Raw genomic sequence first — 57,671 nt, 5'->3', positions numbered from 1 at the left:
ATTTTTCATCTATCCATCAAGCGGGATCGCAGTGATTAATCACTATCGATCAAGCACCAGGGCGGGGGCAAAGTAAAAAAATAGTGGTGTGCCCACTGTGATGGCAGAGCAGTCCCCAAGATAACCTGTCTGCAATGCCTCTTCCGATACTGGACCCGGACGCTGATCCTGCCTCCCGACCCATATAGTGCCGCAAAGCACCGTGAGTTTCAGCTGTGTACCCCTAATTAATTCCAATTGACCCGGCGATATCTCTCGCTGATAACAAAATAAAATCGAGGCAGTGCGGAACCCACACAAAAGTCAGAAAATTTCGTTAATACCGGTAATAAAACCACCACTAGAGCTCCTTACCGGAGCTATCCCTCGCATCCAGCTGTTTGCCATCAGGACCCCCGTCGCGGGTAGGGATCAGGGCGCGAACGGAATTTGAGGAGGTGTTGGCCGCATCCGGGTCGGTCAGGATCTCAAGAAAACGCACGACCAGGTCGATCTCGGCATCGCTGAGATTATTACCGGCATCACCACCGGTGGTCGCAAGGATTGCCTGGGAGAGCGCAAGGCCATTGGGCGCCACCTTACTGGCACAATCTGTTAACCCAGAAAATTGTGACAAGTCGCACATTTCGCTATTGGTGTAATACTGGTTAACCGATGCCGCACGGTCGCGATAGTGTTCGACATTTCTGCGTAGCGTCGCAAATTGACCACTGTGCCCCCAAGGGCCAGTGAGCGCGACATTCAGTAGTGTTGGGGGACGGAAGGCACCAGCACCGTTCGCCCCCAGATCCGCGCCACTGCCATTCTCATCGGTACCTATACCAATTTGTGGATAATTCGCAGGCCGTGGCCCTTCAGTAGTAAAAAATGCACCCGCATGGCAATTAGTACAGCCGGAATTCCCTGACATAAAAGTAATGGCACCGCGCTTCTCATCATTATCGAGCGCATTCAAGTCGCCATCTACATAGTCGAAGAAAGGGTTGTCGATAAAGAGCTGCACCGCTTCAAAAGCGGCTATAGCCTGTGCAATACGGCTGAAAGTAATCTCGTCGTCACCAAAAGCTGCGTTAAATAACCCACTCCAGGATTCCCGTCCCAGATTGGCCGCCACTATATCTTCGCGGTAATCGGTGGTGCCGCTATCACTACTCGCATCGTAACCAAATTGAGTAACATCACCCATTTCCGCAGGATTGGTTACGGGAAAATGCGCCTGCGCCATCATCAGGGCCAGGGTGCCAGTACCCACCGCCGCTTCGGTATTGAAGCTGACATCCCGTGAGTCGGTGCGGATACCGCGATCGGTAAGTGCCACCCGGTTATCCCAAAAGAGCCCACTACTCCACAATGCCACATTACATATCGGCTGAGCGTTTCTGGGTACTATGGGTACCTCATTGATACCGTCAGAGCGGCCTGGGCCAACCAATGCAGGATCTAATGGATTCACACCCACGGGCATAGAGAGATTGTCACCGCCACAGCCGATAGCAGCGTGGTGACAGGAGGCACAGGCTACATCGCCATTGGCACTGAGGGATTGACTGTAGAACAGGCGCATACCCAGCTCGACCATGGCAGGGTCTTGTTCACTTCGCACCCTGGCAGCAAAAGCGCGCATATCTTCCAGATGCCCAGCCATGTTGTTCGATTCCAGCATGGCCGCCAGGCAGGTATCCAGATCTTCATCTAATAAATTCAATGCACTGCGAACATTTTTACATTCACTAATGTTCACAAGGCGCTCGAGGACCGGTACCGCAACCGCACCATTGTTAAGGCCGCCATTCGTATTATTGATTAGTGTTTTCGCATTGACCCGGGCCGTTTCACTCTCGCTGTTCACATCGCCACTGGTCACTGAGTAGCTGTACTCGGTATTTATCGAAAGGCCCTGGTCAACATAAAAATGATTATCTGTCTCGGCAATTTTTTCTCCGCCACGATAGATAGCATAGGTTGCCCCATCGCGCTGCCAGGAAAGGCCGATACTCGTTCCTGAAAAAGCATTGGCGATCAAGGCCTTCGGCGCACTGCCTTGCCCGGTCTCTGTGCCATTGCCTGCATCATCGTCATTATCTGTGTCACCGCCATTGACCGTATCATCACCACCGGAGTTTGTATCGGTATTTCCCCCAGCGTCAGTGTCAGTGTCAGTGTCAGCTTCCACCGTTTCCGAGCCAGAGCTGTCATCGCCACCGGATGAACCGGAGCTGCAGCCCACTGCCAACAGAACAAGCGGCAGTAGCACTAATCGCAACAGTGCTGCGCATGATATCGGCAAATTATTGCTCTGGGTTTTCATAAATACAGCTCGACTCCGCCACTGAAAAATCGTTTTGAACAGCACTGGACAGGCAATGGAGCTACTAGTGCCCTACACGGCACCAAAAGCTAATATTTTGGAACTATCCAACATTTTTAAAGGTAGTTTTTTGGGGAGCAGAAAGAGTTGCCTGCCCTCACAATACTTTTCATGAAACCGAACTTTTTTGTCAATTTCATGGGATACCGAGGTAGTGACCCTAAAGCTTTTACTTGGCAAATTCTGTTGAGAGAGTCGCAAAGCACTGATGCTGGAACAGTGATATTGGATACTGTGAATTGTCTCTGGGTTTAAAGAAATAGAGAAAACGGTATTGAGAAGGCTACAAGCTAAGTTTGCCCATACTGCGACCCAGCCTAAAAAATTAATTTCACAAATCGCAAAGATAAGTATGAGGGTATAAAAACTATACCCTCTATACTTTTGACTTTTTTCTAGCTATTCACTTGGCTATAAAACAAGGTAAACAGAGAATTACAAACTCTCCCCATTCCGGTTTCTAGCATCCAGCTGTTTGCCATCCGGACCACCGTCTCTGGGAGGAATCAAAAATTGAATCTCATTAGAGCTACTATCGGCAGCGGCTGGGTCAGTGAGAGTGCCCAGAAAAATGACAACAAGGTCGATCTCATCATCAGTCAGGCGGTTGACACCACCACCATCATTCCCTGCAAGAATATCCTGAGACAGAACCAAACCATTAGGCGCTACTTTACTGGGGCAATCCTGTAAATCTTTAAACTGTTCAAGATCACACATTTCATTATTGGCAAAGTAACTGGCAATTGAGACACCCTGATCCCTGTAATGCTCGACATTTCTACGCAAGCTGCCAAACTGCCCGCTATGTCCCCAGGGGCCAGTAATCGCCACATTTAACAGAGTTGGGGCTCGGAATGCCCCAAAACCCAAAGACCCCTCACCACCCAAATCGGCTCCACTGCCACTCTCGTCAGTACCAATTCCAATCTGCGGATAGCTGGCAGCCATCAGCGCTTCGGAAGTAAAGAAGGCCCCCTTATGGCAGAAAGTACAGCCAGAGTCTCTTGACATGAACGTGATAGCACCACGCTTCTCTTCGGCGCTAAGCGCTTGTAAATTGCCCTCAACATAGGCAAAAAATGAATTATCTATAAATATCTGCACCGCCTCATAAGCTGCAATAGCCTGGGCAATACGGCTAAAGTTAATCTCAGGATCACCAAAAGCGGATGTAAATAGCGGCCCCCAAGCTTCGATATCCAGATTCGCCGCCAATATATCTTCGCGGTATGCAGTAAAGTTTTCGTCGACAGAATCATCGTAGCCAAAGTCGACGATATCCCCCATCTCAGGTGGTGCTGTAACAGGGAAGTGTGCCTGAGCCATCAGTAGCGCCAGGGAACCAGAACCTACCGCGGAGGAAGTATTTCGGGTAACGTCCGTTGAATCTGTGCGCAACACACCATTAGGACTCAATGAAACCCGGTTGTCCCAAAACAGGCCACGAGACCAGAGCGAAGTGTTGCAGGTCGCTGGTGAATTCCTCGGCACTATCGGCACTTCATTAATACCGTCAGAGCGCCCCGGCCCTAGCAACGTACTATCTACCGCATTAATGCCAACCGGCATTGATAGATCATCCCCACCACAGCCAATCGCCGGGTGGTGACAAGAGGAGCAGGAAGCATCTTGATTGGCACTCAGGGATTTATTGTGGAACAGGCGCATACCCAGCTCGACCATGGCTGGTTCCTGCTCGCTGCGAACACGCGCGGCAAAAGCACGTATATCCTCAACAAGAGAGGCCATGCGATTGAGCTCAAGCATGGCTGCCAGGCAGTTATCAAGATCTTCCTCGAGTAAATCCAGGGCGCTGGAGACATTTTTACACTCGGCAAAAGTGGATATACGCTCGTTTAAGACATCGTCTTCTGTGCCGTTATTTAGCCCAGTATTCGTGTCATTTACCAATGTCTTAACAACAATCTGATCGGCCTCAGAGGCGCTGGCAGTATCGACCGTATTTAGCAAGTAGCTGTACTCAGTCGCTACCGTGAGGTTTTTATCGACAAAAAAGTTATTACTGGTTTGCGCGACTCTTTCACCATTGCGATAAACAAAATAGGTCTCACCATCCCGCTCCCAAGCAAGGCCGATGCTGGTCCCGGAAAAGGCATGGCCAATCAATTTACCGGGCCCACTACCCCGCTCAGATTGCGGATCGGGGTCTGGGCCTGGGTCTGAGTCTGAGTCTGAGTCTGAGTCTGAGTCTGAGTCACCCTCTACAGTATTCGGTGTCGAAGTATCATCATCACCTCCAGATGATCCTGAACTGCAAGCTGCCAAGAATATACAGAGTATTAAAAATAAATATCGCAATAGGACATTGGCAGACACCTTAAAATCCAATTTCTCAGTACGCATAAAATTTAACAGTCCTTTCCATCCACTTTCGTAAAGTTCTGGACTGTTAACGCAGTATCCTGGGATTTGGTTGACACCAATAAAAGGGAGATCAGAAAAAAATTGAGAGGCTTTAAAGCAGTTACGACCCTAAGGCCTACAGAAATGATAGGGCAAGCCCGGATCTCTGCTAGCAAGTGGCTATGCAAATCATCCAGGCTTGATTGGGTGATCAGCCGACTATACGGACGGGGCGTTCGGCGTTGCGGTAGCGCTCGGAGCGGCGGGTGCGGTCGTTAACACTGCCGGCCAGCTGGCCACAGGCTGCATCGATATCGTCGCCACGGGTAGTGCGAACGGTAACCGTATAACCCTTATCAAGCAATATCTGCTGGAAGCGACGCAGAGCATTGTTGCTCACACGCTGGTAGTCGGACAGCTCAAACGGGTTAAAGGGAATCAGGTTAATTTTCACCGGAATCTCTTTCAGCAGCTCCGCCAATTGCTCAGCGTGCTCCGGGCGGTCGTTAACCTCGCGCATCAGCGTGTATTCAATGGTCATTTTACGGTGCGTATCCGGCATACGCTCGATATAGCGCTTAGCGGAATCCAACAACACCGCAATGGGGTATTTCTTATTGATCGGCACCAACTCGTTACGCAATTCGTCGTTGGGAGCGTGCAGGGAAATCGCCAGGCTCACATCGGTCACATCAGCTAGGCGGTCCAGTGCGGGCACCACACCGGAAGTTGACAGGGTGACGCGGCGCTTGGAAATACCGTAGGCATTATCTTCCATCATCAGGTTCATGGAATCGACCACATTATCGAAATTGAGCAATGGCTCACCCATGCCCATCATCACCACGTTGGTGACTTTGCGCGGTCCTTTCGGGTCTAATTGACCGAAAGATTTACAGGCGATCCACACCTGCCCGATAATTTCTGCCGCGGTTAAATCGCGGTTAAAGCCCTGCTTGCCAGTTGCACAGAAACTGCAATCCAGGGAACAGCCCACCTGCGAGGAAACACACAGAGTGCCGCGATCGCCATCGGGGATATAAACCGTCTCGATAGCATTGCCACCGGAGACTTTAATTAGCCACTTGCGTGTGCCGTCGGCAGAATCCCACTGATTCAATACTTCCGGGGCACGGACTTCGGCCACTTCCGCCAGCTTTTGACGCAGGGCCTTGCTGACATTGGTCATCTCAGCAAAATCGTCAACCCCATTCTGGTGAATCCACTTTAAAACCTGAACAGCGCGAAAGCGCTTCTCGCCCAATGATTCAAAAAAGGCGGCCAGCTTTTCTACTGAAAGGCCGAGCAGGTTGGTTTTCTCTGTGGTCATTCATTTCACCTCGGGGGAAGAATTGCACCGGTCCGGTCAGACCGGTGCGATTTGTGGCGCTAATTAAGCGCGCGCGCAGATTTCGTCGTCGGCGAAGAAGTAGCTTACTTCGCGGGCGGCGGACTCTGCGGAGTCGGAACCGTGTACAGCGTTGGCGTCGATGCTGTCAGCGAAGTCAGCGCGGATGGTGCCAGCAGCCGCTTCTTTCGGGTTGGTAGCGCCCATCAGGTCGCGGTTTGCCAGGATAGCGTTCTCGCCTTCCAGAACCTGTACAACAACCGGACCGGAAGTCATGAAGTCAACCAGGTCTTTGAAGAAAGGACGCTCTTTGTGCTCAGCGTAGAAACCTTCAGCTTTTTCGCGGGACAGTTGAACCATCTTCATGGCAACGATGCTCAGGCCAGCTTTCTCAAAACGGCTCTCGATTTCACCGATTACATTCTTGGCTACTGCGTCCGGCTTGATGATGGAAAGGGTACGCTCCAGGGCCATGGTTATCTCCAAATTGATTTTTGTAACTTAACTTACATATAGAAAGAGCAACCTACACAGTTGCTCTTCCCTAGTATTCCTTTCATACCCACCGGGGGTACTCAATTTTTGATCACCGCATTTCGCGGCCGGCGGATTATACGGGGTATTGATCGACTTTTGTACTCCAATACCAATACCCCCTTAAACCCATTCTGACTACTCGCGTTCCTCAATCCAGGCGGCCTGAATAGCCTCCAGAATCTTTTCACCACAACGGCCCGGCTCGTCATCAAACTCAGGTAACGCCATCACCCAGTTGCGCAAGTCGACAAAATTGACGGTGAGCGGGTCCACATCTTCATGGGCTTCGCAGAGCTCAATAGCGATATCGTGAATATCGGTCCACTTCATTGTTTTGGCTTCCTCACTACCCGCGGCACTCAGTGCTTTTCCGACACCTGGTTGATGGTGTATTTGGGAATTTCCACCACCAGATCTTCATCTTCAACGATCGCCTGACAAGACAGGCGCGACTCGGGCTCCAGGCCCCAAGCCTTGTCCAGCAGGTCTTCTTCCAGCTCATCGGGCTCCTCCAGGGAGTAGAAGCCTTCGCGCACAATCACATGGCAGGTAGTACAGGCACAGGCCTTCTCGCAGGCGTGCTCGATCTCGATATCGTTGGCCAGTGCCGCATCGATTACACTGACACCGCTCTCCGCTTCCACCACTTTACCTTCAGGGCACATTTCTGGGTGGGGTAAAAATACTATCTTCGGCATGGGTACTGACTCTCTATGGTCTCAATCCGACGGGGGCAAGCCCCGGCCGCAAGTTGTGCGGGCTAGGCGCCCACCGCTTATTTATCAAATTCATCCAGGCTGTGGCCGCGCATGGCGCGCTTGATAGAAGCATCCATACGTTTGGCCGCAAAGGGCTCTGACAGCTGGTTAAGGGTCTCCATACGCTGACGAATCTCATCGGCATCGCCCCCGTTATGGGCCAAGCGGAGAGCTTCCATTGCATGCTCCAGCTCACTCAGCTCATGCTCTTCCAGCAGCTCGGCGCCGTTTTCACGCAGGGCCATCAGCAAACTCTCTAAAGTCCGCTCCGCCTCAACCTGCGCCTCGCGCAAAGCACGCAGGGCAATATCCTCGGCGGCGTGGGTATAGGATTCCTGCAGCATGCGCGCTATATCCTTATCCTCCAGGCCGTAGGAAGGTTTCACCACGATATCCGCGCTCACGCCACTGCTCTTCTCCATGGCGGCCACAGAAAGCAGGCCATCTGCATCCACTTGGAATGTCACGCGAATATGAGCGGCACCCGCCACCATTGGAGGAATTCCGCGCAATTCGAAACGTGCCAGCGAGCGGCAGTCGCTAACCAGCTCTCGCTCACCCTGCACCACATGAATCGCCATGGCGGTCTGGCCATCTTTGAAAGTGGTGAATTCCTGAGCTTTAGACACCGGAATGGTGGTATTGCGCGCAATCAACTTCTCGGTGAGCCCACCCATAGTCTCAATACCCAGAGACAACGGGATTACATCCAGCAGCAGGAGGTTGTCGTCGGATTTATTACCCACCAGCACATCGGCCTGCAGGGCCGCACCAATTGCCACCACTTGATCCGGATCGATCTCCGCGTGGGGCGCCCGGCCAAAATAGTCTTCAACCCGTTCCCGCACCCGCAGCGTACGAGTGGAACCGCCCACCAGAACGACTTCTTGTACTTCATCCACGCCGATACCGGCATCGCGCAGGGCACGTTTACAGGCGCGCAGGGTCTTGTCGATCATGGGATCCAGCAACGAGGCCATAGTCACCCGGTCAAGCACGCCCCGCCAGTCCCCATGGTGTATTTCTACCTGCTCGGCACCACTCAGGGACTCCTTAGCAGCGCAGGCACTATCCAGTAACAACCGCTGAGTCGACGCATCCAGATCGGTGCCCAAACCCGCCTGCTCGGCAATCCAGGCCGCAATAATGCGGTCAAAGTCATCGCCACCCAAGGCGGTATCACCACCGGTGGCCATTACCTCAAAAACACCGCGGGACAGTCGCAGGATTGAAATATCAAAGGTGCCGCCGCCCAGGTCATAGACAGCGATCACGCCCTCTTCCCCCCGATCAAGGCCATAGGCTACCGCCGCGGCAGTCGGCTCATTGAGCAGGCGCAGCACCTTCAGGCCGGCCAGCTTGGCCGCGTCCTTGGTCGCCTGGCGCTGGGCATCATCAAAATAGGCCGGCACGGTAATCACTGCGCCGTCGAGCTCGCCATCCACTTTGCCGTAGAGTGCATCGCGGCCACGCTGGGCCAGCTTCTTAAGGATTTCCGCAGACACCTGCACCGGGTTGACCGGGCCGGCGGCAGTTTCAATAGTGGGCATGCCGCCATCGGTATCGGAAAAATGATAGGGCAGCTGCTCGCCCAGGCTTTTTACATCGGCGACCCCACGGCCCATCAAGCGCTTGATCGACAGCATGGTGTTGTAGGGATCAGCAGCAGCACGCAGACGCGCCTCGCTACCAACGGTAATACCGTCGCGGCTGTAGTGCACCGCCGAGGGCAGGATGACACTGCCATCCTCTGCCGCAATGGCCTCTGCCGAGCCGCTGCGCACCGTGGCCACCAGTGAGTTGGTGGTGCCCAAGTCGATGCCCACCGCGTATTTGCGCTGATGGGGGTCGGGACTCTGTCCCGGCTCGGAAATCTGCAGTAATGCCATTACTTATCTCTTCTATCAGCGGGATTGATCGCGTTGGCACCGCCTGTGCCTGATCCCGGTTTATTTTCTGGTAGCGCTTGTTTAATCGCCGAACAGATCAGCTTCCAGCTCTTCCACTTGCGACTGCAGCTTGACCAGGAATTGCTGCTTGCGCAGGGCGTCTTCTGCTTCGCTAAACTTGCCCGCGGCATAGGTCTCAGCAAATTGCCGCTGCGCACCGCGGTAGAGGCCATCCACCTCTTCGGCGAGTTCCTCCAGGGCAACAGTGGGATTTGCTTGCTCGCGCACTTCCTCCAGGCGCTCGCGCAGCACCATCTGCTGCATCAGGAACTCTGTATCGGCGGTAGTCTGCTCAGGTGGCACTTCCACCCCAGCCAACTTGAGCAGGTAAGCAGCGCGTTGCACCGGATCGCGAAGTACCGTGTGGGCTTCATTGATCTGCGCAGCCATTTGAATAGCGAGCAACTGTTCGCGCTCGGATTTGGAAGCGTATTTATCCGGGTGGAATTCCCGCTGCAATTCCCGATAGCGTGCGGACAGAGCACTGCGATCGAGTTCAAAGGCGGGGTCAAGCCCGAATATTTCAAAATGGGTCAGGTTGGTTGCCATCTCAGTTCACCTGCCGGCACTGGGCCTTAAAAACTGGGCGGCGGCGCCGCACCCGGCAACTGCCGGGCCAATAAAAAGGCCGGCATGCGCAGTGCATCCGGCCTCGCTGAAGCGGGCCACGCTCAGACGTGGAAACTCTCGCCGCAGCCACACTCGTTTTTGACGTTGGGGTTGGTGAAGGTGAAGCCTTCGTTGAGCCCTTCTTTAACGAAATCGAGCTGGGTACCGTCTAGGTAAACCAGACTCTTGGGGTCTACGATCAGCTTTACTCCATCCTGCTCGAATACCACGTCTTCGGCCTCTGCCGAATCGACAAATTCCAGTACATAGGCAAGGCCTGAACACCCGGCGGTCTTAACACCCACACGAATGCCGATTCCCTTACCGCGCTTGGCCAGCTGACTCTTGATATGAGCCTCAGCGGCCTCGGTCATAGTAATAGCCAAAACAATACCTTCACTGCTATTGGGCCCTGGGCCCGGTGGTTAACCTGCGGCGGATTCCGGCGCGTCAGCGGCTTCGGCAGACTCACCGCGCTTTTCACGGATGTTGCGTACAGCGGCCTTGATTGCATCTTCGGCCAGCACGGAACAGTGAATTTTCACCGGTGGCAGCGCCAGCTCCTCGGCGATAGCGGTATTTTTGATCTGCTCCGCCTCATCAATAGTCTTACCTTTCACCCACTCGGTGAGCAGGGAGCTGGAGGCGATAGCGGAACCGCAACCGTAGGTTTTGAACTTGGCGTCTTCAATCACACCCGCGTCGTTCACCTGGATCTGCAAGCGCATCACATCACCACAAGCGGGCGCACCCACCATACCGGTGCCTACATTGTCCGCCTTGTCGTCCATGCGCCCGACATTGCGGGGGTGTTCGTAGTGGTCAATTACTTTATCGCTATAGGCCATGACTTTTCTCCTAACTCTTGTGCGCGCTTAGTGAGCGGCCCATTCAATCTTGTTCAGGTCCACACCGTCTTTGTACATATCCCAAAGCGGCGACAATTCACGCAGTTTCTCCACTGCCTTGCGCACGGCGGCCGAGGCGGTGTCCACGTCCTGCTCGCTGGTGAAACGGCCGAAGCTGAAACGCAGGGAGCTGTGCGCCAGCTCATCGTTTACTCCCAGGGCACGCAGCACGTAGCTGGGCTCGAGACTGGCGGAGGTACAGGCGGAACCGGAGGAAATTGCCAGGTCGCGCAGGGACATAATCAAGCTCTCGCCCTCTACAAAGGCAAAGCTCACGTTCAAGTTGCCCGGTACACGCTGTTCGGCGGAACCATTGATATGGACTTCTTCCATATCTTTGATCTGATCCCAGAAGCGGTTGCGCAGGGAAACCAGACGCTCGCCCTCTTGCACCATTTCCTCTTTGGCGATGCGGAAGGCTTCACCCATACCGACAATCTGGTGAGTCGGCAGGGTGCCGGAACGCATACCGCGCTCGTGGCCGCCACCGTGTATCTGCGCTTCCAGACGGACGCGGGGTTTGCGGCGTACATACAGTGCGCCGATACCTTTGGGGCCGTAGATTTTGTGGGCGGAGAAGGACATCAGATCGACCTTCATCTCCTGCAGGTCGATAGGCAGTTTGCCTGCGCTTTGCGCCGCGTCTACATGGAAAATAATTTTGCGCGAGCGACACAGCTCACCGATCGCGGCGATATCGTTAATTACACCGATTTCGTTGTTCACGTGCATCAGGCTCACCAGAATGGTGTCCTCACGCAGCGCTTCCTCAACCTGTTGCGGGGTAACGATGCCGTCTTCACGGGGGTTCAGATAGGTTACTTCGAAGCCTTCACGCTCCAGCTGGCGACAGGTGTCTAGTACCGCCTTGTGCTCAATCTTGGAAGTGATGATGTGCTTGCCGCGGCCCTGATAGAAGTGCGCCGCACCTTTGATCGCCAGGTTATCGGACTCGGTGGCACCACTGGTCCAGACGATCTCGCGGGGGTCAGCATTAATCAGCTCAGCCACCTGACGACGGGCATTTTCCACCGCCTCTTCGGCTTTCCAGCCGTACAGGTGAGACCGTGAAGCCGGGTTACCGAAGTTGCCTTCCATCGTCAGCTGCTCTGCCATCTTTGCAGCGACACGCGGGTCAACCGGACAGGTAGCTGAATAATCCAGGTAGATGGGAAGCTTCATAGTCATACCGTTTCCGCTCAATAATTCTCAAATATTCCGCTTTGACCACATTAGTGGCCGATATTTACAAGCCGCCGAGTACGGCGACCCGCTCTTCCGGCGCTTCGCGCATATCCTGGCGGCGTGCCACTTCCTGTACCTCGGCGCGAGACACCAAGTTGGCCAGGCTGATTCCGCTCAGGAAACCGTGAATCTGATCACTCAGGTCTGACCAGAGGTAATGAGTCAGACACTGTTCGCCATTGGCGCAATCGGCGTTGCCACCACAGCTGGTGGCATCCACCGATTCATTGACTGCATCAATGATCTGTGCCACAAAAATCTCTTCGCCATCGCGGGCTAGACGATAACCACCGCCGGGGCCGCGCACACTGGACACCAGTCCGGATTGCCGCAGGCGGGAAAATAACTGTTCCAGATAAGACAGGGAGATGCCCTGCCGTTTGGAAATATCTGCCAAGCTGATCGGCCCACGCTCTGCATGCAACGCCAGATCCAGCATGGCGGTTACCGCATAGCGGCCTTTGGTTGTTAAACGCATACCAGCTCCCAACTGATGAACAGCCCTTTTCCGATCGGGGCGCGAGTATGAAATAACCCAGCACCTTAGTCAAGTATATAACCAAGCAAAGTACTCGGGTACTCAACTAGTCTGGGCGCCCCTTGCCACCAGAGCGATGAATATAGTTCTGGATGGAGGTGAGCATGCCGCGCAGGATACCCAGCTCCATATCATCCGGGCGCACACGGCTGTACAGCCTGCGCAGTCGGGTCATAGTCTGGCGAGGGTTATCCGGATCGATAAAGCCCAGTTCACCTAAAGCTTGCTGGAGGTGCTCAAAATAGAGCTCCATATCGCTGGCTTTGGACGGTGGGCGATCCCAGTCTGCATAACTCACAGGCTCGCCTTTCTCTGCTTCCAGCGCCGCCATACGCACCTCATAAGAAAGCACCTGTACGGCGGTCGCCAGGTTTAGAGAGCTGTACTCGGGGTTGGCCGGAATATGCACATGGTAATTGCACGCCTGAAGCTCTTCATTGGTCAGGCCGCGGTCTTCGCGACCAAACACCAGCGCCACCGGGTGGCTGGAGGCCTCGGCCACTGCGCGCTCACCGCACTGGCGTGGTGTCAGCAGAGGCCAGGGAATACGTCGCTCGCGGGCACTGGTAGCCACCACCAGGCCGCAATCTGCCACCGCCTCTTCCAGAGTGTCCACTACTACTGCACTGTCGAGCAGCTCCGCCGCACCGGCGGCGCGCCACACGGCATTGGCCGCAGGGAATTCCCGCGGTGCAACCAGATAGAGCTGGCTCAGGCCCATATTCTTCAGGGCGCGCGCCGCGCCGCCAATATTTCCTGGGTGGGCACTGTTAACCAGAACCACACGCACATTGTCGAGCGCACTGAGCGGAGTCGTGTCTAATGGGGACTTGGCCATACTGAAAGTAATAATTCGGTGTCATGGGGGCGCGCGAGTGTAGCAAAAAGGAGCGGGAATCCATACAATCGCGTCCGCTGCGGTTAACCCGCGGTCTGCTTTTTAACCACTTCAACCACTTAGTGCGGAATAGTTATGGAACCCATGCTAAATATTGCCCTGCGCGCGGCGCGCAAGGCCGGAGAATTGATCGAACGGGCCTGGGAGCGCGGCGACCTGATGAAATTCGAGGAAAAGGCGCGCAACGATTTCGTCACCGAAGTGGACAAGGCCAGCGAACAGGAGATTATTTATCACCTGCGCAAAGCCTACCCCAAGCACAGCATCCGCGCTGAAGAGAGCGGCCTGATCGAAGGCGCCGAGCCCGACTACGAGTGGATTATCGACCCTCTCGATGGCACCACCAACTTTATCCACGGCGTACCCCAGTTTGCGGTATCTATCGCCTGCCGCTACCGCGGCCGCATTGAGCATGCGGTGGTACTCGACCCGATTAAGCGCGAAGAATTCACCGCGAGCCGCGGTCGCGGCGCGGCCCTTAACGGCCGTCGCATCCGCGTTTCCCCCCGCCAGGGCCTGCGCGGCGCTCTAATTGGCACCGGCCTACCCTTCAATGGCCCCGCTCTGGAAAACATCGACCCCTACCTGGGCGCTTTGAAAGAGATCGCCGGGCAGACCGCCGGCATCCGCCGCCCCGGCGCCGCCGCACTGGACCTGGCCTATGTAGCGGCCGGGCGCTTCGACGGTTTCTGGGAGATGTATCTGAATACCTGGGATATTGCTGCAGGCTCGCTACTGGTCAAAGAGGCCGGCGGTTTAATCAGCGACTTCCGCGGTGGAGAGGACTACCTGGAATCCGGCAATCTGGTCTGTGCCACCCCCAAAGTCTTCAAGCCGCTGGTGCAGATCGTCGGTAAGCACCTGGGCTCCGTGCGCTAAGCTTTATTCGCTCACTGGCCCGGCGACTGCCGGGCCAGCTGTTACGGTGCCGCTAAACTGACCGACCGGCCCGCCCAAGGGTTTCCGCCAGCACACGCGACAACTGCATAAAGTCAAACTCTGCCGGCAGTGCCGGATAGTTCTCCCCACTGGTTTTTTTACCAACCAGTACAAAGCGCATGGCTCTGGTGGCGATATCCTCCTGCAAAATAGAGATTAGGTCCGCAGCGGACATGCCCGGCACCTCACTGTGAAACAACAGTACATCGGGGCGCTGCGTTCGCGCGATAAAAATTGCCTCCACCACATCGGTGGCAATCAGGCACTGAACCTGGGGACTCTCCTTCAGCATTTCCTTTAGCTGGTCGGCCGCAGCAGGGCGGTTATCCACAAGTAAAACGCGCCCCTCCGGCAACTGCGGAGGCTCCTGTGGATGAGCGGAAAAGCTCATAAGAGCATCGGGCGCATCAATCATAGGGAATTCGATCCAGAAAACTGAGCCCTGCCCCTCCTGACTATCAAAGTCGATTCGTCCACCCATAGCCTCAGTGAGTCGCTTGGCAATTGCCAGACCCACGCCGGTCCCCTCAATATGGCCCTTTTCCTCCCCCAAACGATTAAAGGGCTCGAACACCTCGCTGCGCCGATCCGGCGAAATGCCCTTACCGGTATCGAGAATGCTCAGGCGCAGCCAACCCTCTGCCTGGGGAGTAAAATTAATAATGACCCTGCCGTTATCCCGGTTGTATTTCACTGCATTGCCGGCGAGGTTCAAAACCACTTGCTTGTAACGTACCGGATCAGCGCAGATATAGGCGGATTCCCAGCCGAGAGGCTCGTAGACCAGACTGACCCGGCGGGTCTCCGCCAGAGGTTCCAGCAGGCGCTTACACTCGGCCACTAATTCCACCGGGCGCACCGACTCCATTGAGGGGCCGAGCCGCCGACTGTCGATACGGGCGAGCTCCAGTACATCCCCCACCAGGTGCAATAGGTGTTGGCCCGCTCGGCGAATCTCCCCCAGCCGCTGGCGTTGGTCGGAGTTCAAGCTCTGATCCAACTCCACCATTTGGCTGTACCCCAAAATGGCGTTGAGAGGGGTCCGCAGCTCGTGGCTCAGGCTGAATAAAAGATCGGCTCGATGGGCATTTTCCTCGCGCTGCTGGTGCAACTCCCGTTCCAGCCGCGCCTGGCTCTCACGTCCAGCGCTAACATCCTGCAAAACCCCGAACACCCGCACCGGTTGACCGCGGCTGTCCAGTTGGGCCTTGCCGCGACAGCGAACCCAAACCAAGCTGCCATCGGAGCGCCACAGGCGGAATTCCACATCCAGGGGCAGCCGGTCGCGCACATGGTCCAACATCGATTGTTCCACCCTGGCTATATCCTCGGTGAGAATACGCGCTTTCCATTGCTCCGCAGCAGAGCGCCCAATACTGCGAATCGGGCTCACCTCGTAGCCAAGAATCCCCCAACAGGCGTCATCGAGTACCATTTCATCGGCGCGTAAATCCCATTCCCACAAACCATCTCCCACCCCGGACAACGCCTGCAGTGGCCGCTCACTGGGTAGATTGGTCAGATAGCGCTGCGAAAGTGCCTCGCTATAATCGGCACAAGTGCCAATCGCGATCACCTCGCTGCCATCGGCACTGGTGGTAGCCCGGCCACAAAAGCGCAGCCAGCGCATTTGTCCGGAGATGTCGTAGGCGCGAAAAGCGATGTCGAAGTAGCCACCCTCGCTGGCGATCCTTTTGCGTAACGCAAAAATGCGGTGACGCTCATCAGAATGCACCGGATGCAACTCGGCGCCAGACCACAGACCCTGAAGGGCGCGATCAGCACTATCGGCAAACAAATGCCAGATATCCCCCTGAGCGCGCTGGGCGCCACTATTTAGGTGCCACTCCCACAGGCCGCAATCCACATCCATCATCAGCCCCTGCAGGCGACCGGTTTGGTGTGTGAGCTCCAGAACATCCAGAGAGTGCAACTCCTCTGGAGTTGCCAGCAGGAAAGGGAGATGGGGCGGAACGGGGTTCTGAAATTCGGACACGCTTAACTCGATTCGTTGGCATTGCTGGCAAAAAAAGGGGCATTTATACCTAGGCGCGAAAAGGGCGTCTATTTACCAAGCATTAGTGCCAATCAGAATTCCACACAGAGTCACAAAAATAAAATTTTTTTCGAGCGGGAGCGCTTGGAAAGAGGGATAAAAGAATAAAAAAGGCCCCGCAAAGCGGGGCCATAATCAGCGATGATGAGAGAAAACGGGGAGTTCCTCATTGGAAACGGTTTGCCATAACCCCATGCAAACTCCCCGAAGTACGGGTCATGCGTCCCGTACGCTTCTAATACTGCAATCGGTATGCCAACTTCTCGTAGGATTTTGCGGTGGCCGATCTCTTTTTTTTCCTGGCGACCAAGCAATATGAACCAACAAGTGCCAAAAAACCTAAATATCGCACCAAAAAGAGGCGCAACCTGCCAAGGGCAGCAACCAGTAGAGGTCTGATGCAAATGCCTCTGAGGAATTCTGTGCGCCACATGATTGGATGATCCAAAAACATCCCTTAGGTAGAAAAAACTACATCAATGCCAAAGGCCTTCAGTGGGACAACATTGTGATGGGACAACACCGCCACTCTCTGCTGATCGCCGCCAGTATGAACTTTGCTTTCGGCCTAATCCTCGGTCTGATTACCGGAGATATTGCCGCCATGCTTTTTCTGGCAGGTGCTTTGCGTATGGTACACAATCACCATGCCGTATTCGCTTTCAACTCATTGGGGGCACCGCTGGAGCAAAAGAAAATTCAGGGCGATATTGCGGCCCGGGACAACTCTGTTATCCATGCTTTTGCTTTTGGCGAGGGCTATCACAACTCCCATCACGCCTTTCCCGCGAAAGGGTCTCAGCTGGCTGGGCAGCACTTGGCAGTATGGATGACGGTAAAAAGCCCACTGCGCCTCCTCAAAATAATTATCTATATTCTCTGTGTAGCGTCGTATTGGTAACTGGAAATTATCCCCAGAAATACACCGCCAAATAACATCATAGAAAAACTGCGCCACTAACTATACGGGGCTTCCCGAGGCCGTTTCACAAACAGGCTCGAATTATGAATACTGCTTCACCAACATCCACAACTAAGCGCAAATGCTTTTGGGTTCCCACAGTGCTGTTTGCCAGTACAGGTTTCCTGGCCCTGACCGCCGTGCCCATCTACGGGCTGATGGTTGGATATCACTGGTACCAGTGGCTCGCCTTCGCTCTATTAGCCGCCTTGTGCAGTCTCTCGGTAACAGCAGGCAATCACCGGCTCTGGTCCCACAGAAGCTATAAAGCCCACTGGTCTCTACGCCTGTTCTTTGCCTTGTTCAGCGCGGCTGCCCTACAAAACTCCACCCTGACCTGGAGCGCTGCGCACCGCTTGCACCACCGCCATATTGACGACAATGATCGCGACCCCTACTCAGCAATGCGCGGCTTCTGGTTTTCTCATATCGACTGGATGATGCACGAATATCCAAGCAGCCACTTGGATTATAAAAATGTCGGGGACCTGAAGCGGGACAAGATCGTGATGTGGCAACACAATCACTATATCCCCATCACCCTCAGTATGAACCTGGGTATTCCTCTAGTGCTTGGGCTTTTCACCGGCGATGTGATCGGTATGCTATTGCTCGCAGGAATACTCCGTATCGTAGTCAACCACCACACAACTTTTTTGGTCAACTCCCTGGCGCACATGTGGGGCAAACGCCCCTACAAAAACGATATCAGTGCGCGAGATAATATCTTCCTTAACTTGTTGGTTTTCGGTGAGGGATACCACAACTACCACCACGCCTTTCCTGCGGATTATCGCAATGGCGTTGGCTGGTTTGCGTACGACCCGACTAAATGGATGATCAAGCTGTTCAGCTGGGTCGGTATTACCAACGACCTAAAAACCCCCTCAGCGGTGCAAATACAGAAAGCCAAACTGTCGGTGCAGTTCAGCCAGGCGGAGGAGAAGCTCGGAGGCAGCGCACACCGGGAGGACTGGTTAAAACTATTGGAGAACGAGGCCATACAATTCGCCAGGGCTCTGGAAAACTGGAAAAACCTGCAGTTACAGCGCGCCCAGTGCCGCGGGGATAAAATCGCGGAGAAGTGGCGTTCGCTGGCAATTCAAAACAAGGTTAAGGAGTTAGAGTTCGGCTTGAAAATGCAGAGCCGGCGTCTGAGTAGACTGATAAAGCAGTGCCAGACGGACTCAGCCACATCCTCCTAACAGTGCTGCGAAAATACTGGAAAATCGCAATAGGCAACTGTCTTCGAGTGGGTTAAAGGGTTTTTTCCGCGGCGAATTCACGCATGGAATACGCCACCCGCTCGTCCACCCCTTTCTCGAGCATCTCTTCATCCAGCCCCTCGATAAAGCGCAGGCGCTGGCGCAGACCCACACCGTTAGCTACCTGTATTGCGAGACCGGGACGAGCATTGGCTTCGAGTAATAGCGGACCGCGCTCGCGATCCAAAACGATATCGCAACCGAGATAGCCGAGACCGGTCATTTCATAACAGCTCGCCGCCAGACGCACCAGATCGTACCAACCCGGAACCTTCAGCTCACCGAAAGACATCTTGGTATCCGGGTGGTGCTGGATGCGTAAGCCGCGCTGTACAGCGTGGCAACTCTTGCCGGTGGCCAGGTCGATACCCACTCCTACAGCGCCTTGGTGCAGATTGGCTTTACCATCGGAGCTATGGGTAGAACAGCGCAGCATTGCCATCACCGGAAAACCGCGAAACACAATCACGCGAATATCCGGTACTCCCTCGAAAGAGTAATCCTGAAACACCGGGTCGAAATCCACCAGAGCCTCCACCATTACCCGGTCAGGCTTGCCCCCGAGGCTGTAGAGGCCACTGTGGATATTGTTAACGTGACGCAGAATATCCAGGGCTTCAACTTCAGAGCCGGAAATCTTCTTGTACTTATCCCCATCGCGACCGGCAATGACCAGAATACCTTTGCCACCCGAACCGCGTGCGGGCTTGATTACAAACTTCCACAAGGGATCGATCACTTCCATCACACGCTTGCGGCTGGCCGGGGTTTCAAAGGCTGCGATCAATTCCGGTACTGGTATGCCTGCGCGCTTGGCCGCTCGTTTAGTGTTCAGTTTGTCGTCGACAATTGGGAATTTTTCCCGATCGTTGTAGCGCGCAATGTAATTGATATTGCGTGCATTCATCCCGAGTATGCCCATCTCATTCAGGGCCATCGGCGAAACCATACCACCACGAACCTTGTTGATGATGTGCTTGAATGAAAATTGAAGCATCGCAACCCCCTACTTGATCAGAGGCCGAAAACGCATCAGCTCGCTGAGGCGATAACCGGTGTAGTTACCCACAACCAAGATAAAGGCCAGCAGCACCAGCAGCAGCTCGGGGAAATTAAAGGTCCAGTGTTCCACATAGCGGTTAGTCATCACCCACCAGGCCAAAACAGCCACCAGCAGGCTGCCGCCGGCCTGTACAATTACCTCGTAGGGGCCATCCTCCTCCCAAACGATGGACATGCGCTCAATAGTCCAGGCCAAAATAATCATCGGGAAGAAGGTCACCGTCAGTGCCTGCTCAATTCCGAGCTTATAACTGACCACACTGATCACCCCCATAATGAGCACCACCGTGACTACCACGGCGGCGATCCTCGACACAAGGAGCAAATTGAGCCGACTCAAGTAGAAACGCACCCACAATCCGAGCACCAGGATCAATACAAAAATTGATAGCCCTGTGAGCAGCTGAGTTTCAATAAAGGCTATTGCCAGGAGTACCGGCATAAAGGTACCGGAAGTGCGCAAGCCGACAAAGATACGCAGCAGCACCACCACCAGGGCACCTACCGGCACCAGTAAAATCAATTTAAAGATGCTCTGTTGCTCGATGGGCAGGCTGTAGATGGAGAAATCCACCAGCGCCTCTTTTTCGCCCTTTGTGCTGCGCATGGAGACATCCCGTGCAGGCACGTCATTGGAAATGACCGAGAAAGTCACCTGCGAATTGCGGCCACCCTCCAGGTCCAGCAGACTCTTGCCACCGCGCTGCCAGATAAAGAAGTTTTCTGGAATTCCGGGCAAGCCGCTGCTTGGCTCGAAAACAATCCAGCGCTGACCATCGTAAACTTCGAGCAGATCCTCTGGAGCAAGGCGGCGACGGTCGTCCTCAAGGTAGAGGCCGCGGATGCGATGCGCGGGAATATCGGCGGTGGCCAGCATCAGCAGAGCGACATCCACCAGGGATTTATCGGTGTAGTGACGGAAGACCAAGTTGCGATCCTGGTTACCATCGTCGTTCAGCTCAAACAGCAATTGAGTGGTGAAAGATTCCACGTCGGAGGAGCGCTCGCGGGCCTGCTTAACCAACGAATCAATCGCCAGGCGCACGGCTTCTTGCTCCCGTGCACCGAGGAAAGGTTTCTGTACCTGGGTGCTGAGATTCAAAGGCTGCTCGAGCGCCGCACCGGGAGTCTGGTACACATCCAAGCGATAGAACAGGGACTGGGGTCCCTCGGCAGAGCGGCGCGTCCAAACTGCCCGATACTCATCATTTTCCCGGGCGATAAAAAAGCCAAAGCCGGAGGAACTGAAAGTCTCGCCGAGGATTTCCATATTGCGTTGCTCACGGGGCAAAGTCAGCGCAGCTTTTACCGGGCCGCCCTCCGCATCGAAACCCACTTTGGCCTCAATGGTCCAGACAGTACGGTATTCACCCGGCAGCAGTGGAAAACCTAATTCGAAATGTTTGTAAGCGGTGAGACCCGCCCCGATCAATGCGAGCAATGCCGCAATAACATAAACTTGAACGCGCGGCGACATTCGCCCTTCCCCGTAACTCTAGGGTTCCAAAAGGAACCTAATCTTAATAAGCGGCCTATTTATTCCCGAACACCCGAGGCTGCCCTTGGATATTGCGCCGGCTCACATCAACAACCGCGGCATCTTTGAGGAAATTGCGTCCCAGCACCATCACAATATCGTTGCGGCCCTCATCCGTCAGACTGACCTCAACCATATGAGTAACCTCACCCACAGTAAGATTCATCTCCACTACCGGGCGACGCTGGCTTGGGAAACCAATACGGTTCGCACGGATATGGCGTTTGATGGGCAGTTCGATGGTAGAAGTTTCGGCCTTACCATCCACTTCCGGCAGTGCCAGCTGAATTCTGATCCAGTCCTCACCATCGCGCTCAAAGCGTGTCAGTGTCTGGGCGCGCAAGGTGGTTGTCGGCGCACCGGTATCCACCACAGACTCAACAACCAGACCGGAGGGCTCGATAGAGATTTTCTCCACGGCTCCTAGCACCAGTTTGTCCTTGGCGACGGGCACTTCGACTACTTTTTCTAGGGTTCGTTCGATGACTTTTTCAACGACCCTGACCTCTGGTTCTGCGCAGATCACCTCCACAGGCTCTGGGCACTGGAGTATTTCGCCCTGAGATTGGCCCGATTGTGCAGTAGCGGGTTCTGCCCCTTGCTGGCTCTGTGCGGGGTACATCAGCGACTGACAGCCCAGCAATAACTGGACCGCGACCAATAACCACAGAAGGGAAAATTTCTGCATCCTAACGATTACCTCTAGCCCCATTAGCATTCCAATCCGACCGCACTGTCTTCGCAGCGTTCACGGTAGCAAGCGCAGAAATTCCTCCCAACGCAAGCAAAAGGCCGATATTAGCCTATGAAAGAGCTTGGTGAACAGGGATGTTCCTAGAGTCGAGCGATGCAAGCGCCACAATGTGACACGCGCCAGATCTTGAGAATTTGACGGCCAACCGTGAATCGTTATAGCTAACAAAGTAGATGAAAGCGAGGTGGGGCGCCCAGTGGACGCCAGAGAGGAGGACTCAGCCGCGCTGCAGGCGCTCATCGATGCCCTTGAGAATCTTGATCAGAGGCTCAGCGCCTCCCCTCTCTTTGAAGAACTCTTCCGCGATTGGCGCTATGCCACACTGTTGCGGTAGCGGCATCTGCCCCTCAATTAGCTGGCGCATACGCGGCAAAAAGATGAATTGCAGCCACTGCGGCAGAGTCAGGGTATCTACACAGAAAGGTTCCCTGCTGGCTAAGGCTTCCGCTGTTGGGGCCTCCTCCTGCCACAGGGCCATGCGGCGCAACTCGGCTTCGAGCTGTAACAATTGATCGGCGACTTCAGAGTAAATAGCTTGCATAGATCCAATCCCTAAACCGCCCTGCCGGGCGGCTTGTAATCCCAGTGCCCCTGGCAGGAATTCCAAACCTGCAGACGAAAATGGGGCACGCCAAAGAGTAAGAGGTTATTCGATATGGCGGTTAAAGGGCGGCAGTGAATTGAGAATCGCCTGGCCGTAGCGACGGCTCACTACACGGCGATCCAGCAGGGTGACTGTTCCACTATCCCCTTCCGCACGCAACAAACGACCGCAGGCCTGTACCAGTTTCAGGGCTGCATCCGGCACGGTGATCTGCATAAATGGATTGCCACCCTTGGCCTCAATCCATTCTGCCAAGGCCGCCTCAATTGGGTCATCGGGCACCGCGAAAGGCAACTTGGCAATCACCACATGCCTGCAGTAATCCCCAGGCAAATCCAGGCCCTCGGCAAAACTGGCAAGACCAAACAACACACTGCTGCCACCACCATTGACGATTTCACGGTGTGAGTCGAGTAAATGCTGACGGGACTGCTGCCCCTGCATCAGGATGCGGTTGCGCCAGGTACCGGGCAGTGCCTCGTAGACCGTCTCCATCTGGCGGCGAGAGGAGAAGAGTACCAGGGAACCACCTGAGTCCTTGAGCAACTCCGGCAGAGCATCAATCACCGCATCGGTGTGCTGGTCCGCATTACCTGCATCCACGGCACAAGCGGGAACCTGCAGAGTGGCTCTGGAAAAATCAAAGGGACTGGGAACCACTTGGTAGCTGGCATTTTCCGGGGTACCGGCACGCATGCGCAGGCGGTCAAACTTGCCCAGTGCGGTGAGCGTCGCGGAGGTAAGCACCGCACCGTAGCAGCGCCGCCAAAGGCTGTAATCCAAGGTCTTGCCGGCCAGGATGGGCGAGCTGCACACCTCAAAATCGGTCGAACCACCCCAATCCACCAGCGTGACCCAGCGCGCCTGAGGCAGGGCACCATCAGCATCGGCGCGGGCATAGTTGGCCCAGAGCAACAAATTGGCCTCGGCACGCCCATACCAGCTGCCTAGCTGCGGGTACCAACGCTCCAGGTCTACAATAGGCACCGGAGAGTGGGCGTCCTCAAGCATACGCTGAGCCGTTTGCAACATTTTGCCGAACAGCCCCTCAAGCTCGTCAAAATCCTCGCGCAGCTTTTCCGCCAGTTGCATCATGGAATCCGGCACCACTCCACCCTCGAAGCGGTGTCGGGTGGTATTACCCCGCTCATCCTCAAATTCGCACAACTCCTCAATCAGCGGCCACATCTGCTCCAGACCCTGTTTGGCAGAGGTGAGCACCGCCGGTAGTTGCTCACCACAGCGATCCAGTTCGGCGCCATCGCCGATCTCTCCCAGCATCTGGCCAAGGGCCTTGTTGGCTTGGTCGAGCCAACCGGTGGAGGCGCCGACACGGCTGTGATGGGAGAAATGATTGAGGGCCTTGTCCGGCAGGTGATGGGCCTCGTCGAGCACGTAAATCGTCTCTTCTGGGGGAGGCAATATGGCACCGCCGCCCAGGGCCAGGTCCGCCAGTAACAAATCGTGATTGGCAACAATCACTTGGGTCTTGCCCAAGCTCTCGCGCGCGCGGAAGAAACTGCAATTGGTGACATGGGGGCAGCGACGGCCGCTGCACTGACGGTGATCTGTAGTGATCCGACCCCAGTCATCGGCCTCGATGGTTTCCGGCCAGTTGTCGCGGTCACCATCCCAACGGCCAGAGGTCAGACTGTCAGTCATCTTCTGGTAGAGGGCAACACTGTCCTCTCCCACCTGGGGCAGCTCGTCTTCATAGAGTCCCAGAGAGAGGCCGGTACCGCTGGCGGAAAAACTGGAGAGTAGTTGATCTAATTTTGACAGGCACAGGTAGCGACCGCGCCCCTTAGCCAGGGTGAACTCAAAGTTGAGGCCACTGTGACGCGCCACTTCGGGCAGGTCCTTGTGGATAATCTGTTCCTGCAAAGCAACTGTGGCGGTGGAAATCACCAGGGTTTTGTCCTGGGCCTGGGCCAGGGGAATAGCGGCAAGTAAATAGGAGACCGTTTTACCGGTACCGGTACCGGCTTCCACCACACAGATGTGCTCGCCATCTGTCTTGATGCTGTCGCGCTCGCCACTGGCACTTTGCACAATCGAGCCCAGCGTGCGGGCAATGGCTGCCACCATCAGTTTTTGTCCATAACGGGCCTTGAGGCCACGGCTGGACAGGAATTGGCTGTAGGCAGCCTGGATGGCAGTTTTGTGTTTATCGTTGAGCACGGGGGAGAGTCTATTCGCTAGTGGGTGGCGCAGGGGGCGTTATTATCCACTAAGCGCCCCCTCCTCACCAGCACCGCAGAGGCTGAGTGCCCCTCTTACACTGATTCCAAAACAGTTATTCGAATGCGAGGCGTGAAACTACCGGATTGGCATAGGCCTGGATCGCCTTTTCCCGCCAACGCTCATCGACCTTGGCCATGCGCGCTTCAAACTTCTCACGGGTCTCCAGGTGTTCACTGGCATCCCAGGGCTTGTGCGGGTAACCCACCGGCAATCCGGACACCTCGCCGTAGATCATTTCGTAGGCGATCAGATTCGTGGGATGCAGGGTGTAATTACCGACAATCTGGCGATCAATCTCTTCAGCGACGCTGTTAACGTCATTGAAATCCGCCTCGATCGGTGTACCAAACGCGGTGTGCACCCGCCCTTTGAAGCCAATCACACCCTTGCCGATGGAGGCCAGATCCTCGTTCTTGGCCTTCTTGTACTCGTCCTTGTGTTCGGTGATGTAGAGTTCCTTGGCTTTCTGGGCATCGCAGGGGTCCCACTCGTAGGAGATGGACAGGGGCACTATGTGCAACTTGCGCCAGAAATCCGCAAAGGGCATATCCCGATCTTTCGTCATGGCGAACATGGCCGCCAAGGCCGGATTAGTACGATCCATACCATCCTTCGCACGCCCGGAGCGCTGCGCGATCCACACATGCTCATTGTCATTCACGATGGAATGGTAGATGTAGTTAGACAGCATTGTCGCCGACTGCAGCTTTTCCCTGCGGGTGCCAGAACTGCGCTTAACGGTAAAGCACTTGTTGAGCTTCATAATATCGCCGGCAAACTGCTTGCCCAGCAGGTTATCGCCGATGGCGATTCGGGAGGTCTCATGCCCCTCCTTGTACATGGACACGATGGCAAAAGCCGGGTCCATGGCGATATCCCGGTGATTGCTTACAAAGAGACAGGCGCGGTCCCGCGGCAGGGTATCCAGCCCGGAAATCGTCAGCCCGGAGGTGGTGCGGCTCACCACCTTGTCGATGTATTTTTCTACAATCGCCTGTACACCACGTACATCGTGCACTTTGCGGAATTCAAAACGCAGGAACTGGCGTACCAGCCAGGCCAGGGGGCCTTCCAGGCGTGCCAGTTTGGGGATCAGGAAATGCGCTACAGCGTGGGACATTTCCGGATCGGCGATCAGCCTGTCCAATACAGCACGCACCTCATCGTCGCGATAAGGGCGCATATCCTCAAATTGAGCGGGGTCTAACTCACTTGCTCTCATGACATCACTACCTGCCGGACCGACTATCTACCCGTGGCCCGGGCTCATTTTATTGTACGGCCACAGGGTAGCCGGGATAAGAAATCGGCGCAGAACATACCGGAAGCCTCGCCGAACTGCTAGCACCTCACCCGACCAGATCGATGACCAAGGCGATGAAAGAATTGTTAGACGGGTCAGTCAGCAAAAAGGTCCTCCTGTCCCAATTGCTATTCAAAGTAGACTTCACCGTCCCAAGCCGGGAGAATAGCAAGGTCAACCGCCGCCGACGGCAAAAACAACGATAACGAATACGGCACAAGCCACGCAGTCAAGCAGGAGTCCACCTTGTCTCAAGCCACCCCCATAAATGAACCGCGCACGCCCAGCCTGCTGGATGCGTTGATCCCCCTGGGGATCCTGATCGCTCTCTTATCGCTGTCAGTGTACTTCTATGGCGCCGACTCCTCTTACGGCCCCAACCAAATTGCACTGCTGTTGTGCGCCTGCGTAGTTGCGCTGATGGGCATGAAAAATGGTCACAGCTGGAGTGATATGGAAGGCGGCATGCTGCACGGCATTGGCCTGGTATTCGGCGCGATTCTGATACTACTGGCAGTGGGTGCTTTGATCGGCAGTTGGATATTAGCCGGTACCGTGCCGTCAATGATTTATTACGGGGTACAGATTCTCTCGCCCCAATGGTTCTACGCCGCCAGTTGTATTATCTGTGCCGTAGTGGGTCTTAGCATCGGCTCCAGCTGGACCACCGCCGGCACACTGGGTGTGGCTCTGATGGGCATTGCCGGTGCTCTTGGCTTGTCCCCGGAAATTACTGCCGGCGCGGTAATTTCCGGCGCCTACTTTGGCGATAAGATGTCGCCGCTATCTGATACGACTAACGTGGCTGCGGCGGTAACATCGAACGATCTGTTCCAGCACATCCGTCATATGATGTCGACCGCGATTCCAGCCTTCGTTATCGCCCTGGTGGTGTTCGCGTATCTCGGCCTCACCTCTGAGGCCAGCACTGCCTCCGCCTCGGATATCGAGTCTTTACTTACTGCCCTGAAGAGCGAATTCAAAATCTCCCTGATCAGCCTCCTGCCTCTGATCTTGCTACTCGCTATGGCCTGGCGCAAAGTCCCCGCCTTCCCCACGTTGATCGTCGGCTCCCTGGTGGGCTGTGCCATCGCACTGATTTTCGAACCAGAAGCTGCTCGCCGCCTAGGCGGAGGGGAAGGCGCATTGGCCACGCTCAAAGGCGCCTGGTACAGCCTGTTCGATGGCTATAAATCCACCTCCACGAATGAGAATGTCGCCGCACTCCTCTCGAAAGGCGGTATGAGCAGCATGCTCAATACCGTGTGGCTGATCACCTCGGCCATGGCCTTCGGTGGCGCCATGGAGCGCGCCGGCTTCCTACAGGTCATCGTTCAAGGTGTTTTATCACTCGTTAAAACTGTAGGTGGCCTGGTAACTGCCACCGTATTCACCTGCTTTGGCATGAACCTAGCCGCTGGTGACCAGTATATGGCGATTATTATTCCGGGCCGTATGTTCCGCGAAGCCTTCAAGGAAAAGGGCCTGCACGGGCTTAACTTGTCCCGCACCCTCGAGGATTCTGGCACCATCACCTCCGTGCTGATTCCCTGGAATACCTGTGGAGCCTTTATGGCTGCAACGCTGGGTATTGGAACCTGGCAGTATTTACCTTTTGCCCTATTCAACATTATCTGCCCGCTGCTAGCGATCGCCTACGGCTGGTTGCATTTTAAGCAGATGCCGATCTCAGTTGCGGCCACAGCACCCTCCGATAAAAAAGAAGGAAATCTACAAAGCTGTCATGAGTGAAAGCGGTACCCTGAGCGCCCTGATAGAAGAGGCGGACTTTAAATTACGCTGGTTCGATCTGGGCCGGCGTCTTCAATCTGTACCAAAGTCTACAGCCGAAGCTTTCGAGGCGGGCCAAAAAGCCTGGCCTCACCCCTATTTGCGCCAGGCCTGGAGTGGTCTCTTGCTGCAACCCGTTGAGGGTGGTGAACCGGCGGTTTGGTTCCTGCGTTTTCCCCTCGATGAGCAGGGCAAGCTACAGCTACAGGCCCGCGATGGCTTGCTGCGCGCCCTGGCCCAAGAGCTGAAGCAGGCGCCCGCTTCCGAATCCGCAGCGCAGCTGGACCAATTACTGCAACAAAGCGGTCTACTTTATACCCCTTCCAACGAGCGCCAAGCTGCATTTCACGCGCACACCCAACGGCTTCTGAAGCGCACACCTAGCGCGCACTATGCAGCAGTACTCGACTATTTTCACAACCCCCAGAAGTCCCGCTGGGATAACCTGGCCCTACAGGGCATTGCCGATCTATCAGCCCGCTGGGACTCCCAGAAAGAGCTTCTGTTAAATCAGTTGTCCCATATTGCTGCGCCAGTTTTTGTCAATCTGTGCCACTGTCTGGAAAATGAAGTGGTCGATCACCAGCTGGTAGAAGCCATCGCCACTCGGGCACATGACTCTTTACACAATGACACTCCGGATTTCACCCTGATTGCCGCTGCAGTGCGTGGTATCTCTCATTCGCCGGCGCAGGGGTTACGCGGCACTTTACTGCAAGAAGTTTTAAAGCATCTGACACAAAAATCATCGAGTGGCACTCAGAGCATCAAGGCTAAGTCTATAGAGCTTCTTGCTGCCATCGGCAGCCGCTGCCCCCAAGACCTAGAGAATCCACAATTAGCCAAACTTTGGCTCAATGCACTGGCAGATAGTAATAACCAGGATACCTTTAACTTATTGCTCTCTGACTTGATGTTTCTGCCCAAGGTACGCACTTCTCTACTGAGTACATTACGGGACCCCGAACGGAATGAAACCCTAGCTCAGGCCTTCGGTCATTTCCTTCATGGACCCAAACCCATTCACTAGGGTCTTCAATCTGGCAATGATGTAGCAAAATTTCAGCCTACCTCATTGCCATGTTTCATTGCTTATCTTTACACATTTCACCTATAAGTGAATTTCGCCATCTTCATAAGAAAAGTACTCATCCGCGCAACGAATAAAAGACTGCCATTTTTAAATTCGCCAACTTCTATTCCAGCAATAGTTCACCTAAAATCCCGCTAAAGAAAACTGCAACAAAAAACATTAAAAAATAAATTCCAACGCCTTCTGCCGTCACAAAAAACAATACACTTAGCAGCGCCTCAGAAAGAAAACGCTATTTTTACAGCCTAAAACCCCACAAATTGGCGCAAACTTCTCCCTGACTTTGCACCTGACAGCTATTTTTTTCCTGCGCCTATTACACTCAATTAGGCGGCTTCTTTGTAAAACACATTTTACAAAGCTGACCAACAGGTGACGTTTTATTGGCTATGCTAATGGCTAACATCAACGGAAAGGAGTTAGGGGATGAATTTCACTCCAGCCAAGTACTTAATCGGTATTATCAGTGCACTGGTTCTAGCAGGTTGCTGTAGCCCTCCGGCACCGCCAGCTTACTGCCCACCAGGTGCTGAACAAATTCCAGTTTCCATGGCCTGCCCTGCAGATGCTGACTGCTGGATGGCTTCTGACAGAGTACGCTGCATGAAAGTGGTGAAGTAAAATCTTTTCAAGCAGAACAGCGTGGTGATTCATACTAAATGAGGTTTTGACTAAATTTACACTGACAGACACACAAGTAACAAAGCATTATTTAGTATGGATCACCACCAAATGCCGCTTTAACGAGCGGCATTTGTTTTTTCTCTCCCCCATTCTTAGCGAAGAATCTTTTCTTGTAATAGACTGTACCGTCTCAGATACTGGTCCCACGAAAGTAATAAGTTAGGATTGCCAGCCCTTCGACACCAAGCGCCGTTCAGCTTGGGAAGACCGAAAAAAATTACTCAAAAGAGAGTTTATTAACGACCACCATGACAAGTGAAACTCTGGCCCTGAGCCGTGCCTCTGCAATCAGACAACTCCAATTTCATTTCAAACAACAAAAGTGGTCTTTACGCGAACTTTTCGCCACCGATCCCCAGCGCACAACCAGTTTTAGCTGTGAAGCCTCTGGTATCTATCTGGACTTCAGTAAAAATCACCTGCGGCAGGACACTCTGCAACTGTTACTCGACTATGCCGAAGATCAGGATTTGGGCAGCCAGATTGCTGCACTGCTTGACGGTGCCAATGTCAATAATACAGAACATCGACCAGCCCTACACACCGCCCTTCGCTTTCAGGGAGCGGCAAAAACCGAACACGAACGCGCCGTGGCCGACTGCCGCGTTCAGATGCAGCGATTTGCCGATAGCATCCATCAACAAAAATGGCTCGGATTCAGCGGCAAAGCTATTCGCCATATAGTCAATATCGGCATCGGTGGCTCCGATCTCGGTCCGCGCATGGTGGTTGAGGCTCTCGGCTCATGGCATAAGGAAAGTATTCGAGTACATTTCGTAGCAAATATTGATGGTGCCGACCTCAGTAGTACCCTCAAAGGTCTCAACCCGGAAGAGACTCTCTTTATCATTGCCTCTAAGTCTTTTTCCACTCTGGAAACCCGAGAGAATGCTCTGAGTGCACGTCAATGGGTACTAGCGGCAGGTGCCACTGAAAAACAATTATCCCAACACTTTGTTGCCGTAAGCAGCAATATTGTGGCCGCACAAGACTTTGGTATTGCCCCAGAAAATATTTTCCCTATGTGGGACTGGGTAGGTGGCCGCTACTCACTGTGGTCGGCCATTGGTCTGCCGATCATCCTGGCCTGCGGCTACAACGTTTATGAGCAACTATTGGCCGGTGCCCATAGCATGGACACCCATTTTGCCAGTGCCCCTCTGAAGGAAAACCTGCCGGTATTGCTGGCTCTTATTCAGTTCTGGTATCGCCAGTGCTGGGGTGCCAGCAGCCAAGTGATTCTGCCCTATGCTCAGCGTCTATCCAAATTTCCCGCCTGGATGCAGCAATTGGATATGGAGAGCCTGGGTAAAAGCGTGGATAAAGAAGGCAAGCCTCTGGAGTATCCCAGCGGCAGTGTGATCTGGGGCAGCGAGGGGACCAATGGACAGCACTCCTTCCATCAACTATTGCACCAGGGCACCGACCTGATTCCAGCGGATTTTATCGCCATCAAGCAACCGACCTCTGAGCTAAGCGAGCAACACCGCTGGTTACTGGCTTGCTGTATCAGCCAGAGCCAGGCTCTACTACGGGGCAAATCCCTACACGAAGCCCGCCAGGAACTGGAGGATGCCGGCTATACCCACCGCGAAGCCCATGCGCTGGCACCGCATAAAGCCATTCCCGGTAATCGCCCAAGTAATACTTTGATACTGGAAAAGTTAGACCCGCATCACCTGGGAGCTCTGTTAGCGCTTTACGAGCACAAGGTATTCACCAGCGGTTGCCTTATGGGAATTAACCCATTTGACCAATGGGGGGTAGAGCTAGGCAAACAGTTAAGTGCGCAGATTTATAATGCCGCAGATGGAAATGTTCCCGAGGATTGGGATAGTTCAACTCGCTCTCTGATGGAAAAGCTCTTGTAAGACCATTTACAGAGAGCTCCACTAAAAAGGCCACATCAAAATGTGGCCTTTTTTAGATATGTTTCACAGAGAAAGAGAATTCTTTATTTCTGCGCCTCAGCACCACGTTTCAATAGAGGCTCAATCAAATCCAGTGGAAGTGGAAACACAATGGTTGAGCTATTATTTGCTCCGGCAATATCAATCATGGTCTGCATGTAGCGCAAAGTAATGGCGTTAGCATTTTGAGATAGCTGATTGGCAGCTTCTGTTAACTTTAAGGCTGCCTGGGCTTCGCCTTCTGCATGAATTACCTTGGCTCGTCGTGCCCGCTCTGCTTCAGCCTGCTGGGCAATAGCACGCACCATGCTCTCATCCAGGTCAATATGTTTAATTTCGACATTAGTGACCTTAACGCCCCAGGCATCAGTTTGCTCATCAAGAATTTTTTGAATATCCACATTGAGTTTGTCCCGCTCGGAAAGCATCTCATCTAACTCATGCTTACCCAGTACAGATCGAAGCGTCGTCTGGGCCAGTTGACTGACAGCTTCATGATAAAATTCAACATTGATAATCGCTGACTGTGAATTAACAACCCGGTAATAAACTACCGCATTCACTTTTACTGAAACATTATCGCGACTTATCACATCCTGTGTAGGGACATCCATCACTACGGTGCGCAAGTCCACGCGCTCCATGGTCTGGATAATTGGGATAATGATAATCAGGCCAGGTCCTTTCACCGTCTGAAAGCGCCCCAGAAAAAAGACCACCGCACGCTCATATTCCCGCAAGATTCGGATGGCATACATCAATAGCAGTAATACCGCGAGCACCAACAGCCCAACAAAATAACTGACCATGCTTATCTCTCCCTATAACTGCTTGTAAATTTTGCTGGGGTAAATTCGCACCAGCAAAAGCCAATTTAAATGCCAACCGCAATGACTAGCCCGGCTCAACATAGAGCAGCAAACCACGCTGGGCGATAACACGCACTCGCTGCCCAGGCTCCAGTGGCGTCTCACAGTGCGCCCGCCATATTTCACCACCGAGGTGCACCAGCACCTCTTCTTCGCTCACATTGCTCACCACCGCCACACGTCCCACCAGGGCCTGATCGGAAGCAAGTCGCGGTTTGCGCAAACTCCTGCCCACCGCCATTAAAAGACCCAAAAGAAAAACACCACTCACTCCAGCAATTGCCGCGATGAGTTTTCGCGACACCTGCATGCCCGGCACATCGGTATCGATCAGCATTACTGAACCAATCACCAAGGCAATAATCCCACCAATTCCCAAGGCGCCAAAACTGGGCATAAAGACTTCCGCCACAATCAAAAGCGCCCCAACAATAATCAACGCCAATCCGGCATAATTAATCGGCAAAACCTGCAAAGCATAAAATGCCAAAAGCAGGCAGATAATCCCCACAATGCCGGGCACAAAAGCGCCGGGGCTATACCCCTCGAAAATCAGCCCATAAATACCGATCAATAAAAGAATATAAGCCACCTGGGGATTGGTAATCAGAGCCAGTAACTCATTACGCCAATCTGGCTCGTAATTTTCTATGGGGAGTTGGGCAATCTCTGCCGAAATGGTAATTTCACCGGAATCTAGAGATACTTTACGTCCGGCCACTTGCTTCAGTAAATCCTCGTCATTCTTGGCAACAATATCGACAACATTCATCTCTAGCGCTTCCGAAGCTGTCAGAGTTGCCGCTTCACGAACGGCCTTCTCCGCCCACTCGGCATTGCGTCCATTGCGTTGTGCCAAGCCTCGAATAAAAGCAACGGAGTCATTAACCATCTTGCGCTCCATGGCGGTGCCGGATAATGGCTTTTCCTTTTTGTCCTCGTCTTTACCTTCTTCGTCGTCTTCATTCGCTTTTTCTTTTTCCTCTTTTTGGTCGCTCTCTTTCGGGTTGCCACCTGGAGATGGCGTTCCCGGTGGTCCGCCTATTTGTACCGGCGTGGCGGCCCCCAGAGTTGTAGCCGGGGCCATGGCTGCTATCTGGCTGGCATAGAGGATATAGGTGCCGGCACTGGCTGCACGGGCGCCCGAGGGGTACACATACATGGCAATAGGGATAGGAGAGGAAAGGATATGCTGAATAATATCTCGGGAAGCCGCATCCAGACCGCCTGGAGTATCGATATGTACAATGATTAACTCAGCGCCGCGCTCACCAGCACTCTCAGTGGCACGCTTAAAGTAATCCGTCGTAGAGGGGCCTATAGCGCCATCAATAGTCAACAGCGCCACATGGGGGGAAGTACTTTCCTGTGCGGCACTTTTTGAAATCAAAACGACGAGGAGCAGCGTCAGGATGAGCGCGCCGCGCAAGAATACCGCTGACGATATCTGATTCGACATGCATCTTTCCCTGATGCGATTGCGGAGAAACCCGAGCCAGCCATCGTATTTCTGGCCGGGGTAACTCAATCAGATTAACAGAAAAAAACGGCGTTATCCGAAAACAAGGAAAGTGACGTTAAACCGGGTTGCGACGGCTATGCCAGTTTACTTCGCGGGCGTATTTATCCACTTGACGTTCCACCCCTAACAGCAGGGCGAACAGAGCCATACGCACCAGCAGGCCGTTATCGGTCTGGCGGAAAATCGCCAGGCTCGGATGTTCGTTCAGGTCGGTATCCAGTTCGTTGGCCTCTGCGCGTGAATCCCTCGGCAGGGGGTGCATAATCACCGTATTGGGCTCTGCGTAGCGAGTAAAAATCGCCCGGTTAAGGCGGAAACGCCCGCGATAGCGGTTGGCCTCATCCTGAGAGGCAAAGCGCTCTTCCTGGATACGGGTGGAATAGACGATATCCACATGGGCGATCGAGGATTCCAGCTGGTCGGTCACCGTTACCTCGTGCCCCACCTCACGCAGCTTCTCCACAATCGCATCGGGCATTGCCAGCTCCGGTGGGGAAACCAGAGTGATATGCACACTGCCAAATAAGCACAGCAGCTTGCACAGGGAGTGCACGGTACGGCCGTGTTTGAGATCGCCAATCATGGCAATGCGGAAATCATCCAGGGTGCGGCCATGGGCGGCCAGCTCTTTGCGAATAGTGTAGAGATCCAACAGCGCCTGGGTGGGATGCTCATTAGCGCCATCACCGCCGTTGACCACCGGCACACGACTCGCTGCGGCAAATTCTGCCACAGAGCCCTCCTGCGGGTGACGCATACAAATCACATCGCTGTAGCCCGACAGTACCCGTGCCGTATCGTAGAGGGATTCTCCCTTAGCCATAGCACTGGCAGTAATCCCCACCGTTTCCCGAACCGTGCCACCCAATAAGTTAAAAGCAGCCCCAAAACTCAGGCGGGTACGGGTGCTCGGCTCCATAAACATATTGCCGAGAATCGCCCCCTCCAATACGCGCGTTACTTTTTCGCGCTTTGCATAAGGGGTCATGGCGTCAGCCACATCGAATACGCGCTCTATATCGGCACGTTCGAACTGGCTGACGGACAGAATATTGGCTCCGATAAAGTCCATGGTTACTCCAGTGATTGCGCCTTGTGGGCGCGGGTGTTCGCGAGCGGCATTCTACTCGGGCACCGCAATAGAGCCCAGTGAAAGAATGGCCGCTGGCGCGATTCAACACATTAGGCGAGTAGGCTATCGCCCCAGTTTTCCAGCTCGGTAATCAGCGATATCCGCTTTGGATGCTGTACTCGCAGTTCGGACAGCTGGCGGAAGTAATCTTCGAGGGTGATAGAGGCCCCTGCGGTGGGATCGGTTAACCGCTGGAAACACCAGATCTGCCAGCGCTGATGTTCCTCGTCCGATAGGGTCTCTGGGAAGTTGCGCGCACGCATGCGGAACAATAACTCGGGTAGGCGCTTGTCACTGAATGGCACTTCGCCAGCCAGGGCTTCGGGCCCGCGTGCTGCCAAGCCGCGGTGCAGCTCACGGCAGATATCGCGGTCGGCATCGCTGAGGAAACCGCCGTAGAGATCCGCCTCTACATCTTTCTGGGGAAACTCCCGATCCAGAAATACGTTGTGCAGTTTCTCGGTCAGATCAACGCTTTTCAACTTCTGCCAGTTGGCCTCGCAAACCGCCCTATCGATGCCCAGCTCATTAGCACGTTTATCGTCAAGCATATTGGCCGGGGCCAATATCGGGCACTTGTTCAAGTGCACCAGTTTCAACCCAACGGGCAGTTCGCTTTCACCTAGTTGATCGCGAGCGGTATAGAGGCGCTCACGCAGCGTATCCGCATCCAGGTTGAGTAAAGGCTCGGGGTCCATCGCCAAATTGGCAACAATTACGGCGTTGCGATTCACCGGATGGCTGGCCAACGGCATAACGTAGGTCAAATGCCCATGATTGGCAGAAATCTTGCCGGAGATATGCAACAGCGGGCGGCGCTCACGCATATCAATCATCTTGGCGGCTTCCTGCTTTCGGCGCAGGCGGAAAACATAATCGTAAAGCTTCGGTTGTTGCTTGCGGATCAGCCGCGCCATATCTATCGTAGCGTGGACATCAGAGAGTGCATCGTGAGCGCCCTCGTGGGAAATTCCATTGGCTGCAGTCAGTTCTTCCAGGCGGAAAGACGGCGCACCGTCTTCGCGTGTCGGCCACTGGATACCCTCCGGGCGCAGGGCGTAAGTGAGACGCACCATATCGATAATGTCCCAGCGGCTATTGCCGGAGCGCCACTCTCGCTCATAGGGGTCGAGCAGGTTGCGGTACAGGGTGTAGCGGGTTACTTCGTCATCAAAGCGCAAACTGTTGTAGCCCACTCCGCAGGTACCCGGCGCACCCAGTTCAGCGAGGATACGCTGGATAAATTCAATTTCCGGCACGCCGTTAGCCAGGGCCTTTTGCGGGCTGATGCCCGTCACCAGACTCGCCATAGGCTGCGGCAGGCAGTCCGCCGAGGGGCGGCAGTAAATCATCAATGGCTCGCCGACGATATTCAGCGCTTCGTCGGTCCTGATACCGGCAAACTGCGCCGGTTTGTCGGCACCCGGGTCTGTGCCCCAGGTTTCATAATCGTGCCAATAAAGTGTGGTAGAACTCACGGTACCTCCATAATTTGGCGGCATCATACCACTGAGCACCTCACCATCTGGACACCTGTACCCAGATTTGAGTCGCTCTCCAGCCCTCGCTGGTTGCAAAGCCGCCACCGCCCATTAAAATTCGGCGTTTCCACGAATTTAAGACAGCTATAACCCTCTATGAATATTCGCCAACTCCTCTCCGACAAATTCCAGGCCGCCATGCTTGCCGCCGGTATCCCCGAAGAATGCGGCCCGATTGTGGCACCTGCGAAGAAAGCCGGATTTGGCGACTACCAGGCCAATGGCGCTATGGGCGCCGCCAAGCGACTGGGCACCAACCCGCGTGAGCTGGCCAGCAAGATCCTTGAGCAGCTGGACAAGGGCGATATGATCGAAAAGGTCGAGATCGCGGGTCCTGGCTTCTTAAACATCCATCTGAGTGAACAGTGGCTGAGCCAACAGCTGTTGGCTGCCCAAGGCGACAAGCGTCTCAATATTGCCTCTGTTGAAGAACCCAAAACCGTAGTCATCGACTATTCCCACCCCAATTTGGCCAAGGAAATGCACGTAGGCCATTTGCGCACCACCATTATCGGTGATGCCTTGGCGCGCTTATTGGAATTCCAGGGTCACAAGGTGGTTCGCCAAAACCATATGGGCGACTGGGGCACCCAATTCGGTATGTTACTGGCGCACCTCTCCGACAAGCTGGCAAATAGCGATGCGGAAGTAGCCCTGGCCGATCTGGAAGTCTTCTACCGCGAAGCCAAAGTACGCTTCGACGAGGAAGAGGGTTTTGCAGACCGCGCCCGTGAATACGTTGTAAAACTGCAGGGTGGCGACGAACAGTGCCTGAAACTGTGGAAACAGTTTATCGATATTTCTATCAGCCACTGTGAAGAGATCTACTCCAAGCTCAATGTCACCCTTAAGCAGGAAGACGTTTACGCGGAGAGCCAGTACAACGACGATCTGCCGGTGCTGGTTAAAGAACTGCTGGATAACGACATCGCCGTAGAGGACCAGGGTGCTATCGTAGTCTTCCTGGAAGAGATGGCCGATAAAGAAGGCAATCCAAGCCCGATGATTATCCAGAAGAAGGGCGGTGGTTACCTATACGCTACCACCGATCTGGCTGCCATTCGCTACCGCGCAAACCAGCTCAATGCAGACCGTATTCTCTACGTAGTGGATGCCCGTCAATCCCTGCACTTACAGCAGGCCTTTGTCGCTTCACGCAAAGCGGGCTTTTTACCAGAATCCGTTTCTCTTGAGCACTGCGCTTTTGGCACCATGATGGGCGACGATGGCAAGCCGTTTAAAACCCGCACCGGCGGTACGGTAAAACTGGCCGCCCTGCTAGAGGAAGCGGTGGAGCGAGCAGAAAAACTGGTAGCCGAGAAGAACCCTGAGCTGGATGCACAAACCTGTGCGGAAATCGCGCGCAAGGTGGGCATCGGCGCGGTGAAATATGCGGACCTGAGCAAGACCCGCACTAACGATTACATCTTCAGCTGGGAATCCATGCTCAGCTTTGAAGGCAATACGGCGCCTTACCTACAGTATGCCTATACCCGCGTGCGCAGTATTTTTCGCAAGGCCGGTATTGAGGCGAGTGAACTCAAGGGCGATATTAATCTGGAAAGCCCCCAAGAGCGCGCACTGGCAGTAAAACTGAACCAATTTGGTGAAGTACTGGATCAGGTAGCCAAAGACACCTTCCCACACGTGCTCTGTACTTATTTGTACGAGCTGGCCAGTGCCTATATGAGCTTCTACGAAGCCTGCCCGGTATTGAAAGAAGGGGTAAGTGAAGAACAGAAGCACAGCCGTCTGCAGCTGTGTAACCTGGTGGCCAGCACTATCGCGACTGGCCTCGGCTTGCTCGGTATTGAAGTTATGGAGCAAATGTAAATTGTTCTTGCCCGGCCATACCTCCAGCAAATATGCAGGCTGGCTGGCCGGGCGGCTCTCTGGCGGGCAGGCTTCCCTAGCCTCCAGCCAAACTATCCTGCACCATTCAATACCCCACATAGGCCACCGTTTCCCCACTGGTCTAATTAAAGGAAAGTAACCCGTGAAAATCCTGATTACCGGCGCCTCCGGCCTGCTGGGCCGTAGTGTATTTAAACAACTTTCCAACAAACCTACTTTTTCCGTAATCGGCACCGCTTTTTCTCGCGCAGGCGAAAACTTAATTCGCCTGGACTTATCGGATAGCAGCGCAGTGAAAGCTTCCCTGAACGATATCAGGCCGGAAGTGGTGATCCATTGTGCCGCTGAGCGCTGGCCAGACCGCTGTGCTGACAATCCAGATACCGCCTGGCAACTCAATGTCAGCAGCACAGAGTTGTTGTCCAAGCACTGTAGCGAAATCAATGCACAGTTGGTGTATATCAGCACAGACTATGTCTTTGATGGTACTGCCCCACCCTATGCCCCTGATGACACACCCAATCCCGTGAATTTCTACGGCCGCAGCAAGCTGGCGGGAGAGGAAGCAGTATTGAAAAACGGTAACCATTGGGTTTTAAGATTGCCCTGGCTGTTTGGACCCGTCTCCTACCTGGAGGAATCCGGTATTACCGCCCTATTAGAGACACTGCGAGAGCAAAAGCCGGTCACACTGGATCACTGGGCAATTCGTTTTCCCACCAGTGTGGAGGAAGTGGCAGAAGTATTGGAGCAATGCCTGTTGAAAACCCAGCGTGGCATCCAATTTGAAGGTATCTATCAGTGGAGCGGCGACACCGCCTGCACTCGCTTTGAACTTGCGCATATTATTGCCAAAGTGTGCGAATTGAGTGCTGACCATATCAGCGCAGATAGCAAACCCGATTTTTCAGTACCGCGCCCCTACAATTGTCAGCTGGATAAATCGCGCTTAACAAACCTCGGCATCAAAGGGACCGAACCATTGCCTCAGCAACTGGCACGCAACCTGAAATCTTTTATCCAGAATTAAAAGCTAATGGAAAACGAATAAAAGAAATTAAATGGTATAGGGATATACCTGTGCCGGCCTATAAGCCGGCATTAACTTTTGTAATTGGGCACTATTTATAGCTAACAAGCGTTAATGGTAGTTATTACAGGAGTGGCCATGTATCGACACAGGGAAGGGTCGTGAAATCGCCAATTAAAGACTCTCGAACCATAGGGAAATATAGATGAAATTAAAACGTTGGCTATCTGCCGGAGCCCTGATTCTTGGTAGCTTTGCAACCCTGGCCTCCTGCCATGCGGATAATGGTCGTCATGGAAAGCGCCTGCACCAAGCAACCAAAAATGAAGATGCCCAACCGATTATCTGGATCGGCGACTTCAATAACTTTGACGATGCCGTAGCATTGATGCTGATTGCCAAAGACCCGCGCTACACCCTGGAGCTGGCAGTGGTTGAAGACTCCTTCAATACTGTAGCGCACGGAGCCAATACGGTTTACAACATCCTCGAGTGGTTGGGTAACAACGATACCAAAGTGATACGCGGTGCCTACTTTGCCACTGAGGAGGTCGCTTACGGGGCTAACGGTAAGGCTTCCAGCGCTCCTGTCAATGACGACAACGCTGTAACTGGCCGTGATGATTACCAGCTGCCCAACTCCTCCGATTTCAGCACCGGCACATGGAATCTGGAGCGCCGCAATGCCATGGGTATTAACCTTTATGGCCAGTATGTGCCCGGTCCCTGGCGTGACAACGGCTCCACCTTATACGGAACTGACCACCTAATCCCCCGCGCAAAACAGGAACACTACCGCTACCAAGGTAACAATGGTGTCTCCTTCAATTTTGAACTGGCCGAAGACATTATCCTGGAAACTCTGGATAAACTGGAGCAACGCCCAGTGGTTTTCAATACCGGCAAACTCACCACACTGGCCCGGGTACTCGGCAAGGCCAACGAAGAGCAGCTGGCAAAAATTGATCGTGTGATTATGATGGGTGGAGGCTTTGAGAATTATGAGCCGTTTACCGAGAATCACCAAGCAGCCTGCTTTGGCGATAAATCTAGAAATCTGGGCGGCAATATTTTCTCCCACCCAAGTTTTGGCTGTGATAGCGACTTCAGCACCCACCAGGAATTCAATATTCTACTCGACCCGCTGAGTGCGCAGTGGGCCTTTAACGCCCTGAGTGAAAATGATATTGAAACCTATTTGGTACCCACCAACTCTACCGACATGGCCAAGGTACAGGGCAGCACCATCGAAGCACTGGCTAAACGTCGCGCAACCCCTGAGGCCTGCTATACCTCCAAACTCCTCAGCTCTATCCGTGAATTTGAAGGTGGGGATTTCCAGGGTAATGGTGACTTCGCTATGGATGCAGTAATTCGCCTGTGGGATATTATCGCCGCACTGGTACTGTTGGAGCCTGAAACTCTAGAAATGGATCTGGTGGCCGGATTTATTGAAGTCGACCAGTTAAATACCGGTCTGGCTGACAGTATGACTCCTTACGACCCCATTTCCTTCGATCCCACCGTGGGTAAAACCACTTTTGCCGAAAACGGCGAGGGCCTAGAAGTGAATGTCGTAATGGGTATCAACCACGATGCCGCCCGCACTGCAATGATTGAGCGCCTGCGCGCTCGTTTTAATTCTGCTCGTAAGGGATCTAGATGTAGACTGTAATTTACTAAATTGAAATTAGCCCCCCATACTCTATTGACAGAGTGTTATGAGGGATATTGGGGGGCATTCGAAGATCCTTAATAAGGTAATTTTGAGAAATTAGTCAACCCTAAAATACTAGTAATAATATTCTAAACCTACCTCTAAATAATCATCTTTTTGGAAACTACTCAATGGATCCTCTTTACCATAACTATTAAAAATCCATCCATTCACCCTCCACAGCCAAGAATTTGTAATCCTGCTCGATGCTTCAAGCTTTATAGCTCTGGAATTAAAATAATCAAGATCCTGGGTTACCCCCAGCAATATCTCAGTCCCTGCGATATCATTAACTGCAAGTCTAGTTCCTATAAAAATATCTTGCTGCCATGCTGTCGTAGCACTCTGTCCACGGGAATCATACAAAACTTCCGTTAGAATACCTAAATCCATATTTGTATTAGTGATCCCTACAAGGCTGTATTCAAAACCTGCGGTTATTGCAAAGTACTCTTTTTCACCAGTATCACGCCACAGAGCTTCGGAAACCCAAGAAAAATCTCCTTTTAGCCACTGGGCATCAATTCCAACTTGTCTAATCTGCCGGTAAAAAGGTAACAATTGCTGCTGGTTATAGATAAAATCAGGATCTCTACCAGTGCCCTGGAAATAGCTTACCCCCAGATCAACCGAATTCATACTAGTAGAGTATCTAACTGCAAAATCCAAATGCCTTTTCCCTTTCGAGGACTTATACTGAGCAGACGAACTTTCAACGCCTAAACTAAGTCTCCCATCCTCACCTGGAAATGTACGTTCTCGAAAATAAGGGAGTAGAAAACCCTCAACACTTCCCCATTCCTTAATCCATGAAACATGAAGCATTGGCTGACCGAGTTTATCCTCATTATCTAATGATTCGATACTGTCAGTTTGATTAATTATATCCACTAGATGCTGAGACTCAGTTACCCCCCAAAATACCTTACCTATTCCAAGATCAACCTCAAGATCTACCTCTTTAAAGTGATATCGCACCATAAATTCACGGATATCCCAGTGAGACCGTTCATCATCTAAAGCATCTAACCGTAAAAAAGGTACTACAGTGATGCTAGCACTGCCTTTCAAAAAAGATTGATAAAGTTCTGGCTCAACAAAAACAGAAGGCTGAAAGGTCTTCTGACCAACCTCGCCTCTAGCAAGGAATTGGCGATACTCAACTGCAGCAATCCCTCGTAATTCTACACAACTAGCACTAGAGGCGGCAGCAAGTAGAAATATAAAAAAAAGACAATTAAAGATGTGTAGCTTCATTGTAAAAAATCAACGTATTCTTTTAAGCGTCGCTACATTAAAATCATCTTCACCCAACCCTACTTTAAATTTAAGATCATGAACGGTGAGCACAGTACTTTTGCCCGTCTGATGGTTTATCATTGTCAAAACATGTGCCCGCCAATATTGATCCAAATATTGGCGATAGTCCTCCAAATGTAATGTTTTTAATAACTCCCCCTTTCGATCGTAAAATTCCGTTCTAATTGGTTGATAGTGGTCTTTATCAATCCAGACTACCTGCCTTGTATAGCCAGAATACTCATCAGTAGGTATTTGTTCCACAACAAGGGTTTCCCTCCCCTTTATTAGCTCCTCTCTTAGATAGCTGAACTTATATTTCTGCAATTCAAAGGAAGTCATGTCTTCATAGGCAAATTCACTACTCATAAAAGGCCCTGATTTATTTCGTGAGGCTATTCGCTTAACTCTCTTTAACCGAGGTAGATAAAGCCACTGATCATCTGGACTATTAATGTGAGAATAGGATAAAAAAGCAGTTCCTTTTACATCACGAGGCTCATCAAATACAGTTAATCCTCTATCTCCATCACCTTCAATTTCCAGAGTTCTAACCCTAAGTTCTCTTGAGCTAGTTTCACCCAATGCATTTTTCAACAACATACTGACAGTTGCAATTGAGTCTCTCCAGCCTTCATCTCTTACCTTTCTCTCTTTGGCAATTTCCAGCCCCATTTCAGTATTCGCCATCGCGAGGGAAGCCAAAAGAAGTAACAGGCAAGTTAAAATTCCATTCTTTATCATGATTTTTCCTATTGATATTTTTAATTGGCAGCAGACAAAAGCTCATTGTTGGCCTTGGCTTGCACAATATCCGTTCTTCTATCAAAAATTAAAAGCACAGCTGGCAGAAGTAAGAAATCGACAACTAGGGCAATTGTAATCACTAAAGCACTTAAAAGACCTAAATCTGAATTCAATCGAAAACTAGATAATGCAAGAACAAGAAATCCAGCAACCAGTACGAGAGAAGTAACCCAGAGAGCACGCCCCACGGTATTAAAAGAGTAGGATATTGCTTCTTCCACAGAGTTTCCCTGCCGACGAGAATATTGATATTTACTCAAAAAATGAACAGCATCATCCACCACAATACCCAATGTAAGTGACACAACAACAGACAAACCTAGATTCACCTCTCCTGAAATAAACGCCCATAAACCAAACCCCAATAAAACTGGAACCAATGTAGGTAACAAGCTGATTATTCCAATCCTCAAAGACTTTAATGCAATAACTAAGAGTGTAGAAATTAACACTAAAATAATTGGTAATGATTTAAGCATGCTATGCATGTTTGTCTCTCCAATATGTGCGAACATAAGAGAGGGACTGGATGCAACTATTTCATATTGTGGAGCATTACTACTGAACCAGTCATATATTTTGTTTTCAAAATCAACAAGATCACCGCTACCTAAATTTTTAGTTGTCAATTGCAGTTTAACCGCTGATTTATCAATATCGACTTCATTATTAATATCTAATCCATAGGGCAAGGAAAGTTCATACAATAGAAGATATTGTGCAGCCAACTCTCTATCATTGGGTAACTTGTAGTATTCTTCCTTGTCGCCATGTAGGTTTTTATTTAACCTTTTATAGGTATCCACTAGACTAGCAACATGATCTATTTGTGGCTGCATACGAAGCCAATTTGTAAAATCATCTAGCATAGAAATAAAATCAGGATCAACTACACCCTGTGATTTACCAGACTTGACAGCAATACTAATATTAGTCATGCCGCTAATATGGTTCTCCATATAATCGGCAGCAATTCTAAATTTATGACTGGAATCAAAGTACTCTATCGGCTCATCATTTATTCGATTCTGCATCACCATATAGCCAGCAATCAAAACCACAATAGTGGAGACACAAAAGATACTGCGATGGTAACGAATTATCAGATTTGGTAGTAATTGAAATAATTTAGAATAAACACCTCCTCTTTCCTTATATACTTTTACTGGCATCAATAATAACAGCACTGGCAAAAGGAAAATCGAAAAAACAAAAGCCAGCATAACTCCCAAAGCAGATAAACTACCCATATGCCGTAAGACAGGCGAATCAGAAACATTCATTATTAGGAATCCGATAGCCGTCGTCACAGAAGTAATTAAAATAGCCATAAAATTCAGTTTAAAACTATGAACAACAGCTTCTCGATTCCCCAATCCCTGCCTTTTGCCTTCATTGACAGAGGTAATCAGGTGTACACAATCTGCCACTGCCAAAGTCATTATCATTGTGGGAACATTAACTGTGGCAATGCTCAAATACATTCCTGCCCAACCATAAATCCCCATAGTTGCCACTACACTTGTAACAACAATAACCAAGGTTAAAATTACATAGGTGATCGACCTTAGCGTCATAATTAATAATAAACTAATTACCGCAAACATTACTGGCACTAAAGTGAGAATGTCTTTTTGAGCAGCCTTGGTAAAGGAAGAGTTCATAGCAACGATGCCAGTCTGATGAAATGAAACATCAGGGTATGACTCTTGATAGGAAGCAAGCATCCTATCAGAATGGTCCGTGATTTCAGCTACTCGAGCGGTCTTATCGCCTGACGGCAATTGAAAAGTGATATTAATAACTGCGGAATCACCTGTTTTTGAGACCAAGGCCCCCTTAAGCCTTGGGGCATTCTCAGCAACAAACTTAACTTTATTAATATATTCTGTATTTAACGGATAATTCTTGAATACGAGATTTTCAACTAAAAGATCATCTTCTTGAGCCTCAGTATGCTGATAGTTGGCAATTGAATCCACTCTACTGGAATAAGGAATATTCCAAGCATCTTCTGTGAGGAGCATTATCAATTCGAGATATCTTTCAGTATAAATATCGCCAGTTTCTGGCGCTATAATTATCGCCAAACTATCAGTCTTGTTAAAGGTACCTTCAATCTCATTGAACGCCTGAAGCTCTTTATTCGAATCGTCAAAAAAAATTGCATAATCACCACGAAAAAAAAGGTTTTTAGCACCAACTGTACAGGCAACAAAAAAAAGCAAAAAAACAGACAATACCAGTTTTGGACGCGATAGAATCCCTCTAAATAGTTGCTCCATTACATAGGTCTCCCAAGAGAATATTTTTCTAACAAAAATTAGTAACTATTACTAAGCAATTCCACTCACCAGCTCGATATCACCAAACGGAGTCTTCAAGACTTGAGTAAAGATATCTTTAAAGCAAGCTTCAGCAAGAGCTTTTTCTACTGAACCAGCAGATAAAGAGAGTGGACCCAACTTTAGTTCTGCGTGAATACGACCAACAATGTGAAACTCAGGAGATGTTCTTTCGCTATTCAGCTTTTCATGAAAGCTAAGGAACATTCCACCAGGATTAAGAGATTGACGTATTTTCTCTAAGGTATGAGTAAGATCATCGGCGTAATATAAGACCATCGAAGCAAAAACTAAATCATATCCGCCCCCTAGAGAAGCTGTGTTCATATCACCTTCTAAAATATTTATCTGTGCTTTTTGAAAAACTTGTTTTTTAATTAGAGAGGCAATACCAGGCAAATCAAAAATTGTTACTTTAAGATCTGGCTTAACCGAAAGTAGATCTATAGCCAACTGCTCTGAACCTGCTCCGAGATCTAATATATGATTAACATCAGACCAGTTAGGCTGTGACATTAGAACATCTAAAACTATTGGATTTCTAACTGATAAATGAAATAATCTAAGGCCTTCTATCATATCGTTCCAAAATTCTGGATCTTTCATAGTAGGGCCATTTTTCTTCTGATGCTTACTGCTCAGGAGGTCAATAATCTCAGATTCACTTACATGCTTTATCTGACTGAGATGCTGCAATAACCCACACAAAGAAGAATCGGAACCAGAAGTCAATAAAGAACGATAGGAGCTACTTATTTGATACTTTCCTTTAAACTTATCAATCAATCCTATTGAAGCCATTGAGTTAAGGAAAAGTTCAGTTCGACTCTCCAGAAAATCTAAGTGAAGAGCAACGTCCTTAGCTGTACGTGCATCCTGCAGATAATCAAATATTTTAAGCTTTATCCCTGCTGATAGAATCTCCCACCGTAAAGGAGCCACTAGAGTATCAAATAAAAAAAATTGAGCATCATCCCCAAAGGAGGATTTATTAAACAACATTGATAATTCCAATATTTTCTGACAATAGATATCTAATCACAAATTTTATAATCAAAGATTACCCAATAAGACAGATGGCCTGAAAACCCAGCGATTAACAATTGAGATTTCTAAACATAGTCAGATTAAATTATTTATAAAATTTAAAAGCTAATAACTAAAGCTTTAAGCCATTTATTGACAAATTGGTAACAAGGTTAAGTAGAAAACGCAATAAATAGCTATAGATACCAAACAGATCTAAATCTCATTCCAGAGTTCCTATTTGCTTCAAATTAACCTGTAAACAAAATTAGCTTCAGGATTCACATCGTTCCTTGAAACTTGCTTTATGAGAACACAATAGGCTGCTCTGCAATCGTTTCCTATCATTACAGGAGCGAAGGAATATCAATTGCTGAACGCCGTTAACCCTTTCGACTGTTCGTGATATGACAAAATCTTGAGCCTAATTTTATATCGAACCTCAATAAAAAACGGTTTGATAATCAAATTCGATAGATAAAAGATATAACAAGGACTACGTAATGACACTGCCCCCGCTTGTCAGCCCCGTTCACGAACTCAGTAAACAAGAAATGGAGAGGTATAGCCGTCACCTACTGTTGCCAGATATTGGAATCGATGGGCAGAAACGGTTAAAAAACAGTAAAGTTTTGATTATTGGTGCAGGCGGACTCGGATCACCGGCATTACTGTATCTGGCTGCGGCGGGAGTAGGAACACTCGGTATCGTAGATTTTGATACAGTAGATGCCTCTAATCTTCAGCGTCAAGTTATCCACGGCCAATCCAATATAGGTGAAAATAAACTCGATAGCGCAAAAGCAACAGTTCAAGAGGTCAACCCTTTCGTTCATGTTGAACTGCATGAAACACGTCTAGATAGGACAAATGCTCTAGAAATAATTTCAGATTATGATCTTATTCTAGATGGAACAGATAATTTTGCTACTCGTTACCTAGTCAATGATGCTTGCGTAATGGCCAAAAAACCTTATGTATGGGGTTCAATATTCAGATTTGAAGGCCAAGCATCTGTTTTTTGGGAAAATGCTCCTGGCGATATAGGAATCAACTACCGTGATCTATATCCAGAGCCGCCCCCCCCTGAGCATGCACCTTCCTGTTCGGAGGGAGGGGTGTTAGGAGTCCTATGCGCAGCAATAGGCTCAATTATGGCGACTGAAGCCATAAAACTACTCACCGGTATTGGGAGTCCTCTTATTGGGAAATTGATGGTCTATGATGCACTGGATATGACCTTCCGTAAATTACCCATTTATCGTAATCCCGATAGACAACCAATTACAGAACTCTGTGACTATGAATTTTTTTGCGGACTAACTAAGCCTTCGCAAGCACAAGAAGAAATTCCCACTTTAACACCCACTGAATTGCATAAAATTCGGCAGACAGGAAAATCGCATCTGCTGATTGATGTAAGGGAGTCCGGAGAGCGTGACATCTGCTGTATTGAAGGTGCTATTCATATTCCTAAAGCTGACATTCTAGCCGGGCGTGGATTAGAGTCGATAGATAAAAACACCTTCATAGTTTTACACTGCAAAGTTGGTGGAAGATCCAGACAAGCTCTGGCCGCTTTAGAAAATCAGGGGTTCACTAATCTTTACAATCTCCATGGAGGCATTCTTGCCTGGATTAAAGATATTGAACCTGAACTTCCAGCTTATTAACACTAAAGCACAGACTGGAAATTTACTATGCTGAAGATTTTAGATGTACATATAGAATCTATTATGAATCAAGCACTTGCTGAGCACCCTATAGAGGCTTGCGGTATTATTCTTGGTAAAAAAGATAATCAAGTACCCCATAGAATAGTGCCGATGCAAAATGCAGCACGCTCTGAAAATTTTTTTGCTTTTGACCCTAAAGAACAGTTTAAGGTCTGGCAAGAAATGGAAGAAAAAAATGAAGTGCCAATGGTGTTCTATCACTCACATACAAACTCCCGAGCCTTTCCAAGTAAAGAAGATATTCAACATGCTTGGTATCCTGATGCCAGTTATGTTTTGGTTTCAACAACTGGGGGTAAACCAGGTGAAGTGCGTAGCTATCGCATAGTAGACAAAAAGGCCATCGAAGAAACAATTAACGTAGTATCGCAATAAAACAAATAGGCAGATAAAAGCATGTCAGTGAAAGTAAAGATTCCCACTATTTTACGAACTCTAACTAACAATCAAAAAGAAGTAACGTCTGAAGGACAAACAGTCAAAGAGTTAATAGAATCTCTAGAATCGCAATATCCAGGGATCAGAGACCGCTTATTAAAAGAAGGGGAAGTTCACAAATTTATGAACATTTATGTAAATGAAGATGATATCCGCTTCAAAAACCAATTAGCTACCGACATAAAATCAAGTGATGTCATTACTATACTTCCAGCTGTCGCAGGTGGCTAATTAAAAACAAATAAAAAACTGTAAAAAACCTTAACATCTGAAAAAGGTGGTCGGCATTATCGACTCACCTTTTTACATTATATAGTGATACCTAATCTAACCGGTAGAGAAATAACCAGAGTTACCTTGTTGCTCTTAAATGACGACCTCAATTAATTTAATTGATTATGTTACTGGCAACAGATTTTGGTGGTATATAAATTATGGAAATGGATAAATTTCTTAGCGATTGTACAATTATTGGTAACTTTAAAGAAGTTCCGGTTCACCTACAGTCAACAATAAATACTTTTCAGTATCAGTGCCATGCGTTAGGAATTCAAGTAGAAAATGATTTAAGTTTAAATAGTGATGTAAATTTTCCATTCAAATTTATATCTTCAGATAGACGAACTCAGGAAAACCTTCTCTCTTTTTGGTCAGATGATCCCCTACGGCAAGGCTCAGAGTCTGTGATTCAAGCCGCAACTGGCTTGATGTCGGTTCATGGACGTTCCATTGGTGGAATAGATGCCTTGAATGCTCCCTATCTATCTAGCGCATCAGCTGTTTTAACTCTTTTAGGCTGTATAGCCACCGCTATAGGCCATAGACGCGGATTAAATTCGAGAGGATTTCAAACCTCCATGGTATCTGCAGGGTTATTGTGTGTTGGGCAATACCTTGCTGGTGCGACTGTAAATGAATATGCGGAGAATATTCCTCCCGGAGTACACGATCATTCTCAACGACCACCTTTCTGTTCAGAAGATGGTGTGCTTTTTGAATTAGAAACTCTTTCTCCAGAACCTTGGCGTCGATTCTGGAGTGCTCTTGGGATCAGCCAGGAGGATATGAGTAAAGGCTGGCAGTCCTTCCTGCAGCGGTATGCTAAAGCAACATCATATCTGCCAAGAACCCTCATATCAAAAATTTCTTCTTGTAAATTTAAAGATATTGAATTGTTAGCAAGTGAATCGGGGGTCGCAGTATGTCGTCAGAGAACACTCTTAGAAAGGTCCACTGATAGAGATATATCTATTTTATTGGAACGAGGCCCATGGCAACTTAGACCTGAAGTTATTAATAATGAAATATACAAAGATTCTTCAGAAAATATTTTAAATCTAGATACCTCAAATAACTTTATTACTGACCAAACTAAGCCTTTGAGTGGACTTACTGTTATCGAGTCCTGCCGACGGATTCAAGGACCTATAGCTGGCCATTTACTAGCCTTATTGGGGGCTAGGGTAGTACGAATTGAGCCACCTGGTGGTGACCCATTACGAGGAATGCCTCCTCTTGCTGGAGATTGTTCAGCGCGGTTTGACGCACTAAACCATCTTAAAGAGGTTCGGGAAATCGATATTAAAACGCCTGCGGGTCGCGCTGAAGTTCTTTCATTAGTATCTACTGCGGATGTCTTTATTCATAACTGGGCTCCAGGAAAAGCCAAGCAACTACAACTCGACCACGAACATTTGAAAAAGGTAAACCCTGATATTGTTTATAATTATGCCGGTGGATGGGGAATTCTAGATAACGATGTGCACTATCCTGGTACTGATTTCACCGTACAGGCTTATTCTGGACTAGCTAGTGAGCTTTCACATAATAATAAGAATAATGGAGGTACCCTATATACAGCCCTCGATGTTCTTGGTGGGATAATTTCAGCTCAAGGAACCACCTTAGGTCTATTCCGTAAATTTTTTAATAACCAGGGATGTCGTGTAGATACCTCATTACTAGGAAGCGCGACACTTTTAACCCAACCAATTATTAAATCTATTAGGGAAAAACATCAAAAGCCTGAATTTCAGAAAGGAAGGCTATTCAAGACCTTAGATGGATATATCATCCTAGAGTTCTCCTCATCTAATGAACTAATTCCTTTGCTAGATGAAATAAATTTGACGGTCAAAGATTTAGAGCAATCGAACATAGATGAAAAATTAGAGAAAATTCTTGAAGACAAAAATGCTCAAGAGTGGTTATTTATTTTCGAGAAACATAACATCCCATGTAGTCAAGTAATAGAGTCACTCGAAGAGCTACCCAAGCAGCCTCGCTTTAAAGAAAACTTTCAAACCTCAAATTATTCTCGTGTAACCACGCCATGGAGATTCAAATGAACAATACAGGTGTGATTGATATAGTGCCCATTTCGGTGCGACAGGATTGGACTTCTAAAGGATATTATCCCGAGCAAACTGTTTATGAAAAATTTTGCGAAAACGCTATAAAACAACCAAATAAACCCGCAGTACTTGAGAAAGATACAATAACAACTTACAGCCAATTATCTGAATCCGCAGCCCGGCTTGCTAATAGTTTTTTAAAATTGGGGATTGTCAGTGGGGACGTTGTTGTTTATCAGCTGGTCAACTCCTGGCGATCATGTGCTATTGATCTTGCATGTGCTGCAATCGGTGCTGTTGTCTGTCCGATTCCACTTGGGCGAGGCAGCCTTGATATTAAATCTGTTATCAAGCGTACTAATGCCAGAGCATTGATTACTGAAAGATCTTATGCAGATATTGATTACTGTGAAATAATTCAATCGATTCGTCCAAATGCATTATCATTGAGAACATTTATCGTCCAAGGTGATAAACCAGCAGCCAGTGAAACTAACTGGAATGATCTTGATGAATTATTTAAAAATGATCCGCTTAAAACACCGATCAAAGTATGCCCTAATAGCCCTGTAAGGTTTCTTATTTCTTCAGGTACTGAATCAGAACCCAAATTAGTTGCTTATTCACACAATGCTATATTGGGTGGAAGAGGACGGTTTTTAGAAAGAATTACTAAGCCCAATAGAGACTTTCGTGCATTATACCTTATGCCTTTGGGTACTGCATTTGGCTCTAGTGCGACATTTGGCGTGCTTTCCTGGATGGGAGGTTCATTAGTACTTCTTCCAAAGTTTGATATAACTACTGCTATAGAGGCTATACAGCAACATAAACCAAGTCATATTTTTGGTGTTCCCACCATGTTTCAGCGTATGGCGGCGGCTGCAGAACTACAAAAAACTGACTTATCGTGTCTTACGGCCATTGTCAGTGGTGGCGCCATTATTGATCAAGCGACAATTTATCGCTGCGTTAGTGCTTTTGACTGTAGAATTATTAGCCTTTATGGATCAGCCGATGGTATTAATTGTCATAATACATTGGAAGATTCTTTAGATTCTATTTGCAGATCCGTTGGACGTCCAAATCCTAGTATTTGTGAAATTCGAATTGTAGATGATCAAAAGCAACCTTTGGCTCAAGGGGAGATCGGAGAAATAGCTGGGCGAGGGCCAATGACGCCGATGCAATATGTAAATGCCCCAGATCTAGACCAACGTTACAGGGATCATGAAGGCTGGGTTTATACTGGTGATCTGGGTTGTATTGATGATAATGGATATCTTATTCTTCTTGGGAGAAAAAAAGATATCATCATTCGGGGCGGAATGAATATTAGCCCTGTTCAAATTGAAAAAATTGCAACCTCTCATCCTGAGATTATAAGTGCAGCTTGTATTCCTGTACCAGACGAAGATCTTGGCCAAAGAGTTTGTATCTGTATCACTCTGCGCGAAGGTTCAGATCTTCTCTCACTTAATGAAATTAATGATTACCTTAGGGATCAAGGCCTGGAAGTAAATAAACTACCAGAGTATCTGCAATTTTACCGGCAACTACCGATGACCCCTGCCGGAAAAATTAATAAAAAAATGCTTGTGGAAAATATCTCTTCATTGGGAAAGAGCAGAGAACAATCAAGGAATAGTGAATACGATACTGTAACATAATTTTGCTACCATATTGGATACCCCACCTCCCTAAAAAGGATTAAATCGATCATGAGTGCCCCTCCAACTCATATAGATCCGTTCGATAAAATAAAAATTGGACTGGTTCTTTTACTTGCAATGGCATTACCAATGTTCATTCTTTATGCAACTGGTGTGCTGAGCCCATATTTAATTAAAGCGCTACAAGTACAAGAGAGTGACCTGAGCTATATTGTGATGGTTTCTTTTGGATTAGCATCAATTTTATCCCTATTTGCGGGAAATGCTGTCGACTATTTTGGTCTTAGGGCATCATATGTTCTTCACTTCATAACAATTGCAATATCTTTTTTTATAATTAGTATCTCGGATAGCTTATGGACAATCATTGGCGCAATTTCTATAGTTGGTCTTTCTCAAGCCTTAGCCAATCCCTTAACTAATAAGTTAATTGCACTAAGAATCCCAGACTCTAGTAAGGCCATGATGGTCGGTATGAAGCAATCTGGAGTGCAGTTATCAGCATTACTTGCCGGTTTCACTCTGCCTTTTATAGCAAATAATTGGGGTTGGAGAGTATCCTTCTTGGCTGTAGTACCTATAGCAATAGTAATGGCAATACTTAGTTGGAAAGTATCACCAAATAAGCCTCTAGTAAGGAAATCCTCTCAACAATACATTCCAAATAGAAAGCTTGCGCTATTAATGTTAACCCAAGGAGGAATTGGAGCAGTTCTTTCTGCATACATCACTTATATACCAAGCTTTGCAATCAGTTTATCCCTAAGCCCAGAGCAAGCAGGGCTTCTCATTACATTGTTTGGTATTACAGGAATGTCCTCTCGAATTATAATGACACCTATAGCCTCATCATTTGATAATCAAGCAATGTTTATCGTAGGGATGATTGGATTCGCTATTCTAGCCATATTTATCACAATGAAATCAAATATTGAGGCCTCTTGGCCAATTTATATTGGAGTCATTGGAATTGGATTAAGTATTGTGGCAACTAATGCAATAGCTATGGGAATGGTTGTAAAGGATTCAAGATTTGGCCCTATTGCCTATGCATCTGGAATGATATCTGCTGCTTTTTTTGCTGGTATAGCCGTCGGATCATCTATTTTTGGAATGATCATTTCATTCTTTGAATCTTTTTCAAGTGGATGGATATTTACTATTTTAATCCTGTTGATAAGTGGGAGTTCTTGCCTGATTCTTGCAAACCAACATTCTCTCACTCAACAAGAAGCTGTTTAAAATGAATAATTCTTTGTTGGTAGAGAATAAAGAGTCATCTTTTTCAGACTCTTCTACAAGTGTAAATTACACAGCCATATATGCCATAACCAATACCTTAGAGAGAATTTCTTATTCTTGTGATGATAATTTCCCAATATTTACATCCCCCCAGGATAATCAGTGGAAATTTTCTTCAGGAGGTTCTTGGATGGGCGGATTTTGGTGTGGCAGCTGGTGGTTAAAGGCAAAAGTCAGTGGAAAGGATATTGATAGAAATTACGCGTCTTCTATTTTAGAACGTCTCACACCAAAACTATATTCAGACACAATATTCCGCAGCATGATTTATTGGTATGCATTAGCGCCTGGCATTCGTTTATTTAACGATACTAAGTCTATTTTATTTGCGGAAAAAGCAGCAAAAACCATCTTTCAAAGTTTCAATTCGAAGTGGGATTGCTATCCTATGGGAACCGCTTTGGGGGCAGGAGAAAAAGGAAAAAACACACTAAATATTGATGGCCTTGCTGCTCTTATCCAACTGTTACAGTATGGTAACTCTGAAACCCGTTCTACTGCAAAATCACACACCGATTCAATTATTAAGTTTATGCTCGACCCAAGTGGTAATTTTTCTGCAAATGCTACACTTGGAAGCAATAAAATAAAAATAAGCAATTCTTCCAAGGGTTGGGCTCGAGGTCATAGTTGGGGACTTTTGGGCTTAGCTACTGCTTCCCGTCTTTGGGGCGGAGATTATCATACATTGGCTGAATCATTGTGCGTTGAATGGCTTAATGAATATTCTGATAAATTCCCTAAGAACCTTAAAAATGGAAATCGAAATCACCTGGATCCCTCTGCATCACTGATCGCGGCATTATCAATGTATAAACTTTCCGCATGTCCAAACAATATGATTGATTGGCGAGCAGAAGCCAACTCTATTATTAAAAATATAATTGAGTCTGACTACTTCAATATAAACGACCAGTCCCATGAGGCATATTTTAATGGTTGCTTTTTTCGTATTAACTCTAGCGAAGAAAGTTTAGGTGAAACAATATGGGGATATTTTTTTCTTCTGCAGGCCCTGCTTATATCAGAAAAAATTATTGACCAAAACGATATTTAACAAAATGAATTAGAGGCTCAACTTTAGAGATGAATCACAACATAGGGATATGCATTATTTCTGAGAATCCTGCTCTTATTGAAGAGCTGGATTATATTTTTTCTCTTATCCATGTCATTCAAAATCCTGAGGATGATTGCTCATTTACGATAGAGCCATTTTCTCTACCGCCGAAAAATAATAGGGACATATTGAATGCCACTATAAAACAAGCTCAACACTATCTAACGAATGCTGGCAAACGTCATGAATTCTCATTTACTCCATATATATTTAGAGATTTAAATGAAGCAATTAAGGTGTTGCCTGGGGAAAATACTGTTTTTGACATATTTATTGTTGACACTGAATATTTACCTGAATACTCCAAAGAGGCCAACATTAGCTTACCCGAAAGCCCTTTTGATTTATTAATATCATCTTGTAAAGTACGTACACTTACTCCATTTTCTAAAGTTATGTACGTGCCAGAAGAGAGTCTAAATAGTATTTTATCATATGTTGATGGCAGTACTCAGATTCAAGTTCTACAAGACGATCCGGATTTAGTTAGGGCGAAACTGCTAAAACTATTGATTGATCACATGGAGCACGGTTATCTCAATAAGTTATTATCAAGAACTGCAGCAACCACTAAATCACCAATTGGACTCGCCCAGGCAATCTTTAGTCACATGCAAGAATTCTGGCCGAAGCAATGGGATTTCCACTATTATACGGGCTCTATGGTAGCCAACTTAATTCGCTCAATACAGGCATTATGTACGGATGTCCAGGATGATTCATCGCCCAGATGTTTAACTGGTAATAATGAGCATTGTTTAGCTGCTGGCGCATTAGCAGGATGGCAACTATTCGAGCGTTCATACGTTATTACAGTCACTTCTGGTATGATTGATGAATTTCGTGGTACTTTATCCAACCTTCAAAGAGCAAAAGCCCCAGGTTTAATTATATGTGCTGATAGTCCAGCTGATTCTTGGTTTGCTTTTCAGGGAACAATTGACGTTGATACTGATGGGCGTGAAGTCATAGCTGCCAGAAGGATACCCCACGTATACCTACATGATCGGGAAATCTTATCAGAACAGCTGAATAAGGCTTTTCAAGTCATGCATGAAAATCCTGGTCCCGTTTTTATTTTTGCCACTCCAAATATACTCGAGTCTAGGGAGAATACATTTAGCCCATCTGAATTCATATCAAAAGTATCCGAACCTGATGATATACATCAGAATGATCTCGATACTGTTATGAACTTAATTAACAATTCTGATATCAGATTACTCTGGAACTGTGGTCCGCTTTCTAAGTATGAGCTTGAGTTGGTAACCCAGATTGCGCAAGATGCAGGTATAGCTCTAACCGATTCATTAACTCATCCAGGTACGGTTCAAGCTTATAGAAATGGAAAACTAAATAAAAACTATCTTGGAACCTTCGGCGTCTATGCTTTCAGTCGACGGGTTTATCACTACCTACATGACAATGGAAAACTACGAGGGCCGGATACTCTTAGTCAATTTTTTTTAAAACATAAAATTGATCAGGCTGCGACCCCATTTTCAGAAGGTAAACTGAAGCGTAATATCCATATCGTCCAAGTTAATAAAAATAAACGTCATCTCTCTCCTTACAGCAATATTGCCCTTAATATGCCTCTTGTAAAACTCTTGGAGTATATAAAGGCGCACTTAGACGTACAGGATCACATCAAAGCAAATCGCTTAGCATACTTGACAGAGGCTACAAATCTTGACGAATGTGTACCCGGGGATTATATGGCCAGCCTTCCAATGTCAGCCAATTATTTCATGTTGAAATTAGGTCAACAGGTTAGGAGATTAATTGAGAACAATGCATTTGAATTCATTGGTGTTTATGATGTAGGGCGCTGTGGGTTATCTGCAATACGTAATATACCAAGGACCTGTCGTAGTTTTTCTGGCTGGTACGGAAGAGCACTAATGGGAGATGCGCTTTCTGCCCTACCCTACATTGCTAGAACTTCTGATAAAAATGTATTGGCATTTATTGGCGATGGTGCACGAGCACTGGTCCCCAATATTGAGAGTCAACTTGTCCATGCTTTATCTCAAAACCCAAATGGGACAAAAATTAATATTACACTTTTGTATCTATGCAATGGTGTTTTATCAATGATTCAAACATATTTGGACAAAAGAACACCATCCGGCTGTGGTCGACAGGTAGTGGTGCCTTTACCACTTCAGGAGAACC

General features: G+C 49.6%; 46 protein-coding genes (1 of these 46 cut by a window edge). 18 read left to right on the top strand and 28 right to left on the bottom strand.

All coding sequences use genetic code 11. The annotated features are described in order from the left end of the window. Nucleotides 1-340 precede the first annotated feature (340 nt). From ACJJIB_RS06080 to trmJ, 13 genes are all read right to left on the bottom strand, one after another. Nucleotides 341-2,287 carry a cytochrome-c peroxidase gene (locus tag ACJJIB_RS06080; protein WP_444888200.1) on the bottom strand — a complete coding sequence of 649 codons (1,947 nt, stop codon included), beginning with the start codon at nucleotides 2,285-2,287 and terminating at the stop codon, nucleotides 341-343. A gap of 516 nt (nucleotides 2,288-2,803) precedes the next feature. Continuing rightward, the gene (locus ACJJIB_RS06075; RefSeq protein WP_444888199.1) at nucleotides 2,804-4,735 is read right to left on the bottom strand and encodes a cytochrome-c peroxidase; all 1,932 of its coding nucleotides are present in this window, start codon (nucleotides 4,733-4,735) and stop codon (nucleotides 2,804-2,806) included. 211 nt (nucleotides 4,736-4,946) lie between these two features. Next, nucleotides 4,947-6,065, bottom strand: a complete 1,119-nt coding sequence (gene rlmN, locus ACJJIB_RS06070; RefSeq protein ID WP_252084812.1) for a dual-specificity RNA methyltransferase RlmN — start codon at nucleotides 6,063-6,065, stop codon at nucleotides 4,947-4,949. Nucleotides 6,066-6,128: 63 nt separating this feature from the next. Then, a complete protein-coding gene (gene ndk, locus ACJJIB_RS06065) occupies nucleotides 6,129-6,557 on the bottom strand; it encodes a nucleoside-diphosphate kinase (RefSeq protein WP_108731991.1) in 429 nt (142 codons plus the stop codon). A 198-nt stretch (nucleotides 6,558-6,755) separates the two neighbouring features. After that, entirely contained in the window at nucleotides 6,756-6,950 is a 195-nt protein-coding gene (gene iscX / locus ACJJIB_RS06060) for a Fe-S cluster assembly protein IscX (protein WP_444885872.1), read from the bottom strand. A 29-nt stretch (nucleotides 6,951-6,979) separates the two neighbouring features. Continuing rightward, entirely contained in the window at nucleotides 6,980-7,318 is a 339-nt protein-coding gene (gene fdx / locus ACJJIB_RS06055; protein ID WP_152451921.1) for an ISC system 2Fe-2S type ferredoxin, read from the bottom strand. A 77-nt stretch (nucleotides 7,319-7,395) separates the two neighbouring features. Further along, a complete protein-coding gene (gene hscA, locus ACJJIB_RS06050) occupies nucleotides 7,396-9,267 on the bottom strand; it encodes a Fe-S protein assembly chaperone HscA (RefSeq protein ID WP_444888198.1) in 1,872 nt (623 codons plus the stop codon). 81 nt (nucleotides 9,268-9,348) lie between these two features. Then, entirely contained in the window at nucleotides 9,349-9,876 is a 528-nt protein-coding gene (gene hscB / locus ACJJIB_RS06045; RefSeq protein WP_444885874.1) for a Fe-S protein assembly co-chaperone HscB, read from the bottom strand. Nucleotides 9,877-9,998: 122 nt separating this feature from the next. Further along, nucleotides 9,999-10,310, bottom strand: a complete 312-nt coding sequence (iscA, locus tag ACJJIB_RS06040; RefSeq protein ID WP_435583629.1) for an iron-sulfur cluster assembly protein IscA — start codon at nucleotides 10,308-10,310, stop codon at nucleotides 9,999-10,001. A gap of 51 nt (nucleotides 10,311-10,361) precedes the next feature. Further along, nucleotides 10,362-10,784, bottom strand: a complete 423-nt coding sequence (gene iscU / locus ACJJIB_RS06035) for a Fe-S cluster assembly scaffold IscU (RefSeq protein ID WP_252084807.1) — start codon at nucleotides 10,782-10,784, stop codon at nucleotides 10,362-10,364. A 27-nt stretch (nucleotides 10,785-10,811) separates the two neighbouring features. Next, complete coding sequence (locus ACJJIB_RS06030) at nucleotides 10,812-12,026, bottom strand: IscS subfamily cysteine desulfurase (protein ID WP_444888912.1); 1,215 nt, start codon at nucleotides 12,024-12,026, stop codon at nucleotides 10,812-10,814. Between the two features lie 64 nt (nucleotides 12,027-12,090). Next, a complete protein-coding gene (iscR, locus tag ACJJIB_RS06025) occupies nucleotides 12,091-12,567 on the bottom strand; it encodes a Fe-S cluster assembly transcriptional regulator IscR (RefSeq protein ID WP_252084806.1) in 477 nt (158 codons plus the stop codon). A gap of 106 nt (nucleotides 12,568-12,673) precedes the next feature. After that, nucleotides 12,674-13,465: a tRNA (cytosine(32)/uridine(32)-2'-O)-methyltransferase TrmJ gene (trmJ, locus tag ACJJIB_RS06020; RefSeq protein WP_444885875.1), complete on the bottom strand. Its 792-nt coding sequence runs from the start codon at nucleotides 13,463-13,465 to the stop codon at nucleotides 12,674-12,676. Between the two features lie 135 nt (nucleotides 13,466-13,600). Between trmJ and ACJJIB_RS06015 the strand changes: the two genes are divergently transcribed. Then, nucleotides 13,601-14,404: an inositol monophosphatase family protein gene (locus ACJJIB_RS06015; RefSeq protein ID WP_252084804.1), complete on the top strand. Its 804-nt coding sequence runs from the start codon at nucleotides 13,601-13,603 to the stop codon at nucleotides 14,402-14,404. 52 nt (nucleotides 14,405-14,456) lie between these two features. Here the strand turns inward: ACJJIB_RS06015 and ACJJIB_RS06010 are convergent, their stop codons facing one another. Continuing rightward, nucleotides 14,457-16,460: a hybrid sensor histidine kinase/response regulator gene (locus ACJJIB_RS06010; protein ID WP_444888197.1), complete on the bottom strand. Its 2,004-nt coding sequence runs from the start codon at nucleotides 16,458-16,460 to the stop codon at nucleotides 14,457-14,459. Nucleotides 16,461-17,028: 568 nt separating this feature from the next. On the opposite strand from ACJJIB_RS06010, the gene ACJJIB_RS06005 reads away from it, so the two are divergent. Further along, entirely contained in the window at nucleotides 17,029-17,421 is a 393-nt protein-coding gene (locus ACJJIB_RS06005) for a hypothetical protein (protein ID WP_444888196.1), read from the top strand. Between the two features lie 104 nt (nucleotides 17,422-17,525). Next, a complete protein-coding gene (locus ACJJIB_RS06000; protein WP_444888195.1) occupies nucleotides 17,526-18,686 on the top strand; it encodes an acyl-CoA desaturase in 1,161 nt (386 codons plus the stop codon). Nucleotides 18,687-18,738: 52 nt separating this feature from the next. Here ACJJIB_RS06000 and ACJJIB_RS05995 read toward each other — a convergent pair whose 3' ends face one another. From ACJJIB_RS05995 to ACJJIB_RS05970, 6 genes are all read right to left on the bottom strand, one after another. Continuing rightward, on the bottom strand, nucleotides 18,739-19,743 hold the full coding sequence (locus ACJJIB_RS05995; RefSeq protein ID WP_252084800.1) for an alpha-L-glutamate ligase-like protein: 1,005 nt from the start codon (nucleotides 19,741-19,743) through the stop codon (nucleotides 18,739-18,741). Between the two features lie 9 nt (nucleotides 19,744-19,752). Further along, nucleotides 19,753-21,285: an inactive transglutaminase family protein gene (locus ACJJIB_RS05990; RefSeq protein WP_252084799.1), complete on the bottom strand. Its 1,533-nt coding sequence runs from the start codon at nucleotides 21,283-21,285 to the stop codon at nucleotides 19,753-19,755. 55 nt (nucleotides 21,286-21,340) lie between these two features. Beyond that, nucleotides 21,341-22,033 carry an ATP-dependent zinc protease family protein gene (locus ACJJIB_RS05985; protein WP_252084798.1) on the bottom strand — a complete coding sequence of 231 codons (693 nt, stop codon included), beginning with the start codon at nucleotides 22,031-22,033 and terminating at the stop codon, nucleotides 21,341-21,343. Between the two features lie 283 nt (nucleotides 22,034-22,316). Then, nucleotides 22,317-22,640 carry a YqcC family protein gene (locus ACJJIB_RS05980; protein ID WP_444885880.1) on the bottom strand — a complete coding sequence of 108 codons (324 nt, stop codon included), beginning with the start codon at nucleotides 22,638-22,640 and terminating at the stop codon, nucleotides 22,317-22,319. Between the two features lie 105 nt (nucleotides 22,641-22,745). Beyond that, on the bottom strand, nucleotides 22,746-24,884 hold the full coding sequence (gene dinG / locus ACJJIB_RS05975; RefSeq protein WP_444888194.1) for an ATP-dependent DNA helicase DinG: 2,139 nt from the start codon (nucleotides 24,882-24,884) through the stop codon (nucleotides 22,746-22,748). Nucleotides 24,885-24,999: 115 nt separating this feature from the next. After that, entirely contained in the window at nucleotides 25,000-26,169 is a 1,170-nt protein-coding gene (locus tag ACJJIB_RS05970; protein WP_444888193.1) for a 1-acyl-sn-glycerol-3-phosphate acyltransferase, read from the bottom strand. A gap of 327 nt (nucleotides 26,170-26,496) precedes the next feature. On the opposite strand from ACJJIB_RS05970, the gene nhaC reads away from it, so the two are divergent. The 4 genes from nhaC to pgi all read left to right on the top strand — a co-directional run bounded on the left by nhaC (nucleotide 26,497) and on the right by pgi (nucleotide 31,689). Continuing rightward, on the top strand, nucleotides 26,497-28,002 hold the full coding sequence (nhaC, locus tag ACJJIB_RS05965) for a Na+/H+ antiporter NhaC (protein ID WP_444888192.1): 1,506 nt from the start codon (nucleotides 26,497-26,499) through the stop codon (nucleotides 28,000-28,002). Then, nucleotides 27,995-29,071 carry a DUF3549 family protein gene (locus ACJJIB_RS05960; RefSeq protein ID WP_444888191.1) on the top strand — a complete coding sequence of 359 codons (1,077 nt, stop codon included), beginning with the start codon at nucleotides 27,995-27,997 and terminating at the stop codon, nucleotides 29,069-29,071. The genes nhaC and ACJJIB_RS05960 overlap by 8 nt, the downstream gene beginning before the upstream one ends. Nucleotides 29,072-29,560: 489 nt before the next feature. Next, nucleotides 29,561-29,755 carry a hypothetical protein gene (locus ACJJIB_RS05955; RefSeq protein WP_252084792.1) on the top strand — a complete coding sequence of 65 codons (195 nt, stop codon included), beginning with the start codon at nucleotides 29,561-29,563 and terminating at the stop codon, nucleotides 29,753-29,755. Between the two features lie 311 nt (nucleotides 29,756-30,066). After that, entirely contained in the window at nucleotides 30,067-31,689 is a 1,623-nt protein-coding gene (gene pgi, locus ACJJIB_RS05950) for a glucose-6-phosphate isomerase (RefSeq protein WP_444888190.1), read from the top strand. A gap of 83 nt (nucleotides 31,690-31,772) precedes the next feature. On the opposite strand, the gene ACJJIB_RS05945 is transcribed toward pgi, so the two are convergent. The 4 genes from ACJJIB_RS05945 to sbcB all read right to left on the bottom strand — a co-directional run bounded on the left by ACJJIB_RS05945 (nucleotide 31,773) and on the right by sbcB (nucleotide 36,753). After that, nucleotides 31,773-32,537 (bottom strand): slipin family protein, encoded by a 765-nt coding sequence (locus ACJJIB_RS05945; protein ID WP_252084790.1) that lies wholly within the window; start codon nucleotides 32,535-32,537, stop codon nucleotides 31,773-31,775. 85 nt (nucleotides 32,538-32,622) lie between these two features. After that, on the bottom strand, nucleotides 32,623-34,056 hold the full coding sequence (locus ACJJIB_RS05940) for an NfeD family protein (RefSeq protein WP_444888189.1): 1,434 nt from the start codon (nucleotides 34,054-34,056) through the stop codon (nucleotides 32,623-32,625). 118 nt (nucleotides 34,057-34,174) lie between these two features. Continuing rightward, complete coding sequence (locus ACJJIB_RS05935; RefSeq protein WP_252084788.1) at nucleotides 34,175-35,191, bottom strand: aspartate carbamoyltransferase; 1,017 nt, start codon at nucleotides 35,189-35,191, stop codon at nucleotides 34,175-34,177. Between the two features lie 110 nt (nucleotides 35,192-35,301). Further along, nucleotides 35,302-36,753, bottom strand: a complete 1,452-nt coding sequence (sbcB, locus tag ACJJIB_RS05930; protein WP_444888911.1) for an exodeoxyribonuclease I — start codon at nucleotides 36,751-36,753, stop codon at nucleotides 35,302-35,304. A gap of 135 nt (nucleotides 36,754-36,888) precedes the next feature. Here sbcB and argS point away from each other — a divergent pair, with 135 nt between their 5' ends. The 3 genes from argS (at nucleotide 36,889) to ACJJIB_RS05915 (ending at nucleotide 41,351) form a co-directional block, all read left to right on the top strand. Beyond that, the gene (gene argS, locus ACJJIB_RS05925) at nucleotides 36,889-38,625 is read left to right on the top strand and encodes an arginine--tRNA ligase (RefSeq protein ID WP_444888188.1); all 1,737 of its coding nucleotides are present in this window, start codon (nucleotides 36,889-36,891) and stop codon (nucleotides 38,623-38,625) included. 163 nt (nucleotides 38,626-38,788) lie between these two features. Continuing rightward, nucleotides 38,789-39,676 (top strand): dTDP-4-dehydrorhamnose reductase family protein, encoded by an 888-nt coding sequence (locus ACJJIB_RS05920; RefSeq protein ID WP_444888187.1) that lies wholly within the window; start codon nucleotides 38,789-38,791, stop codon nucleotides 39,674-39,676. A gap of 205 nt (nucleotides 39,677-39,881) precedes the next feature. Beyond that, nucleotides 39,882-41,351, top strand: a complete 1,470-nt coding sequence (locus ACJJIB_RS05915; protein WP_444888186.1) for a nucleoside hydrolase — start codon at nucleotides 39,882-39,884, stop codon at nucleotides 41,349-41,351. 117 nt (nucleotides 41,352-41,468) lie between these two features. Here ACJJIB_RS05915 and ACJJIB_RS05910 read toward each other — a convergent pair whose 3' ends face one another. From ACJJIB_RS05910 to ACJJIB_RS05895, 4 genes are read right to left on the bottom strand one after another with little or no spacing between them, the layout of a single operon-like run. Continuing rightward, on the bottom strand, nucleotides 41,469-42,650 hold the full coding sequence (locus ACJJIB_RS05910) for a hypothetical protein (protein ID WP_444888185.1): 1,182 nt from the start codon (nucleotides 42,648-42,650) through the stop codon (nucleotides 41,469-41,471). 9 nt (nucleotides 42,651-42,659) lie between these two features. Next, entirely contained in the window at nucleotides 42,660-43,436 is a 777-nt protein-coding gene (locus ACJJIB_RS05905) for an outer membrane lipoprotein-sorting protein (RefSeq protein ID WP_444888184.1), read from the bottom strand. 20 nt (nucleotides 43,437-43,456) lie between these two features. Then, entirely contained in the window at nucleotides 43,457-45,784 is a 2,328-nt protein-coding gene (locus ACJJIB_RS05900) for an efflux RND transporter permease subunit (protein ID WP_444888183.1), read from the bottom strand. Between the two features lie 51 nt (nucleotides 45,785-45,835). Then, on the bottom strand, nucleotides 45,836-46,846 hold the full coding sequence (locus tag ACJJIB_RS05895) for a class I SAM-dependent methyltransferase (protein WP_444888182.1): 1,011 nt from the start codon (nucleotides 46,844-46,846) through the stop codon (nucleotides 45,836-45,838). Between the two features lie 527 nt (nucleotides 46,847-47,373). Between ACJJIB_RS05895 and moeB the strand changes: the two genes are divergently transcribed. The 8 genes from moeB to ACJJIB_RS05855 all read left to right on the top strand — a co-directional run. Next, nucleotides 47,374-48,543, top strand: a complete 1,170-nt coding sequence (gene moeB / locus ACJJIB_RS05890) for a molybdopterin-synthase adenylyltransferase MoeB (protein ID WP_444888181.1) — start codon at nucleotides 47,374-47,376, stop codon at nucleotides 48,541-48,543. A 27-nt stretch (nucleotides 48,544-48,570) separates the two neighbouring features. Then, on the top strand, nucleotides 48,571-48,981 hold the full coding sequence (locus tag ACJJIB_RS05885; RefSeq protein ID WP_252084779.1) for a M67 family metallopeptidase: 411 nt from the start codon (nucleotides 48,571-48,573) through the stop codon (nucleotides 48,979-48,981). 21 nt (nucleotides 48,982-49,002) lie between these two features. Next, nucleotides 49,003-49,275: a MoaD/ThiS family protein gene (locus ACJJIB_RS05880; protein ID WP_252084778.1), complete on the top strand. Its 273-nt coding sequence runs from the start codon at nucleotides 49,003-49,005 to the stop codon at nucleotides 49,273-49,275. A gap of 203 nt (nucleotides 49,276-49,478) precedes the next feature. Further along, complete coding sequence (locus tag ACJJIB_RS05875) at nucleotides 49,479-51,392, top strand: CoA transferase (protein WP_444888180.1); 1,914 nt, start codon at nucleotides 49,479-49,481, stop codon at nucleotides 51,390-51,392. Continuing rightward, complete coding sequence (locus ACJJIB_RS05870) at nucleotides 51,389-53,068, top strand: class I adenylate-forming enzyme family protein (RefSeq protein ID WP_444888179.1); 1,680 nt, start codon at nucleotides 51,389-51,391, stop codon at nucleotides 53,066-53,068. Before ACJJIB_RS05875 ends, ACJJIB_RS05870 begins: the two co-directional genes overlap by 4 nt. A 51-nt stretch (nucleotides 53,069-53,119) precedes the next feature. Continuing rightward, nucleotides 53,120-54,313 carry an MFS transporter gene (locus ACJJIB_RS05865; protein WP_252084775.1) on the top strand — a complete coding sequence of 398 codons (1,194 nt, stop codon included), beginning with the start codon at nucleotides 53,120-53,122 and terminating at the stop codon, nucleotides 54,311-54,313. 1 nt (nucleotide 54,314) lies between these two features. Then, the gene (locus ACJJIB_RS05860; RefSeq protein WP_444888178.1) at nucleotides 54,315-55,430 is read left to right on the top strand and encodes a hypothetical protein; all 1,116 of its coding nucleotides are present in this window, start codon (nucleotides 54,315-54,317) and stop codon (nucleotides 55,428-55,430) included. Between the two features lie 29 nt (nucleotides 55,431-55,459). Continuing rightward, a protein-coding gene (locus ACJJIB_RS05855) for a hypothetical protein (RefSeq protein ID WP_444888177.1) crosses the window boundary here: on the top strand, nucleotides 55,460-57,671 show its 5' portion. It continues 206 nt past the right edge of the window; 2,212 of the gene's 2,418 nt are visible here — the first part of the coding sequence; the start codon lies at nucleotides 55,460-55,462; its stop codon lies beyond the right edge, outside the window.

Source organism: Microbulbifer mixtoriginis (SeqCode), assembly GCF_052467705.1.
The sequence above is the reverse complement of the archived record's forward strand: the minus strand, read 5'-3'. Positions and strand labels throughout refer to the sequence as shown.

Coding starts and splice junctions, on each gene's coding strand:
- ACJJIB_RS06075 (WP_444888199.1), bottom strand. CDS start 4,735: ATGCGTACTGAGAAATTGGATTTTAAGGTGTCTGCCAATGTCCTATTG.
- rlmN (WP_252084812.1), bottom strand. CDS start 6,065: ATGACCACAGAGAAAACCAACCTGCTCGGCCTTTCAGTAGAAAAGCTG.
- ndk (WP_108731991.1), bottom strand. CDS start 6,557: ATGGCCCTGGAGCGTACCCTTTCCATCATCAAGCCGGACGCAGTAGCC.
- iscX (WP_444885872.1), bottom strand. CDS start 6,950: ATGAAGTGGACCGATATTCACGATATCGCTATTGAGCTCTGCGAAGCC.
- fdx (WP_152451921.1), bottom strand. CDS start 7,318: ATGCCGAAGATAGTATTTTTACCCCACCCAGAAATGTGCCCTGAAGGT.
- hscA (WP_444888198.1), bottom strand. CDS start 9,267: ATGGCATTACTGCAGATTTCCGAGCCGGGACAGAGTCCCGACCCCCAT.
- hscB (WP_444885874.1), bottom strand. CDS start 9,876: ATGGCAACCAACCTGACCCATTTTGAAATATTCGGGCTTGACCCCGCC.
- iscA (WP_435583629.1), bottom strand. CDS start 10,310: ATGACCGAGGCCGCTGAGGCTCATATCAAGAGTCAGCTGGCCAAGCGC.
- iscU (WP_252084807.1), bottom strand. CDS start 10,784: ATGGCCTATAGCGATAAAGTAATTGACCACTACGAACACCCCCGCAAT.
- ACJJIB_RS06030 (WP_444888912.1), bottom strand. CDS start 12,026: ATGAAGCTTCCCATCTACCTGGATTATTCAGCTACCTGTCCGGTTGAC.
- iscR (WP_252084806.1), bottom strand. CDS start 12,567: ATGCGTTTAACAACCAAAGGCCGCTATGCGGTAACCGCCATGCTGGAT.
- trmJ (WP_444885875.1), bottom strand. CDS start 13,465: ATGGCCAAGTCCCCATTAGACACGACTCCGCTCAGTGCGCTCGACAAT.
- ACJJIB_RS06015 (WP_252084804.1), top strand. CDS start 13,601: ATGGAACCCATGCTAAATATTGCCCTGCGCGCGGCGCGCAAGGCCGGA.
- ACJJIB_RS06000 (WP_444888195.1), top strand. CDS start 17,526: ATGAATACTGCTTCACCAACATCCACAACTAAGCGCAAATGCTTTTGG.
- ACJJIB_RS05995 (WP_252084800.1), bottom strand. CDS start 19,743: ATGCTTCAATTTTCATTCAAGCACATCATCAACAAGGTTCGTGGTGGT.
- ACJJIB_RS05990 (WP_252084799.1), bottom strand. CDS start 21,285: ATGTCGCCGCGCGTTCAAGTTTATGTTATTGCGGCATTGCTCGCATTG.
- ACJJIB_RS05985 (WP_252084798.1), bottom strand. CDS start 22,033: ATGCAGAAATTTTCCCTTCTGTGGTTATTGGTCGCGGTCCAGTTATTG.
- ACJJIB_RS05980 (WP_444885880.1), bottom strand. CDS start 22,640: ATGCAAGCTATTTACTCTGAAGTCGCCGATCAATTGTTACAGCTCGAA.
- ACJJIB_RS05970 (WP_444888193.1), bottom strand. CDS start 26,169: ATGAGAGCAAGTGAGTTAGACCCCGCTCAATTTGAGGATATGCGCCCT.
- ACJJIB_RS05960 (WP_444888191.1), top strand. CDS start 27,995: ATGAGTGAAAGCGGTACCCTGAGCGCCCTGATAGAAGAGGCGGACTTT.
- ACJJIB_RS05955 (WP_252084792.1), top strand. CDS start 29,561: ATGAATTTCACTCCAGCCAAGTACTTAATCGGTATTATCAGTGCACTG.
- pgi (WP_444888190.1), top strand. CDS start 30,067: ATGACAAGTGAAACTCTGGCCCTGAGCCGTGCCTCTGCAATCAGACAA.
- ACJJIB_RS05945 (WP_252084790.1), bottom strand. CDS start 32,537: ATGGTCAGTTATTTTGTTGGGCTGTTGGTGCTCGCGGTATTACTGCTA.
- ACJJIB_RS05940 (WP_444888189.1), bottom strand. CDS start 34,056: ATGTCGAATCAGATATCGTCAGCGGTATTCTTGCGCGGCGCGCTCATC.
- ACJJIB_RS05935 (WP_252084788.1), bottom strand. CDS start 35,191: ATGGACTTTATCGGAGCCAATATTCTGTCCGTCAGCCAGTTCGAACGT.
- sbcB (WP_444888911.1), bottom strand. CDS start 36,753: ATGCCGCCAAATTATGGAGGTACCGTGAGTTCTACCACACTTTATTGG.
- argS (WP_444888188.1), top strand. CDS start 36,889: ATGAATATTCGCCAACTCCTCTCCGACAAATTCCAGGCCGCCATGCTT.
- ACJJIB_RS05915 (WP_444888186.1), top strand. CDS start 39,882: ATGAAATTAAAACGTTGGCTATCTGCCGGAGCCCTGATTCTTGGTAGC.
- ACJJIB_RS05910 (WP_444888185.1), bottom strand. CDS start 42,650: ATGAAGCTACACATCTTTAATTGTCTTTTTTTTATATTTCTACTTGCT.
- ACJJIB_RS05905 (WP_444888184.1), bottom strand. CDS start 43,436: ATGATAAAGAATGGAATTTTAACTTGCCTGTTACTTCTTTTGGCTTCC.
- ACJJIB_RS05900 (WP_444888183.1), bottom strand. CDS start 45,784: ATGGAGCAACTATTTAGAGGGATTCTATCGCGTCCAAAACTGGTATTG.
- ACJJIB_RS05895 (WP_444888182.1), bottom strand. CDS start 46,846: ATGTTGTTTAATAAATCCTCCTTTGGGGATGATGCTCAATTTTTTTTA.
- moeB (WP_444888181.1), top strand. CDS start 47,374: ATGACACTGCCCCCGCTTGTCAGCCCCGTTCACGAACTCAGTAAACAA.
- ACJJIB_RS05885 (WP_252084779.1), top strand. CDS start 48,571: ATGCTGAAGATTTTAGATGTACATATAGAATCTATTATGAATCAAGCA.
- ACJJIB_RS05880 (WP_252084778.1), top strand. CDS start 49,003: ATGTCAGTGAAAGTAAAGATTCCCACTATTTTACGAACTCTAACTAAC.
- ACJJIB_RS05875 (WP_444888180.1), top strand. CDS start 49,479: ATGGAAATGGATAAATTTCTTAGCGATTGTACAATTATTGGTAACTTT.
- ACJJIB_RS05870 (WP_444888179.1), top strand. CDS start 51,389: ATGAACAATACAGGTGTGATTGATATAGTGCCCATTTCGGTGCGACAG.
- ACJJIB_RS05865 (WP_252084775.1), top strand. CDS start 53,120: ATGAGTGCCCCTCCAACTCATATAGATCCGTTCGATAAAATAAAAATT.
- ACJJIB_RS05860 (WP_444888178.1), top strand. CDS start 54,315: ATGAATAATTCTTTGTTGGTAGAGAATAAAGAGTCATCTTTTTCAGAC.